The 41131-nt window shown below is 58.7% G+C and carries 48 protein-coding genes and 4 pseudogenes; 32 read left to right on the forward strand and 20 right to left on the reverse strand.

Going from position 1 to position 41131, the window contains the following annotated elements; genetic code table 11:
- Positions 1 to 1106 precede the first annotated feature (1106 nt).
- On the forward strand, positions 1107 to 1241 hold the full coding sequence (locus tag NKK47_RS29570) for a hypothetical protein (RefSeq protein WP_352458908.1): 135 nt from the start codon (positions 1107 to 1109) through the stop codon (positions 1239 to 1241).
- A gap of 195 nt (positions 1242 to 1436) precedes the next feature.
- On the opposite strand, the pseudogene tnpB reads toward NKK47_RS29570, so the two are convergent.
- From tnpB to NKK47_RS29600, 6 genes and pseudogenes are all read right to left on the reverse strand, one after another.
- Positions 1437 to 1754, reverse strand: a pseudogene (gene tnpB / locus NKK47_RS29575) (IS66 family insertion sequence element accessory protein TnpB); the annotation flags it as partial.
- Between the two features lie 26 nt (positions 1755 to 1780).
- Positions 1781 to 2215 (reverse strand): IS66-like element accessory protein TnpA, encoded by a 435-nt coding sequence (gene tnpA / locus NKK47_RS29580; RefSeq protein WP_352458822.1) that lies wholly within the window; start codon positions 2213 to 2215, stop codon positions 1781 to 1783.
- 161 nt (positions 2216 to 2376) lie between these two features.
- A complete protein-coding gene (locus NKK47_RS29585) occupies positions 2377 to 2616 on the reverse strand; it encodes a hypothetical protein (RefSeq protein ID WP_352458821.1) in 240 nt (79 codons plus the stop codon).
- 241 nt (positions 2617 to 2857) lie between these two features.
- Positions 2858 to 3580, reverse strand: a complete 723-nt coding sequence (locus NKK47_RS29590) for a DUF4336 domain-containing protein (protein ID WP_352579248.1) — start codon at positions 3578 to 3580, stop codon at positions 2858 to 2860.
- 149 nt (positions 3581 to 3729) lie between these two features.
- Positions 3730 to 3993, reverse strand: coding sequence for a hypothetical protein (locus tag NKK47_RS29595; RefSeq protein WP_352579249.1), 264 nt, complete (start codon positions 3991 to 3993; stop codon positions 3730 to 3732).
- 853 nt (positions 3994 to 4846) lie between these two features.
- Positions 4847 to 5146, reverse strand: coding sequence for a hypothetical protein (locus NKK47_RS29600; protein ID WP_352579250.1), 300 nt, complete (start codon positions 5144 to 5146; stop codon positions 4847 to 4849).
- 231 nt (positions 5147 to 5377) lie between these two features.
- Between NKK47_RS29600 and NKK47_RS29605 the strand changes: the two genes are divergently transcribed.
- The 7 genes from NKK47_RS29605 to NKK47_RS29635 all read left to right on the forward strand — a co-directional run bounded on the left by NKK47_RS29605 (position 5378) and on the right by NKK47_RS29635 (position 13717).
- Positions 5378 to 6520 (forward strand): helix-turn-helix domain-containing protein, encoded by a 1143-nt coding sequence (locus NKK47_RS29605; protein ID WP_352579251.1) that lies wholly within the window; start codon positions 5378 to 5380, stop codon positions 6518 to 6520.
- A gap of 298 nt (positions 6521 to 6818) precedes the next feature.
- On the forward strand, positions 6819 to 8561 hold the full coding sequence (locus tag NKK47_RS29610; protein WP_502905080.1) for a putative bifunctional diguanylate cyclase/phosphodiesterase: 1743 nt from the start codon (positions 6819 to 6821) through the stop codon (positions 8559 to 8561).
- Positions 8562 to 8716: 155 nt separating this feature from the next.
- Entirely contained in the window at positions 8717 to 9259 is a 543-nt protein-coding gene (locus NKK47_RS29615) for a ubiquinone biosynthesis methyltransferase UbiE (protein WP_352579253.1), read from the forward strand.
- Complete coding sequence (locus NKK47_RS29620) at positions 9256 to 10434, forward strand: class I SAM-dependent methyltransferase (RefSeq protein ID WP_352458001.1); 1179 nt, start codon at positions 9256 to 9258, stop codon at positions 10432 to 10434. The genes NKK47_RS29615 and NKK47_RS29620 overlap by 4 nt, the downstream gene beginning before the upstream one ends.
- On the forward strand, positions 10431 to 12797 hold the full coding sequence (locus tag NKK47_RS29625) for a SpoIIE family protein phosphatase (RefSeq protein WP_352579254.1): 2367 nt from the start codon (positions 10431 to 10433) through the stop codon (positions 12795 to 12797). The genes NKK47_RS29620 and NKK47_RS29625 overlap by 4 nt, the downstream gene beginning before the upstream one ends.
- Positions 12798 to 12799: 2 nt before the next feature.
- The gene (locus NKK47_RS29630; RefSeq protein ID WP_352458003.1) at positions 12800 to 13360 is read left to right on the forward strand and encodes a slr1658 superfamily regulator; all 561 of its coding nucleotides are present in this window, start codon (positions 12800 to 12802) and stop codon (positions 13358 to 13360) included.
- An 18-nt stretch (positions 13361 to 13378) separates the two neighbouring features.
- Positions 13379 to 13717 (forward strand): slr1659 superfamily regulator, encoded by a 339-nt coding sequence (locus NKK47_RS29635; RefSeq protein WP_352579255.1) that lies wholly within the window; start codon positions 13379 to 13381, stop codon positions 13715 to 13717.
- A 213-nt stretch (positions 13718 to 13930) separates the two neighbouring features.
- Here NKK47_RS29635 and NKK47_RS29640 read toward each other — a convergent pair whose 3' ends face one another.
- Positions 13931 to 14095, reverse strand: coding sequence for a hypothetical protein (locus tag NKK47_RS29640; protein ID WP_352579283.1), 165 nt, complete (start codon positions 14093 to 14095; stop codon positions 13931 to 13933).
- Positions 14096 to 14172: 77 nt separating this feature from the next.
- A pseudogene (locus tag NKK47_RS29645) lies at positions 14173 to 14646 on the reverse strand (IS110 family transposase); the annotation flags it as partial.
- On the opposite strand from NKK47_RS29645, the gene NKK47_RS29650 reads away from it, so the two are divergent.
- Positions 14645 to 14785, forward strand: coding sequence for a hypothetical protein (locus tag NKK47_RS29650; protein WP_352579256.1), 141 nt, complete (start codon positions 14645 to 14647; stop codon positions 14783 to 14785). The pseudogene NKK47_RS29645 and the gene NKK47_RS29650 sit on opposite strands and share 2 nt — an antisense overlap.
- Positions 14785 to 15062: pseudogene (locus NKK47_RS35270) on the forward strand (SOS response-associated peptidase family protein). The gene NKK47_RS29650 and the pseudogene NKK47_RS35270 overlap by 1 nt, the downstream one beginning before the upstream one ends.
- 673 nt (positions 15063 to 15735) lie before the next feature.
- Here the strand turns inward: NKK47_RS35270 and NKK47_RS29665 are convergent.
- Positions 15736 to 16260 (reverse strand): helix-turn-helix transcriptional regulator, encoded by a 525-nt coding sequence (locus NKK47_RS29665; protein ID WP_352579258.1) that lies wholly within the window; start codon positions 16258 to 16260, stop codon positions 15736 to 15738.
- 823 nt (positions 16261 to 17083) lie between these two features.
- On the opposite strand from NKK47_RS29665, the gene NKK47_RS29670 reads away from it, so the two are divergent.
- From NKK47_RS29670 to NKK47_RS29685, 4 genes are all read left to right on the forward strand, one after another.
- On the forward strand, positions 17084 to 17293 hold the full coding sequence (locus NKK47_RS29670) for a hypothetical protein (protein WP_352579259.1): 210 nt from the start codon (positions 17084 to 17086) through the stop codon (positions 17291 to 17293).
- 157 nt (positions 17294 to 17450) lie between these two features.
- Positions 17451 to 18035, forward strand: coding sequence for a hypothetical protein (locus tag NKK47_RS29675; RefSeq protein ID WP_352579260.1), 585 nt, complete (start codon positions 17451 to 17453; stop codon positions 18033 to 18035).
- 98 nt (positions 18036 to 18133) lie between these two features.
- A complete protein-coding gene (locus NKK47_RS29680; RefSeq protein WP_352579281.1) occupies positions 18134 to 18316 on the forward strand; it encodes an excalibur calcium-binding domain-containing protein in 183 nt (60 codons plus the stop codon).
- A 22-nt stretch (positions 18317 to 18338) separates the two neighbouring features.
- Entirely contained in the window at positions 18339 to 18629 is a 291-nt protein-coding gene (locus NKK47_RS29685; RefSeq protein ID WP_352458009.1) for a hypothetical protein, read from the forward strand.
- A 347-nt stretch (positions 18630 to 18976) separates the two neighbouring features.
- On the opposite strand, the gene NKK47_RS29690 is transcribed toward NKK47_RS29685, so the two are convergent.
- Positions 18977 to 19363: a hypothetical protein gene (locus NKK47_RS29690; RefSeq protein WP_352579261.1), complete on the reverse strand. Its 387-nt coding sequence runs from the start codon at positions 19361 to 19363 to the stop codon at positions 18977 to 18979.
- A gap of 30 nt (positions 19364 to 19393) precedes the next feature.
- On the opposite strand from NKK47_RS29690, the gene NKK47_RS29695 reads away from it, so the two are divergent.
- Entirely contained in the window at positions 19394 to 19537 is a 144-nt protein-coding gene (locus NKK47_RS29695) for a hypothetical protein (protein ID WP_352579262.1), read from the forward strand.
- Positions 19538 to 19710: 173 nt separating this feature from the next.
- Here NKK47_RS29695 and NKK47_RS29700 read toward each other — a convergent pair whose 3' ends face one another.
- Complete coding sequence (locus tag NKK47_RS29700) at positions 19711 to 20019, reverse strand: DUF982 domain-containing protein (RefSeq protein WP_352579263.1); 309 nt, start codon at positions 20017 to 20019, stop codon at positions 19711 to 19713.
- Between NKK47_RS29700 and NKK47_RS29705 the strand changes: the two genes are divergently transcribed.
- Positions 20008 to 20271 carry a hypothetical protein gene (locus NKK47_RS29705; protein WP_023722282.1) on the forward strand — a complete coding sequence of 88 codons (264 nt, stop codon included), beginning with the start codon at positions 20008 to 20010 and terminating at the stop codon, positions 20269 to 20271. The genes NKK47_RS29700 and NKK47_RS29705 overlap by 12 nt on opposite strands.
- Positions 20272 to 20529: 258 nt before the next feature.
- Positions 20530 to 20784: a DUF982 domain-containing protein gene (locus NKK47_RS29710; protein WP_352579264.1), complete on the forward strand. Its 255-nt coding sequence runs from the start codon at positions 20530 to 20532 to the stop codon at positions 20782 to 20784.
- 352 nt (positions 20785 to 21136) lie between these two features.
- Here NKK47_RS29710 and NKK47_RS29715 read toward each other — a convergent pair whose 3' ends face one another.
- Positions 21137 to 21613: a Ros/MucR family transcriptional regulator gene (locus NKK47_RS29715; RefSeq protein WP_352579265.1), complete on the reverse strand. Its 477-nt coding sequence runs from the start codon at positions 21611 to 21613 to the stop codon at positions 21137 to 21139.
- A 383-nt stretch (positions 21614 to 21996) separates the two neighbouring features.
- Complete coding sequence (locus NKK47_RS29720; protein ID WP_352579266.1) at positions 21997 to 24387, reverse strand: thiamine pyrophosphate-binding protein; 2391 nt, start codon at positions 24385 to 24387, stop codon at positions 21997 to 21999.
- A gap of 128 nt (positions 24388 to 24515) precedes the next feature.
- On the opposite strand from NKK47_RS29720, the gene NKK47_RS29725 reads away from it, so the two are divergent.
- Complete coding sequence (locus NKK47_RS29725) at positions 24516 to 24989, forward strand: Lrp/AsnC family transcriptional regulator (protein ID WP_352579267.1); 474 nt, start codon at positions 24516 to 24518, stop codon at positions 24987 to 24989.
- 197 nt (positions 24990 to 25186) lie between these two features.
- On the opposite strand, the gene NKK47_RS29730 is transcribed toward NKK47_RS29725, so the two are convergent.
- On the reverse strand, positions 25187 to 25819 hold the full coding sequence (locus NKK47_RS29730) for an acyl-homoserine-lactone synthase (RefSeq protein ID WP_352579268.1): 633 nt from the start codon (positions 25817 to 25819) through the stop codon (positions 25187 to 25189).
- Between the two features lie 73 nt (positions 25820 to 25892).
- Entirely contained in the window at positions 25893 to 26642 is a 750-nt protein-coding gene (locus tag NKK47_RS29735) for an autoinducer binding domain-containing protein (RefSeq protein ID WP_352579269.1), read from the reverse strand.
- Positions 26643 to 26770: 128 nt separating this feature from the next.
- Here NKK47_RS29735 and NKK47_RS29740 point away from each other — a divergent pair, with 128 nt between their 5' ends.
- Positions 26771 to 26986 (forward strand): helix-turn-helix domain-containing protein, encoded by a 216-nt coding sequence (locus NKK47_RS29740; protein ID WP_023679380.1) that lies wholly within the window; start codon positions 26771 to 26773, stop codon positions 26984 to 26986.
- 28 nt (positions 26987 to 27014) lie between these two features.
- Here the strand turns inward: NKK47_RS29740 and NKK47_RS29745 are convergent, their stop codons facing one another.
- Positions 27015 to 27281 (reverse strand): helix-turn-helix domain-containing protein, encoded by a 267-nt coding sequence (locus NKK47_RS29745; protein WP_352579270.1) that lies wholly within the window; start codon positions 27279 to 27281, stop codon positions 27015 to 27017.
- A gap of 158 nt (positions 27282 to 27439) precedes the next feature.
- Between NKK47_RS29745 and NKK47_RS29750 the strand changes: the two genes are divergently transcribed.
- The 6 genes from NKK47_RS29750 (at position 27440) to NKK47_RS29775 (ending at position 33084) form a co-directional block, all read left to right on the forward strand.
- Complete coding sequence (locus tag NKK47_RS29750; RefSeq protein ID WP_352579271.1) at positions 27440 to 28213, forward strand: IclR family transcriptional regulator; 774 nt, start codon at positions 27440 to 27442, stop codon at positions 28211 to 28213.
- On the forward strand, positions 28203 to 29396 hold the full coding sequence (locus NKK47_RS29755) for a M24 family metallopeptidase (RefSeq protein ID WP_352579272.1): 1194 nt from the start codon (positions 28203 to 28205) through the stop codon (positions 29394 to 29396). Before NKK47_RS29750 ends, NKK47_RS29755 begins: the two co-directional genes overlap by 11 nt.
- Positions 29393 to 30685 (forward strand): threonine synthase, encoded by a 1293-nt coding sequence (locus tag NKK47_RS29760; RefSeq protein WP_352579273.1) that lies wholly within the window; start codon positions 29393 to 29395, stop codon positions 30683 to 30685. Before NKK47_RS29755 ends, NKK47_RS29760 begins: the two co-directional genes overlap by 4 nt.
- A 160-nt stretch (positions 30686 to 30845) precedes the next feature.
- On the forward strand, positions 30846 to 31592 hold the full coding sequence (locus NKK47_RS29765; protein WP_352579274.1) for a substrate-binding periplasmic protein: 747 nt from the start codon (positions 30846 to 30848) through the stop codon (positions 31590 to 31592).
- A 107-nt stretch (positions 31593 to 31699) separates the two neighbouring features.
- On the forward strand, positions 31700 to 32356 hold the full coding sequence (locus NKK47_RS29770; protein WP_352458031.1) for an amino acid ABC transporter permease: 657 nt from the start codon (positions 31700 to 31702) through the stop codon (positions 32354 to 32356).
- The gene (locus NKK47_RS29775; protein WP_352579275.1) at positions 32353 to 33084 is read left to right on the forward strand and encodes an amino acid ABC transporter ATP-binding protein; all 732 of its coding nucleotides are present in this window, start codon (positions 32353 to 32355) and stop codon (positions 33082 to 33084) included. Before NKK47_RS29770 ends, NKK47_RS29775 begins: the two co-directional genes overlap by 4 nt.
- A gap of 40 nt (positions 33085 to 33124) precedes the next feature.
- Here the strand turns inward: NKK47_RS29775 and NKK47_RS29780 are convergent, their stop codons facing one another.
- Both NKK47_RS29780 and NKK47_RS29785 read right to left on the reverse strand, forming a co-directional pair.
- Positions 33125 to 34180, reverse strand: a complete 1056-nt coding sequence (locus NKK47_RS29780) for a cysteine synthase family protein (protein WP_352458033.1) — start codon at positions 34178 to 34180, stop codon at positions 33125 to 33127.
- Positions 34177 to 34953 (reverse strand): GHMP family kinase ATP-binding protein, encoded by a 777-nt coding sequence (locus NKK47_RS29785; RefSeq protein ID WP_352579276.1) that lies wholly within the window; start codon positions 34951 to 34953, stop codon positions 34177 to 34179. The genes NKK47_RS29780 and NKK47_RS29785 overlap by 4 nt, the downstream gene beginning before the upstream one ends.
- 556 nt (positions 34954 to 35509) lie before the next feature.
- Between NKK47_RS29785 and NKK47_RS29790 the strand changes: the two are divergent.
- The 5 genes and pseudogenes from NKK47_RS29790 to NKK47_RS29810 all read left to right on the forward strand — a co-directional run.
- Positions 35510 to 35647: pseudogene (locus tag NKK47_RS29790) on the forward strand (helix-turn-helix domain-containing protein); the annotation flags it as partial.
- A gap of 154 nt (positions 35648 to 35801) precedes the next feature.
- Positions 35802 to 36257 carry a LysR substrate-binding domain-containing protein gene (locus tag NKK47_RS29795; protein WP_352579282.1) on the forward strand — a complete coding sequence of 152 codons (456 nt, stop codon included), beginning with the start codon at positions 35802 to 35804 and terminating at the stop codon, positions 36255 to 36257.
- 191 nt (positions 36258 to 36448) lie between these two features.
- The gene (locus tag NKK47_RS29800) at positions 36449 to 36892 is read left to right on the forward strand and encodes an AAA family ATPase (protein ID WP_352458035.1); all 444 of its coding nucleotides are present in this window, start codon (positions 36449 to 36451) and stop codon (positions 36890 to 36892) included.
- 346 nt (positions 36893 to 37238) lie between these two features.
- Positions 37239 to 37454, forward strand: a complete 216-nt coding sequence (locus tag NKK47_RS29805) for a hypothetical protein (protein WP_352579277.1) — start codon at positions 37239 to 37241, stop codon at positions 37452 to 37454.
- Positions 37455 to 37467: 13 nt separating this feature from the next.
- A complete protein-coding gene (locus NKK47_RS29810; RefSeq protein WP_352579278.1) occupies positions 37468 to 37635 on the forward strand; it encodes a GNAT family N-acetyltransferase in 168 nt (55 codons plus the stop codon).
- Positions 37636 to 38462: 827 nt separating this feature from the next.
- Here NKK47_RS29810 and NKK47_RS29815 read toward each other — a convergent pair.
- On the reverse strand, positions 38463 to 38792 hold the full coding sequence (locus tag NKK47_RS29815) for a hypothetical protein (protein WP_352579284.1): 330 nt from the start codon (positions 38790 to 38792) through the stop codon (positions 38463 to 38465).
- A 57-nt stretch (positions 38793 to 38849) separates the two neighbouring features.
- On the opposite strand from NKK47_RS29815, the gene NKK47_RS29820 reads away from it, so the two are divergent.
- The gene (locus NKK47_RS29820) at positions 38850 to 39521 is read left to right on the forward strand and encodes a Crp/Fnr family transcriptional regulator (protein ID WP_352579279.1); all 672 of its coding nucleotides are present in this window, start codon (positions 38850 to 38852) and stop codon (positions 39519 to 39521) included.
- 224 nt (positions 39522 to 39745) lie between these two features.
- Positions 39746 to 39940, forward strand: coding sequence for a DUF4062 domain-containing protein (locus NKK47_RS29825; RefSeq protein WP_352458912.1), 195 nt, complete (start codon positions 39746 to 39748; stop codon positions 39938 to 39940).
- Between the two features lie 592 nt (positions 39941 to 40532).
- On the opposite strand, the gene NKK47_RS29835 is transcribed toward NKK47_RS29825, so the two are convergent.
- On the reverse strand, positions 40533 to 40970 hold the full coding sequence (locus NKK47_RS29835) for a tyrosine-type recombinase/integrase (protein WP_502903663.1): 438 nt from the start codon (positions 40968 to 40970) through the stop codon (positions 40533 to 40535).
- Positions 40971 to 41131: the final 161 nt, after the last annotated feature.

Consider the following 41131-nt stretch of genomic DNA (forward strand, 5'->3'; position numbering starts at 1 on the left):
CATTCATGATCCTCTGTCGAGAAAAATCAAGAAGAATGTTTGATAACTTCTGAGTGGGAATCAGGGGGACAAGCCACGAAGCGAGCCTCTATACTCTTTGACCTGACGCTCAGCCAGCCGGCTAGGGACCTTCTTCCGTCGGGCCCTGTTTGGCCCGATCAATAGCCGCAAGTAATGACTGTAGGGTTGGCGGCAGTTCTGGTTCGACCTCCAGATTTAAGAATGTTTGTACGTGATGACGATAGCCTTCGGAACGGATCAGTTTCCGAAACGCTTCGGAGACAGACTGATGGTCTGCTTTGTTGCTCGTTGTCATGTTCGGGAAGTCCGTCCCAATGAGCCGCAACTCGCCCGCAACGAATGGGTTCCATCAGGAGGTCGGAATATTTGGCTGAATTTTCTGAGCGGGAGATCGGATAACTGGCTCGCGCGAAGACCCCCCGTGCCCCCTTCGTTTGCCGCAGCATTAATCCTCGCTCTTTGAACTGAAGATTCATGTCGATCTAGCGTCGGTGTTGCACATCGTGAATCTTGGAATGCTTCTGTCCAATGTTTGCTCACAGCGGGTTGACACTACGGCGATACAACGGCCGCGCTTGTCCGCGTACGGAAGATGCAAGCGCAGTTTGAACCGCCCAAGGGCGCGGCGCTGTCCAGCCGGATAAAGGGCGGACGAACGGATAAGCGGGAGTCCGACGGCTAGGGCACGAGTCCAGCCTAGTGCGTCGCTCGCGTCTTCGGACTACTGGTGAAGCAAGTCCGATGTGGGCCTATCGCGACCCCGCTTCACCTGCCGTCCAGCCGTTCGCGCATTCGCGATCGTCGCTCTCGGCAACAGGCGGCGCGCCCGGCCAGGACGTGTCGCATGTGCGCGCTGTCGAAGGAGGCGCGCAGCAACATTTCGCGTGAAGCCAACGCGGGCATCCGATCGATCGTAACCTTTCTCTGCAATGAGCGCCTTATTGCCGGCGATGGGCCTTCGGCTCTTACGCATTATGGAAATCACATGGTGGTCCCGGCACCCGATGCCGGCAACAGGTCTGCTTCGGAGCGTCGTGACAGAACTGGGCGACATGGTTGCGGTGGAGTAGGCGCCGTCGCCCTGGATGAACAACAACCTGTCGCATGCGGTGCATGCGTTGTCGAAGCTTTCGGTCGGTCACGGCCGCGGCCGCATCGACAACAACCGCAACGGCATCAAGTCGTTGCTGAAAGCGCGCAAGGTATCTGTCACGACATAGCGTGCCGGCGAAGGTCCGCCCTCGCGACAGGGATTCGTTCTAGGCCGATCAGTCGGCAACGCGTCCGGCCAGATGAGCGAGAGCTTACCCTCGGTGTTGGTCTCGACCCGGCTCGCATAGAGGTGCCGTGAAGGGACATCTCCAAACGCTCATCGACGGTCGTCGATCACTGCCGACTACGAATCGAGATCGTATGGCTCGTGGCCTAGCTCGTTGTGATGAAGCGCGGACGCGCCGCCAGTCGAGATCTTCGAGTAGCGCCGAGAGCTACGCGGCCGTCAGCCGCATCATGCCGTCATGCACTTTCGGCCAGCGGAACTCCCCATCCTCCAAACGCTTGGCATAGAGGCAGACGCCGGTGCCATCCCAGAAGATCAGCTTGATCCGGTCGGTGCGCTTGGCCCGGAAGACGTAGACCGCGCCGCTGAACGGATCGGCGCCCAACGTCTCGCGCACCAGCGCCGCCAATCCCTCCGCGCCCTTGCGGAAGTCGACCGGCTTCGTCGCCACCATGACCTTGACCGCACCCGTCGGCCCGATCACGACGTCGCCTTCAGCGCGCGGATCACCGCCGCCACCGTCCTGGTATCGGCGCCACGGCCGACCCGCATGGCGATGCCGTCGATCTCAAGCTCGATCACTCCGGCGTCTCGAGTGGCTTGCCGTTTCCGCTGCTTCGGTGGATGCCTGGCTACAGGCTCCGCCGCCGTCACAACCGCCGGCACGAAGGCAGGAGAATCTTGCTGCACCGAAGCGGCCTGTTTGCGCGCTTCGCGGCGCCAGGCGAAGACCTGCTGCGGCCTGAGGCCATACCGGCGGGCGACCTCGGAAACGACTGCGTTCGGCTCCAGCGTCTCCGCGATGATCCGCGCCTTGTCATCCACCGACCAATGACGCCGACCGCCAGCGCCGTTGATCACCTCGAAACGTCGAGGCTGCCGCCCCGGGTCAAGCGTAAGGTCAAGTCCAGACACAAGCCGATCTCCGATCCCATTACTGAACCGGCAACCTCACAGATCGCGACCACTCCCGAAAGGTGGTCCCAAAACAGCGCTTACGAAAAGACCGCCTTAGCCAATCCTCAACATGCCAGCGACCGACGCGGTCGCGCCATTTCCGGGCGAAGGCTTATCCCCTATGTTCCAACACAGGCGAAGGTCAAATGATCGGTTTGAACGAAAGTTGCCGTCGTCTGCGCGATGACAGAAATTAAAGCACGGTATTGTGCTGGAGAACCGAAAGCACTCCCACTACCGCCTGCAGCAGTGCGATCACCACCGAGAAGGTTATTCAGCTTCGAAGAGGCATGGCGGCTCGTCCCATAAGCGGCACGCGGCAACACTACTTCGAGCGTGTAGGCTTCGCCAGTGGCCATCCGATTATCGACGTAGATTGCAGGATGAGGGCCGAGGAGGTGCTGCAAGGTCACTACTGCCCAGATGCGGCAGAGACCACGTGCTACACTGACAGCCAACGTCGGCTGGGAGTGTGAACTTTGCCGTTCGTCTCGTCCATCGAAACGAGCAAGGAGCGCCAGGAGCGCTCATAAAGCGATCGGGGCGAGCGGCGGAGCCGACCCGAAATGGACATTTGGCTTCCCCCAAACCACTGCGTTACTAAGCCGACTTTCCGAATATTCTACGGACAATCTCGTCTTCATTCGCATCGAAGCAGCGGCCGTGACTGAGAATCACCCGCCGCGGTTGCCACGACCGGAGTTTGCTTATTACTGCCTGTGTCTTCCGTCGATGCAGGAGAATTGGCAGCCGCATGCCAAAGAAAGTCCGCCCGTGCGGGTAAGCCATCCGAGTCAGGTTGGTCACCGTGCGCCAAGGCTCATCGATCATGTCCAATTCGAGATTGATGATCGTGTCTGTAAGGATCAGCGTCTTTGAAGCGTGGTGGAAGAATATGAACTCTTTGAAGTAGCCACCGGGAAACAGCATCTGGTCCATGTCCCGCCGCCACTCCTCCGGCGGATCGGCTTTCAACTCTCGTGCAAACGTCACATCCGCGTGCCGTGCGCGTGCTCTTTGGCGGACTCCGGGCGATGCCCATGTTGTTGCCTCAGGGAAAGCCTTCCACCACTCACCGATATGAGCGTAGTGAAACTGGTTGGGTGACACGAGGTGGCGAATTCTGCCCAAGTTCCGTAACTCTTCGGCCAACCTCGAAGCAAACTTGATGGGCGAATGAAGGAACAGATCGCCGTTCGATAGGCGCACCACCGTCATCCGAGTGGTGAATGGCAGCGGAAGTTTTATTCCTGCTACCGTCAGATACTCAAACGGACCGTCAACGACGCCGATATCGGGTCCCTGAGGTTTGTAGACGTTCACCGGCTCGTAAAGGGACGCACTCACAGCCCATTCCACTTCACCAGCTCGGCGCAAGGCGATGCACGCTATCTGGGCCAAGTTTCGTCATGCCGAACCGCAGCACCTGCTGCTTCTGGTGGAGCAACAAAACTTGCGCTCGAGGGCAAGTCTCAAGACGTGCGTGCCAAGGCAATCGAGATCACATCGTCCGTGTCAATATCAGGCAAATCGAAGATCATTGGCAATTGCCGCGTCATGGCCATCTTCACGATCAACTCTTCCATCGATTCAACCGGAAGGCTGGCGTTTGAACGCTGCCGCATTAACAATGCAAGCTTGTGGACCGGCACGGGCGTCGACTTCGCGCGGTCATCTAAAAGCCTGCCGATTTCGATCAGAACGTCTGCGTCGATGGTGTTGGGCAATTCGCGCATGGTCTATTCCTCCCTGCCCCTGACCATGCGCGTCGCGGGCAGCCGAGTCTCGGGAAACCTCCGTACGTTTTTAACGATGTTGAAGAGCGTAAATGCAACTCTCTGGCTGCAGAGTGGCGTGAGCCGGTAGGCTCGGCTGATGTTCACCACCGGTCGGCCCGCCTTGCCGTGTGAATTTGTACCCCCTTTAGACTCGTGAGACCATTCTGCGAGAATGTCTGGAAACGAGCTTATATTTGCCGGTGCTCGATCGGTGACGAAAGCGAGACGGACGCGACCGAATAGGGATTTAGGTGATAGCCGCGAAACCATCGGCGCACTCCCTTGCGCCAAGATGGCAGCAATCGAGACTTCCGCGACAGCAAGGTCCGCTTGCACCAAAAACGATCTTCCGAAGCAAATATCAACCGCTGGAGGGAGTAGTATTGAAACCACTGTGAACCCGTGCCCGCGGCGGTTTTCAAGTCCGGTGTCTTGGCAACAGCGCGTCGCGACTGAACGGATTCATGCGACGCGCCTTCCCGCAGCCTTTTGCCGATGAGACTTGACAGCCACAAGTAGTTCGCGCTCGCTGGTGTGAGCATTTCGAAAAATGGCCACGACCATTACTGTCAAGATTTCGGCCGCCGGGTCCAAAGGGTCGAGATGCTCATCCGCGCAGACCTGATCGAACACGCGTTCGCAAATAGCCAGATCATGAGGGCTGAGGCAGGTGCGATTGAAATGCCGAGGCAGCATCTGTGCGAACCTTTCAGGGCCCGCTACCGTGCTTGCGGCGGGCTTTTTGCTGATGAACCGCTGAAGCGATGGCGTGTCAAAATGACGTTGTCATCTGCAGTGACTAGGAATCAATTTACTTGGTTCCTGATTGCTCCTTTATCAATCCTAGCATAAGCGCACACTCACGGGCTTTATATTGTCCGGTAATCATAAGTCTATAGTAATCCTGCCGCTTGTTTTCCGGGACGTGAAATCCGCGCCGAAATTCGGCCGCCTCTTTTGGAGTTCGAGTGCAACCGAGTTTACTGGCCGCGACCTTCAAACTCCCGAGTGAGCATCCGATTTTTGCCGAAATGTCTTTCAACGGTTCGTTGTTACCGTACCCATCAAGAATTATCTTGCGACGATCTTCGCTGTTGAGCTTTGTGTTCATTTCAGCGGTCCCCTCAACTACGCTTTCACGATGCCCGATTTTATACGCACCAGGTTGAAGAGTGTCGTTAGCTTCGCATCCAGAAACTTATCTCGGCATGCATTTCTGACTGTAATCCAGCGTGATCGCCGTTTCAGTCGCCTCGAGTCGGCCAGTCTTGCCAGATGCCTGAGGTACACCACATGATTGAGAGGGGCATGGGCATACCCGAATCGGATATGACACCACGCGATGGATGCTAAAAGGCAAGAGGAGGCGCTTGCGAGGCAGGCGCTGGAGCGTGATCGACGTCGTTGGCCGCGCGAAGCTCAACCTTACAATGAGGGTGCCCCGTCACTCGCGCCGGCGCTCGAACCTTTGCCCTTTTCAACGCTCGAACTGGCGCCAGAGGATCAATTCGCCGCTTGGCAGGCGCATATGGCACCGCTCGTCGAGGTCAGGTTGCCGGATGACAAATCGCTCGACGATGGCTTTCCCGCCGACCACACGGCTTGGAACCTCGACGGCATGCTGATCGTTCAACAGTGCGCACCGGCACATAGTTATATGCGTTCTGCCGCGAAGCTTCGGTCCAGCTCGATCGATCACTGGTATATCGCCTTGCCACGTACTGGCCGGTCGTGGACGGAGGTCGATCGCCGTGTAGCGGAGAACCAGCCGGGTAAATTGGAGATCAGATCGCTTGGCTACCCGTTTCGCGGGAGGACAACGGACTCCGAAAGTCTCTTTGTCTATTTGCCGCGCGATTTGTTCGCCGATGCGGCGGCAACCCTGGACGCCAAGAACAATTCAATTCTGTCGGGCAACTTTGCCAACCTCTTGCTCGATTACGTCAACAGCATCGAAGCAAGACTGCGCAGCCTCACGGCTGACGATCTGCCCCGCATCGTGCACGCAACACGCAGCATGATCATTGCCTGCCTCGGGCCTCCGGCGGAACAGGTTGCGGCCGCCGAACTATTGACGAGTGTCGCGCTAATGGAGCGAGCGCGTCGATACGTCCACCACAATCTGGATGCGGCTCATTTGACACCGGATTCAATGTGCCGGGCGCTCGGCGTCTCGCGCTCTCGTCTCTATCAGTTGTTCGAACCAAGCGGCGGTGTTCTCCATTACATACAAAGTCGCCGCCTTCTAGCAGCCCATATTGCGCTAAGCGATCCGGCGGACAGCCGGCGCATTGTTGAAATTGCTGAAGCCTTCGGGTTTAGTTCAGCGGCTAATTTCAGCCGGGCATTCAGCAAGGAATTCGGTTACAGCCCCCGCGAAGGCCGCAGCACTGTGGTGTTGCCGCGCCCCGCCAACTCTGTTTCGCTTGCCGGACAGGAGAAGGCCTCTTCCTTTGAAGATTGGCTCAAAGCGCTCGGAAGCTGAGTACAGGATCGGCCGAGCGGGCTCAAAACAGCGGGGAAGGCCACGCCGCACAATATCTTCGTGTCGCGACCACCGCGCCATCAATCACATAGCTGATTCCCGCCAATTCACGATTTATTAACGAACTGTGACTGTTCGTCGTTACCGATAATTTGCCGCCAATCACGGCGGAGCGTACATTGCAATTACGCTGCATGCCGCGCTTGTTAAGACTTCGAGTTGAAAGTTTGCTAAGGTTGACAGTTATGCTATTTCTAGACTGGGGGGCGCGAATTTGCACCGCCTATGGAGGTGGCTCTTGCGCCCAAAGGCATCAGGCGTCGGCACGGAGAGTGAGGGGCCCTCCTCGAGCGATGCTCTACGTGGCGGCGATGGGGTTCTCGCTGACCTTTTGGCGAACACGACCGAACTTTTGTCGATCTATGACCGCGACTTCCGCCTGACGCACTATGCAACCAGGCTCAAGGGCGTGTACGGAGGCGCGGTGGCGCTGGGCGCCGCCATCTGGGAGATCTACCCGAGCTTTCTCAATGCGAGGTATCGCGACGATTTCCTTCATGTGTTCCAGGGCGGCTCTCCGGCGCGGATCGACTTGCCGCCATCATCAGGCGAAGCGCCCCGGTCCGTTTTCGTCTTCGCCACTGCAAATGGTGTGGGAATCATCGAATCAAGGGCGCACGGCGGGCGGAGCGCTGCGGAGGAGCAAGAGCATGTAATTCTGCTCCATCAGGCGACGCACGACGTGCTGACCGGACTGCAGAATCGGCGGCAATTCGGCGAGCGGCTCCAGCAAGCACTGGCGGCCCTCGGCGGACCAAAGCCTAAAGCCGCCCTGTTGCAAATCGACCTTGACGATTTCAAAGCGGTCAACGACACGCTCGGCCATGGAGCAGGCGACACTCTTCTTCAACTCGCGGCGGGTCGTATCCGCGACGCGCTGCAGGACGGCGAATCCGCATACCGGTATGCGGGCGATGAGTTCGCTGTCATCCAATTGGGAAAGGAGCAGCCAGCAGAGGCTGAACGCCTCGCCGGATCTCTAGTCGACGCGTTCAAGGACCCATTCGTCATCAACGGCATTCCCGTGTTCGTCGGCTCGAGTATCGGAATTGCTTTCGGGCCGGAGCACGGGACCGATGGCGAACAGTTGATGAAAGCCGCTGACATTGCTCTTTACGCGGCCAAGACAGATGGACGCGGCTGCGCTCGAACATTCAACTGTTCGATGCTGCTCTTGCTCGAGCAACGCGAGAATCTCAGGCGCAGCCTTCGAACCGCGCTGGAGCGCGGCGAGCTTTATTTGGAGTATCAGCCGCTCATTCGGCCTCCCTCGTCAGTGACCGGTTTCGAAGCGCTGCTGCGGTGGCGGCACCCTGAGGTCGGAATCATTCCACCCAACGTGTTCATACCGATCGCCGAAGCCGACGGTCTGATGGACGAGATTGGACGATGGGTGCTCGAGGAAGCCTGTCGCCAGGCGTTGACGTGGCCTTCCTCGCTGACAGTCGCAGTGAACCTGTCGCCGGCTCAGTTCCTTAGCGGTTCGCTGACGGACACCGTCGCTCAGGTCATCGACGCAGTTGGGATTGAAGCCGACAGACTTGAACTTGAGATAACCGAGAGGGTTCTACTTGAGAAGACGATCGACAATATAGACACATTGAATACGTTGAACGTCTTGGGAATACGAATATCGCTAGACGATTTTGGGACATACTATTCATCGTTGAGCTACCTTAAAAATTTTCCCTTCGATACGTTGAAGATAGATCAGTACTTTATTGCGGACTTGGAGACCGATCTCAAAAGCCAAACGATCGTGCGATCGATCATGAATCTGGCGCACGGCCTCGGGATAAATGTCACTGCCGAGGGGGTCGAGACCCCGGCACAGGCACGGTGGCTGATCAAGGAGAATTGCGATTGCCTGCAAGGCAACTTCCTGGGTAAGCCGCTTGGAGCCGAGGCGATCAGCGGTTTCATCAGGCGGTCCCCGCTGAGGGTGGTACGCGCGATGGAGGAATCAAAACAAGCGCTCTAGCGCCTTGCGCCCTTCGTTAACGGTGAGGCGGAGATTTCTAGAACGATCGAGGCAGATATCGCGCAATTCTTCGAGTCGGTTCGAGACTGACTCATTACGGGGCGCGGAGAAATTTTTCATGGCGGAGGCCATCACCCCGCGAGAGCTCAATACTGATGGAACAAGTGAGGATGCCGATGGGACCTGTTCATCATGACCTGGCTGGCGAGCCGACTTTTGAGCCGATGATCCAGATCGACATGGAAATCAAAGCTTTTGTCTCCGCTTGGAAGCATTGCGATTATGTCTCGACATACGTGGCCCGGATGATCAGTCAAAACAGGTCAGACTCGGTCCACCATTCAAATCTCTTTTCCTCTGCCTTCAACGAATTGCTGGAAGTCGCCTTTCGTACTCGCCATGCCGACGGCGAACTGGCATGCAGGGTGTCTCGCCATGGCGCGACGGATAGGATCGAGTTAACATTTCCTTGCGTGCCAGAGGAGCGCCAATTCTACGAAGAAGCCGTGTCGCAGTTCGTAGGAATGGAGGCCAGAGAGCGGTATCTCAATTCGGTGTCGGGGGATCTCGCGCCCAGCCGCGAGGTCGTACTCCTGGAACTGGCTGTTGACTACAACGCGACACTCTGGATCGAGGACGCCGACGGCGATGCAATCAAGCTTGTAGTGGACCTTCCGCTTGAGGGCTTGCAACATTGAGCCCTTACGACCTTCTCCCGCGCTTCAAGGCGCAATACGACGCCAACAACCAGGAGTTCTCCATTTCGGGAGTGGTCCGGCCTCAGGCGATCGATGAGCTTGGGCCGAGCATAGCATTGCTCCGCGATGCGATCGGCCATGTGCGCGGCGTTCTCTACGTCAATGTCAGGCGCCTGACGCAGATGAACAACGCTGCGTTTCACAGCTTTTCGAGGATCATCATCGACGCTTGTCGCGCTCGACCCGATCTCAAATTCGTGGTCATCACGTCAAGCGTCGTCGGATGGACCTCGCGAAAATTCGGTCGCCTGAGCGGAATCGAACCGAACATCACGGTCGAGGAGTATGACACTGAATTCTATCCGGGGCAGGGTTTTCTTGAGGAAGGCGGGTTCGTACCAATCCTGCGCACTCAGACAAAGATGACTTGGCGCCACGAGCGCACAATCTTGCCGCGACACGGCATGAGGCCCGGGATCGTCATGGCCGACATCTGTTGCGGGATCGGTGATTTTGCCGTGCTCGCGCAGAAGGAGTTCCAGCCATCGCGGATCGTCGCCCTCGACCACTCCATATCAAGCCTGAACTATGCTCGACAAGTGATGCGGGAATTCGACATCCGGGGCATCGAATATACCTATGGCGATGCCTCGGAGATGCTGCTCGACGAAGCGCAGTTCGACTTGGTCACCTGCCGACATTCCCTTCAAATCTTCAATCGACCTGAACTCATTCTCAAGGAGCTCTACCGCATCTGCAAGCCAGGCGGGCGGGTCTATATCACCAACGAGAAGAATTCGCATTGCCTCGGCGAGCCGCGCGCCGAAAGCATTCGTTGGACCTACAACGAGGTGGCGAAGCTGTTCGGGCATTTCGAGATGGATGTCGAGCTTGGGCCCAAGAGCCGGCGATACCTGATCGAAGCCGGATTCGAAGACATCCGTGTGGAGACCTTCATGGTCACTAACCTGGACGGGGATCCGCAGGACTTCGCCGATGTCATTGCGGCCTGGGCGGACGTCTATGCGGGCGAGATGGCGACCAGACGCGGCGATGGACCGGAGTTCGTCGCACGCTTCCGGCAGGGCTTCGAGGATCATGTTTTCGCTGCGCTCCACCCCAAGGGTTATGCGGGTTGGCCGATCTGGGTCGCATCGGGGCGACGGCCGCAATGAAAGCCGACGATGAGCCTACACCGCGATTCGGCCTGCGCTCCTTTCGAGCGAAATTCGTGTTGGTCGTTGGCGGCGCGGTATTGTTCGACCTCCTTTTGAGCGGTGGCCTGGCGCTTTGGAATGTTCAAAAGCTGTCGCGCGACGCAACCTCCGAAGTCGGTGAGGGCCTGACGATCGCAAACCAGGAATACATTCGTTCCTATGCCGAATCGACAGCGTTAAGCGTCGACCTGCTGCTCGATCGAGTCCATGGGGACGTCAAGGCGTTGGCCGGCGTGCTGCAGGCCCAGATCGACGATCCAAGCAGGCAACAACAGGTCGGAGCCACGCTTTCGCAGGAGGCGCCGGGCTCCGTTAAGGTCGTCTACGACTCGCGGGGCGATTGGGCGCAGAACCTGCCGGGAGCGCCTTCCGTGGTCAGCGTCTGGGGCTACCTGCTGGGCGCCGACCACAGTCCGCTGCCAAGCGTTCAGCAGGAAATAGAAGACAGCACCGTGCTGGACCTCGTTGCGCCGACGCTCATGGCCAGCGGGTCGTCCAAGCTGCAAATGTATTATATTGGTCCAAAGGAACGGCCGATTTTCAGGACGGTACCGTATACGGACCAGGCACAGACCTTCGACCGGCTCTACCCAGGCCACAACAAGGCAGAGTTCTGGGAGTTTTTCTTTCCGGGAATCTATGGGTCATGGCAGCAATGGGCCAGGGATCCAGCCTCACGTCCGGTCTCTGACGATATCACCCAGACAGCGCCTTACACCGATGCGATCACGGGAAAGCTAATCGTCAGCTTTTTCCACCCGCTGTGGACGCGCGATCGCACCGGTATCGCTGGTACGGCGGGAGCAGATATCACTCTCGATCAACTCGCGGAAGTCGTCGAACGTGTGAAGATCGCTGAGACCGGGTTCGGCTTTCTCACAATGTCGACTGGCAACGTCGTGGCGATCAATCCGTCAGGCCAGGCAATCATCGGCGTGACTTCATCGAGCGATGCGGGCACCCAGGGCGTCACCGGCCTGGAGAGGTCCCTGCGGGGAAGTACGCAGCCGGCTATCGCGTCGCTGCCTCTCGACCAGAACAATGACGGCGTCATTCAGCATGTCATGCTCGCCGACAAGGGCGAACGCGTACCCTACATTGTTGTCCTCAAAAGATTAAAGCCGACCAATCTGTGGAGTTCGGGACCGATCAAGTCCGAAATGATGTCGGTCGGGATCGTCGTTCCCGAACGAGAGATCTATGCATCCCTGTTCGCCGCGCAGAAGAGTATTTCCCGTGCAACCAACCGTATCCTGCTCTTTCAGATCGCCGCGATCGTCGTTTCGCTTCTGATTGTTTTTGCCGCCGTGCTCGGAATTTCGAAGCGGATCACCGCGGGCCTCAGGGCGCTTGCCAGCGCCGCCCAGCGGCTCCAGTCCAAAGACTATTCAGTCCGAGTGAGCATCCCAACGCGCGACGAAGTTGGAGCGGCAGGGGTCGCTTTCAACCGCATGGCTGAGCAGATCAGCTTTCACACGGAAAACCTCGAGCAACTCGTCGACGAACGAACCAGGGAACTTGGGGACGCAAATCAGGAGATTTCAGCACTCAACGAAAAGCTGCAGGACGAGAACGTCCGCCTTGGCGCCGAACTCGCGGTCGCCAGGCAGATCCAGATGATGGTCCTGCCGAAACAATTCGAACTCGAAGCGATTCCGGGGCTGGAGATCGCGGCCTACATGCGGCCGGCCGACGAGGTCGGCGGCGACTATTACGACGTCCTGCAGAACGGGTCCCGGGTCAAGATCGGCATCGGCGACGTCACCGGTCATGGTCTCGAGAGCGGCGTGCTGATGCTGATGGTCCAATCTGTTGCACGTGCGCTGCAGGAGACCAACGATGGGGACCCGCACCAGTTTCTGGATCGATTGAACAGGGCAATCTACAAGAACATCGAGCGGACGAACACCGGCAAGCATCTCTCGTTGGCCTTTCTTGACTTCGAGGATGAGCGGGTAACGCTATCCGGCCAGCATGAGGACGTTCTCGTCGTGCGTGCGGATGGGGAAGTTGAACGTATCGATACAATTGATCTGGGTCTGCCGGTTGGCTTGGAGAATGACATCTCGAAGTTCATTGCTACGCGCGACATCCTGTTCGGGAGTGGCGACGTGATCGTGCTGCACACAGACGGTGTGACCGAGGCCGAAGACCAAGACAGAGAATTGTTCGGGTTCGAGCGCCTCTGCCAGAGCGCACAAAAACGTCACGGCAGCAGCGCCGAGGATATCAAAACCGGGATCATCGAGGATCTCATGGCCCATATCGGGATCCAGAAGATCCACGACGACATCACCCTCGTGATCATAAGGCACACATAGCCATGACAACGCTGTTCGGGACCCCTGACGTTGCAATCGGGATGAAGGAGAGCGTCAGTCGCGTGCGGCTGTTCGACGGACCTCTCGACTTGAGTTGGCGTCATTGTGCCACGACCTCGGACTTCATCGCCGATCTTTTCGCGTTGCGCTTCCGGTCGTCCCGCAATGACTACATAGAAGTGCGGCACAGTATCGGATATCTGGTCAACGAACTCATCGAAAATGCGGTCAAGTTTCGCGCACCAGGTGAGATCTTGATCGAGGCGTCGATGGATTCGGAGTGCTTCAAGCTCAAAGTGTCGAACGACGTCGATGGTGAAGATGCCTCTAAGTTCCAAAGTCTCCTGGCAGATCTCACGGTTGGCGACCCCATGGATCTGCTGATACAGCGAATTGAAGAGAATGCCGCGAACCCCGACCTGGCAGGCTCCGGACTTGGATTGCTGACGTTGATGAGCGACTACGGCGCACGCCTGGCTTGGATATTCAGCGCCGCCGACGAAAGCGATCGGCTTTGCGTGGAGACATATGCCTCTATTCCGATCTCGCAAATTCACAACTAGAAGAAACGAAGCCCGGCTATGGAAATCAAGACAGACGACTACCGTGTGTGGACTGAAGGAAGCGAAATTTTCTTCGACGGTGCAATGCGGCTTGCCAGTTCCGAGGCCGGTGCGCCTATCTCGGCGTTGGCGACCAGTGTTCTTGCCTGTAATCCCGCTTCCATTACGCTCAATCTTAAGGATCTTCACTTTCTAAACTCTTCCGGCATCAACCTGCTCGCGAAATTTGCCATCGAGGTGCGCAAGCATCCCGATGTTCGACTCGTCGTGCGTGGAACGCCAGACATACCCTGGCAATCGAAATCATTGCCGAATCTGAAGAAGCTGCATCCCGCTGTGGTGCTTTTGATGGACTGACGAAGGTCGTCCGAAATTAGCCAAAGGAGGGCGTGCAAGAGCGCTGCAAGAGCGAGATATGTACGCCCGGATAAGTATTCGGATGCGAAGCTAACGACAATTTGGCCACGTGCGCAGATGCTCGCAATGGCTTGGCGGGGGCTGGCACAGGCGGCAGGCGTCCGGGTTGGGGGGATGTCGGGCCGCCTGTGCCGATCAGCCGTCGCTGCGCAGTCAGAAGCGTGGCGTCGTGCAGTCGCGGTCCACGACCGTGAGATAGATCGTGTCGCTCGACGGCGCGGGCGACTTCGGCAGTGGCACGCGCTTGCCGGGATCAAGCAACTTCGCGAGCTTCCTCGCAAAGCCCTTGTCGAGCAGCCCCGCGACCGGCTCACGCATGTAGGCAGGAATCCGCGATGTGCGTGTCCCGTACGCCGAATGCAAGCCGCGCGGCTTCGAACGCGCGATGCAGCCGCTCCGAAGTTCGGTAGCAAGCCGCGGGGATCGTTCTCAACGGCAATGGCCTTTTCCTGCAAGAGCTTGCGGGCGGTCAGCAGCGCCCGGCGCTTCTGGTTCGTCAGGGTCTTCACATGCACCGGGCGAAACAGGTTGACCCGCATCATCTGCGCATCTGCGCAATGCCGCGGGCATCATTGCGGTCGGTTTGTTCACCTGCGCCTTAAGGAATGCCTTGGTGTGGCGGGTCTCGTTGCAGATCACCGGCAGGCCGGCCCTGGCCGGCCTTCGAATAACCACTGCGACAAGGGCCCGGCTTCAAGCCCAACCCGCTCAACCCACCAGCTGGGCTCCTTGAGCACCCGTGCCAGATCCTCCGGATGGCTCGCCACCTTTATCTCGCGGCAAATCTGGCGGCAAATCTGGCCTGTTTCGTCGATAATGCAAATGGCGGTCTCTTTCACTGACACATCCAATCCCGCGTAATGATTCATGCTGCGCTTCTCCCTTCTGATGCTTGTGGCTGCCCATGCAGACCGCGTTTATCATCAGCTCGAAGCGCAGCGCGCCAAGAGCGAGACCGTAAAGACCAACGGCATGTTCAAAGCCGCCTATCAGTCACGCCGCGGCTGATGCCGATCGACGGCTTCTTTGAATGGAAGGACATCTCCGGCACGGGCAAGAACAAACAGCCCTATGCCATCGCGATGAAGTCGGGCGAGCCGTTCGCCTTGGCGGCGCTCTGGGAGATTGGCGCGACCCCGCTACCGGCGACAACATCCGCACCTTCACGCTGCTGACCTGTGAGCCGAATCCGCTCATGGCGACGATCCACAACCCTATGCCGGTGATTCTGACGCCCGAAGACTACATGACCTGGCTGACGACCCCGACCCGGAACATCTCATGAAGCCGTTTCCAGAAGAGCTGATGACCATGTGGAAGATATGTTTTCTCTCGTTGTTACGTTGTGAGCATGCTTCTGAATCCGGTTCTTTGGCCATTATGAGGGGCACAGACAGGCAGGCAAAAGCATAATCACAACGTGACAACCGGCGGTTCAATCTGCGGAGAGAAAATAGAAAACGACATGATCGCCCTAACCACCAATTCGATGCCATCCACCCGGAAAGTGGACGGATAGTCAAGGTCGTCGGCACCGACGGCACCAGCGCATTCTCGCCGAAACTTGTGCTCGTCACAGATGTCGACGGGACGCACGTCGAGGCTTTGGACTACGTCAAGAACAGGCGGCCGGGGGCATAATAGGGCAACCACAAGGCCGGTGATATCTAAGGATTCTGCGTGCGGTAGAAGGCGCAAATTACAAACGCGATGCCGATGAGGCGCATCAAACCAGGGGAATATGAATAGGCTACGAAGTAGGCGATCCCCAAGCACAGCAGTAGCTATCAACCACCTGCCTGTGTGCTTGTCCGTAGACGCCATTGCGGCTTTGGTGCCTGCGAGTGACTCTCTTTTTCGAGATTCATACTCCTCTGCCCGCCCCGCGCCATCGCTCAGCGGAAAATCAAAGCGTTTCGGGATTGGCTGTCTGCTGAGATGGATCCAAACGACGGCCCTTATGGCAAGACTGAAATGCGCCCAAGAAGAGCCACCAGTTCCGCCTGACGTTTCGTTTCGGTCTTGGCGAACAGCGAGGCAAGCTGGGAGCGGATCGTGGTGCGGCTGAGGCGCCAACTGCGGGCGATCTCCAGCGGCGCATCGCCCTGAGCCAAGCGCAACGCCAAGTGCGTTTCCGCGCTCGTCAAGCCAAACATCTTTTGCAGTGTCTGAGGATTTGGCCCCGACCTGTTCTCGCGGTCCAGTAACGCCACAATGCTCGTTCCGTCAGGAGCGATAAACCCGTTCTCGTTCAATATCACCGGCCTGTCGCCGTTGCTGCGGATCACCACCCACGATAGTGAGCCCGGCAGGAAATGGGCCGGAACATTCGCGATCAGCCGCCTCAAGGCCGCCGAAAGACCGCTGGCCGTATCGGCCACCTCTCCCTGGCGCTCCAGCGTGGTTTGAGCGGCTGCGTTCCATTCGACCACTTTCCTCTCGCGGTTCAGCACGAGATAGCCGCAGCCGATGCGATCAAGCATGCCGGTTATGGATTCCAGGCTGCGTGCTCCTGGCTCCCCGACCCCTGCGCCCGATGCACGATCTGGAGGAAAAACATAAGAGGGCCGCGTCGTATGCGCCTCATGGTTATACTTGGTCGTTATCGCAATGTATCGGCTACCCGAAACAGAATCACTGTGTCTATCCATCAGAGTCATTTTCTATCCCCACCCAAAGTTTCACCAACCAGAATAAAGTTATTCGTGATCTACAGAAAGTCTTCAAGTTATAATATCCGTCCGTAATAATCTTACTGGAAATCTGATGATTACACTGTTACGATTCCCAGCATTTGGGCGCAATCGCGAGATTTATACCGTCCAGAGATCATCAACTGGTTGTAATCTTCCCGTTTGTGTTCCGGCATATGAAAGCCACGCCGAAATTCCGCCGCCTCCGTCGGGGTTCGAGTTCAACCGAGTTTACTGGCGCTGACTCTTAAACTAGCATCCGATCTTGGTCGCAATATCTTTCAACGGTTCGTTATTAAGGTATCCATGAAGAATTACCTTGCGACGGGCTTCGCTTTTGAGCTTTGCGTTCATTTCGGGGGCTCCTCAACTACGCGTTCACAACACGCGATTCTATACGAATCAAATTGAAGATTGTCGTTAGCTTCACATCCAGAAACGTATCTCGGAATGCATTTTTTAAGATTTCTTCATGCCGCCAAGCTGCCGATAATATTCCTGCTCACCTGTTTCCGAAAGCGCTCAAGTAAATGATCGTCCTCAACGGCCATCTTCAGGGCCGTCTTGACGCACTCTCGACACCGCGTCGGGCGGTCCGCTAAGAGGAACGACAATGGGCATCATTCGCCTGGATCGCGAAATCAAAGCTGAACTGCATTCTGAAGCGGTTAAGCTCATCGCCCGGTACGGCAGCCCCCTAAAGACGATAAAGGCGCTCATGGCGTATAAGTGCGAGCTTGAGACTCAAATTCTGGCTCTCGCTCACCGGCACCCTGGATTGGTGACCCTCGGGTATGACGACACGCCGCCAACCTTGGAATGAGCCATGGACGTCTGTCATGACGGCGAGCGACCCGGGACTTTTGACTTACAAGGAACCCAAACGGTCCGGAACAAGAAATGCCGGGCGGAGAATTCGAGGCCGAGCCAGCCGGTCATGACCGCTATCTTGTTTGCGGCACGACGGGGTCGAGTTGACGATGCACGATGTTATCAGTTTTTTGGAAGCGAACTCCACGCTGGTGCTGGCGAACCCGGCCGTCTTTGCCAGTTTTGCCGTTCTCTTCGGAGGAGGCGGATTTGTGGTCGGCCGCTATTTGTTGACCGAACGTCTCGCGAATCTGGAAAGCCGCATTGCCAGACGTGACGAGGAAATTACTGATCTAAAAGCAAAGAAGAAAGTACAAGATCGGGAGCCGCCGATGGTGCCGATAATCGGTACTGTTGCAATTGGTCCCACCAACCGAAGTGAATTGGACAAGCTCGATGCAGAAGCGGCCGGGCGACTGCCAATGGAAGTCAATGAGCGTGTCAAAGGGCAGCCATCCGGCTTGTCGGGAAACGCACGAGAGCCACTGGGCGAATGGATCGACACTGCGCTAACGCGCTGGTTGAGGCGATCATCGCCGTCACGTCTGTCGTCGACATCAAGGCAATCATCTCGACAGCATCTGCGGCCCTCCGTGGGCGAACGGTCTAGCCGAGACTTTGGCCGATTTTCAAAAACCCACCCGGCACGACTGGCAACTGCGTCGCTACCTTGGGCGTATTGCATGCCCGCTTAGCTTGCCGCATGTTCGGATGGGGCCTGGGAGGGCTGAAAATGCTGTTCTTCGTGGCGGTTTGCTTCTCTGCCAGCGCGACAACCTATCCAACTTATCCGATGAGCGCTTCGTCAAATGAACACATCGCTCAATCGTGCAGCTGTAGCCCGCGACTGACGTGCGGAAAGATTCGGTCCTGTGCGGAGGCAATCTGGTACCTGCAGAATTGCCCGTGGGGAGGCAATCTCGACCGCGATGGCGACGGAGCACCCTGCGAAAACCTTTGCGGCAGTAGCAATTGAGTACCACCACGGACCGGGGCCAATGACACGCCGATCTTTCGCGGAAGATCTCGAAAGCGCCGCTGAGCGCATAGCCGATATGCCTCGCGCGGATTTGCAGATTATCCTGCGTCGCGCTGCTTTGATGCTAAGAAACGTCGGTGGCGTGCCGCTTGAGCCAGCAACCGCAGACGCACTCGATTCCATAGCAGCCGAGATGAAAATCGGCAGGCCGGAGCTTATCCAGATCATTTTGCGAGAATGGCTTGAGGCCAACGCGTATTTGCCGTTTCGGACTATCGACGAGGAAAGCGAGACTGACGGGAGCGCCTAAACAAGGTCTGCTAGTTCCGACGTCCAACGGATGACCGATTTCCGCGTCTTTCAAGGCGCTGCATTCAAAGCGCACGTGCTTTGTTTCGGGCGTCACCTAGGGAAGGGCAACAGGAAAACATTTACAACCATTAGCTTGTTGCGCCCACATTCTGGCGGCGGTCTATCTGGTGCGCATGCCGATCTTACATGCATGCCGAAGTCTGCCGGAAAACTTCCTTCGCCTGGCCGGTGCTGCCATTGGTGGCCGGCGCCAGCGACGGCCGAGACGCGCCCGGCCCTGGCGGCCCAGCGGTGTACCGGCCAACGGTCGCATTCCCGCAGCCGGGTGGGATCGAAAAAATGCCCTCACTCGTCTCTCCATACGACGCGCCGCTCCCATCTGATTTCAACCAGCCGGCGGAAGCGGATCGTCTCCAATTCCTGACCGATAGGATGGAAAAGTTCGGCTCTCATCCATTCGTTGCGACCGCATTTTTCGCAACGGACCTTTGCCCGCACCTGGTCAATGGTGACGTTGCCGATCACCTCCCGCAGCTCCAGCGGCTTGTAAAAACGCTTGATGTTGCAGTGGCCGCAGCTGATGCGGGCCACCTGCCCCGTATTGTGGGCATGCATCAACGTCCATGGCGCGCCCCTCGGCCACTTTTCGGGTTGTTCTGGCATGCCTAGAAATGAGGAACATTTTCCTCGTCCGTCAAGGCGCTCTTGACTTTTTGTTCTGTTTTTGTTCACTTCCAACGTCAACAGCAACAGGAGGCAGATATGAACCTGCTTTTGCGCGTCAAGGGTGCCTCGGGCGAGGAGATTTCGCGTGGGGTATTGGCCGCCGAGGCTGTATTGGAGTGTGCCGGCATCACAGCAGGCAAGCAGCAGAAGGCATGTTCGCGCTCGAGGGCTGGGACATAAGTGGTTTTCCCGATGACGGCCAGCCGACAGAAAAAGAAGACAAAGCCGCTCAAATCTGGATGGAAGCCCAGCTAGCGGCGCTTGAGGCATGTTGCGCTGGTTGGTCTGCCGAGAAAAGGCCGGCTGCCGCAGATTTGGAATTGCCGACCAACCCGGAAGCACAACTCGCCGACCTAGATGTCCGCCTCCTTCGCGACCTCAACGAAAGCCTTACGGGCAAGGTGAGCTTTCTTCAGTCCTTTGAGAGCACCAAGACAGGCTTTCTGGGCCGCGACGTGCTTCTTGCTGGTCGTCGTCGGCCATCTGTTCAGAAGGATATCGGCGGCTTGGGCAACCCGCTCCACAGTGGGCAGTGTTCCGCGACCTGCCGAGTGCAACGCGCACAGGCTCCTCAAAACGGTGGTCTTGCACGCGCATCTCCCGAGTGTCGAAACGCGACTCAATCCTCGGTCATGTGATAGGTTCCCGCCATGTCTGATCATATTCTGCCCGGTCAAAAGAAGCCCAAGCTAATCGTCGTTGTGGCGTTCGATCGTGGCGAGGACGGCGAACTGTTTCCCGCCTTTGGTCCCGCCGATCAGCAAAGCGAGGAACGCGCCATCCGCACCGGTCAGGCGCTCGCAGGGAAGCACGTTGGCGTAATCGCATGGAGCCGCGACGCCGACCCGGCTATTGGCGACTATGGCCCGCCGACCGTGCTATTCACCTGCGGTGACGTGCCGGATATGGAGTAAATTCAGCCCCGAGATTCCATTTCGCGGTGTTCGGAGAACTCCCCTTCACTGGGTATTTGTGGATCATTTATTGGGTAACGCCGCTCTTGGCGAGGCGCTCTTCGAAAGTCGGGGCCAAGCCCGACGTGCTGAAGCACTGGCCAGCGTCCATCGCGGCGGCAGCTTCTGGGCCAAGCGGATGCCTTCAGTTACTTGCGGACGTTTGATGTGGCGCAAAGGATCCGCAGAAGCTAACATAACTTGTTCTTGGAGGCTGTCGTGCGTACGAGACGTTTCAGAAAGCCCGTCGTCGTTCAACCCGGCCGGATCGATCGCGACAGAGTTGTTACGTCGGTATCCGACGCGGCCGAACTTCTGCTGAGGGACTGGCCGAGGCCGGATGGCAAGGCGCGGCTCGCCGCAATCGAAGCATGCCTTGCCGTAATCCGTGGAGAAAAACCACCAAGGATAGCGCGCCAGGCGTTCATCACTGCTGCCAAGGAGGCCAGGATATTGCTCGGGGAAGAAATTTAGGCTTACCCAGCACCCGTATGGCCATGCCCTTGAAGCACGGAGCGCTGCTGGATTCAGCGGGCTTTGTTGCTTTGTGGCATCGAGCAGAGCGAGATGTATCGATGTAGTGCGATTTTACCGATATGATTTGATTGTCTGTCGAGGGCGACGATGTATCGGCTCGACTTGTCGATCGCACATTGATCGACCTCCCCTGCCCCGTCAGGATACGAGGACGTGAAGACGCAAGCCGTGCTGAAGCTGGTGTTGTGGCGTGAGCGGCGCTTACTGAACCGCGAAGCCAGGCAGCTCATTCCCAGCCAGGCCACCTAGACCATCTATCCTGACGGCATGGCCCGAACGTCGTGCACTGTCAGGCTTTGGCCTTGCGCTTTGCTGGTGCTTTCCTTGGCGGCGTTTTGTCAACCGCCTTGCGGCCGAGACCGGCAGCTTTGGCAAGCGCAGACCGCTGAGCCGCATAGCTGGGCGCTACCATAGGATAGTCCCACGCCAAACCCCACTTGGCTCTGTACTCATCAGGTGTCATGCCAAGCAAGCCCAGGTGGCGCTTCATCGACTTGAACTTGCGCCCGTTCTCAAGGCTTATAATGTATTCGGGAAAGATCGACTTCTTAGGATTTACCGCAGGCGTAAGTATTGGCGATGGTGCAGCGACCGGCCTAGCCAGGCCAGACAACGCAGAATTAACGCTGGCGATCAGATTCGGCAGATCCGCCACGGGCGTTGCGTTGCTCTGGACATAGGCTGCGACGATATCTGCTGTCATCCCTAGCAGATCAGCATTTCTCTGCCCAATTGCTTCCTTCATCAAAATCGTTCCCTTGTTCATCTCCGGGGTTCCTATTTGGAAAATTCGGCCTGCGCAATTGCAAAACAACGACGCTGGATTGCTCCAAGCACCGACTTCGGTGTACTGACGCCTGGCTCAGAAGAAAAATGAGATCGGTCGGCCCGCTCTCGACGGTCGACCCCAAATGCGATCACGGCGAAGTAGATAGCCATGTTCAACGCAGCACGGCCGTTGAAGGAGGCAGCGAACCGTGCGGAAGGAACACGAATTGGCCTGTGCTGTTAGCGAACACGAGATGCCAACCTCCCGCAGGCTGGTGCGGGAAAGATGTCCGGCACCACCCATGGCGGGTGACCCTCGCTTCGCCGCGGACGGGACTGGCGGCTGGCCACGCCGACGATCCCGGACGGCGACGCGCAGCATCAATCCAGCGCGCGCAGGTAGCGGATGGGGCGGCCAACAGCAATGCGATCTGCGGCCGTGGCGATGGAATTGGCGTCGATGCCGAAGTGGCGGTAAAGGTCACCGATCGTCCCCGACTGGCCAAAGTGCTCGACGCCGAGACTGCGCGTGCGGTGGCCGTACACCGAGCCCAGCCAGCCGAGCACCGCCGGATGACCGTCGGTGACGGAGACGATCGCGCAATGCGCAGGGAGATTGGCAAACAGCCTTTCGATATGGCTCCTTGCATGGACGAGGCCGCGTTCGCGCGCGCGACTTGCCGCCGTCCAGCCCGCGTTCAAGCGATCGGCCGAAGTCACGGTCAAAAGACCGACGTCCCGACGGTCCTCGGCCATCATGCCGACCGCCTCGATGGCTTCCGGCGCGACGGTGCCGGTGTAGGCAACGATCACTTCGGCATTGGGACCTGGACGCCGCAGCCAATAGCCACCATCGACAATGTCCTGCTCGAGCTGTGGCGTCATGGGACGAATGATCTGCTCGACCGGGCGCGTCGAGAGCCGCAGATAGACCGAGCCGCCGGTCTCGTCGCGCAGCCAGGTGCGCTCCGACTGCACGGCGTCGCCGTCGCGCTGGATATAATCCAGCGCAAAGCGCATGATGACGCCCAACTCGTCGACGAAAGCCGGCTCGTAGGCGGCAAGCCCGTCTTGCGCTATGCCGATCAACGGTGTGGCGATCGACTGATGCGCCCCGCCTTCCGGCGCCAATGTGACCCCGGACGGCGTGGCGACCAGCAGGAAGCGCGCGTCCTGATAGCAGGCGTAATTGAGCGCATCGAGACCGCGCTGGATGAACGGATCGTAGAGCGTGCCGATCGGCAGTAGCCGTTTGCCGAAAATCGAATGCGACAGCCCAAGTGCCGACAGCAGGATGAACAGATTGTTCTCGGCGATGCCGAGTTCGATGTGCTGGCCGGAGGTGCCGAATTCCCATTTCTGCGCCGAGGCGATGCGTTCGCTGCGGAAAGTGTCGGCGAGTGACCGACGCGCGAACAGGCCGCGCCGGTTGACCCAGGGGCCGAGATTGGTCGAAACCGTGACATCGGGCGATGCCGTGACGATCGCGTCGGCGAGCGGGCCGCCAGCCCGCGCAATCTCGTCCAGAATTCTGCCGAAGCCGACCTGCGTGGAGACGCTGCCTTTGGCTTCCGCGACGAGACGACCAGGGACCACGATGCGCTGGGCGTGCCGGCGCCGCTGGCCCTTTGCCGCGAACGGAACGGCATCGAGGAAGCGCCGCAAGTCCCTCTCGTCGATATCGAGCCCCTCGAAGGCATCCCACTCGCGCCCTTCCCCGACCGACATCGAGGCGCGAAAGACTTCCAGCTGATCCCTGGTCATCAATCCGGCGTGATTGTCTTTGTGGCCGGCGAGCGGCAGGCAGAAGCCTTTTATAGTGTAGGCGATGAAGCAGGTCGGCTGGTCATTGCCGCGTGCGGTCTCGAAAGCTTCGATCAGGCATGGCAGGTCGTGGCCGCCGAGATTTGTCATCAGCGCGGCGAGTTCGGCATCGGACCGCCGCTCGAGAAGCGATGTCAGTCCCGGTTTTTCACCGATGTCGACCAACAGCCGCTTGCGCCAGGCGCCGCCGCCTTGAAAGATCAGCGCCGAATAGAGCTGGTTGGGGCAGGCGTCGATCCAAACCTTCAGCGCCTCGCCGCCCGGTTCGGCAAAAGCGGCATCGAGCAAGGAGCCGTATTTCAGGATCACGACATCCCAGCCGAAATTCCGGAAAATGTTTTCGAAGCGCTCCCAAAGACCTTCGCGAACCACGGCGTCGAGGCTCTGTCGGTTGTAGTCGACGATCCACCAGCAGTTGCGCAGGCCGTGTTTCCACCCTTCCAAAAGCGCCTCGAAGATATTACCTTCGTCCATCTCGGCGTCGCCGATCAGCGCCACCATCCGGCCCTCGGACAGGGTTTCATCGCGGGCAACGAGATAATCCTGCACAAGCGAGGCAAACAGCGTCTGCGCGACGCCGAGGCCTACGGAACCGGTGGAGAAATCGACGTCGTCGACATCCTTGGTCCGCGACGGATAGCTTTGCGCGCCACCGAAGGCGCGAAAACCTTCGAGCTTCTCCCTGGTCTGATTGCCCAGAAGATACTGGATGGCGTGGAATACCGGCGAGGCATGCGGCTTCACCGCGATACGGTCCTGCGGCCTCAATATCGAGAAATAAAGCGCGGTCATGATGGTGGCGAGCGACGCCGAGGACGCCTGGTGTCCGCCAACCTTCAAGCCGTCCGTATTTTCCCGCAGGTGATTGGCGTTATGGATCATCCATGTCGACAGCCAGAGCACCTTCTTCTCCAGTGCCGAAAGTGCCTCCAGTTTTTGTTTGTCCATGCTGCAAGACTCCCGGTTGCGATGTCGCAATCATAGGGCTGAGCAAAAACCAATTGTCGCTAAAGTTGCATGAGATTGGCAGCTGCGTTAGCTGGCTTCGCCAATATCGACCAATGGAGTAACGTTCGATGCCAAAAAGTCGACTGGACGATATCGACCGAAAGATCATTGCCGCGCTGCAGGTCGACGGCAGGATGACGGCGCAGCAGCTTGCCGAGCGGGTCGGCCTTTCGGCCTCGCCCTGCGCCCGCCGGGTCCGCCTGATGGAGGATATGGGCGTGATCACCGGCTATGCCGCCCTGATTGACCAGGACATGGTCGATCTGCCGATCTCGGTGTTTGCCTCAATCAAGCTTGAGCGCCAGCGCGAGAACGAGCTGAAGCGGTTCAACGCGGCGATCGCACGCTGGCCGGAGGTGGTCGATTGCTATCTGATGACTGGCCAGCGCGACTATCTGTTGCGTGTGGTGGTGCGCGACCTGCACGCCTATGAGCGCTTCCTGAAGGAAAAGCTGACGCGGCTCGATGGCGTCTCCTCCATCGAGTCCAGCTTCACGCTTGCGCAGATCAAGCGGTCGAACCGGCTGCCGGTCGAGACATGATTTTTTCCAAACGTTGGCAAGTCAACCGCTTAGTTTTCGGTTTCGAACAGCACGATTTCGCCCGGTGGTGACTGGAGCGGCCGGTTTTGCGACTAGCGTTTATGGCTGAAAGGTGGATGCGCATTCGCCGGCATGCACCAACTTGTCCGCCAGGCAGCATGGTCGTTCGAGGCGTAACGCCCAGCGACGGCCTAAGGTCAGGCCAGCTGCTTGATTGGCGTGTCGGCCCAAAGCACTGGGTCCGTTATGCGGTAGAATTGTCGCGTCGCGGCCAAGGCAGACGGGCCGACGTCGACCATCACGCCGATGATGGTCATGTCATCGCATTTGAATGGAGCGCCGAGCCTTTTCGGGCACCACCCGATCGATGCCAAGCGGTCGAACCAGTAGTCCTCACAGACAATCGTCAGATTGCTAATGCCTCTTTGAATGCAGAATTCCAGAATTCCGCAGTAGATCACGCCGGCGGCCTGGCAGGGCCGGCCGGGCTCGCGAAAATCCCGGGCCACGAAAAATCTCGTCCACTCATAGATATCGGGTCGGCGCGGAACGCCACCATCGGCAAGTTGCGGAAAGATTTCGCTCATCAGATGCGGTCTGAGGCTCGGCACCAGGCGGGATCCGGCAACGACACCTCTTCCCGGCTGGATGCCGAGCAGATGAATCGCCTCGGATGTATCAAACGGGTCGATCTCGCGACTGTCGGGGCGCCTCAGCTCATGCCAGCCACGTTCATCGACATAGATTTCATGTCTCAGGCGGAAGTAGCTGTCGAGATCCTCTCGATAGGCAAAGCAGTTTGACGCGTCGACGACATGGACCTGAATCATTGTGGTTCCTCGAGATGGAACCCCATCCGACCACGCGACGATTGCCCGTGAAATACCCAGATCTGAGGATGGATCAAAGCTCGATTTCGTGCCTGCGAAAAGCCTCGACGATCGCGTGCACAACATTGGCGGTGCTGAGCTTCTGCTTGATGTTGCGCAGGTGGGTAGTCACAGTGTTTTCCGAGATGCCAAGTATTCGGGAAACCTCCCATGCGGTCTTTCCTCCCGCGACCCACTGCAGGATTTCACGCTCTCGTTGGGAAAGCTTTTGTCTCGGCCGCCTGCGCGAGTTGCCAACGAGGCGTTCGGCAGCCGAATAGGCATGGCGCGCAAGGGCATGAATGGTGCAGCGCACCGTCGGCGCCAAATCAATTTCATTTCCAGCAACCGTTACGCAGGCCGGATCGCCAAACGCATCCTGGATTGGGATGCAGATTCCGTCGCAAAGCCCAAATTCTCTCGCTTCATCCATCACCTTCCTGGCATTGCTGTTCGTCAAGCCGTGATTGGCGTCCCTCCAAAGGAAGGGCCCGATCGCGCCACGGCACAAAGCAACGCAAGGATCGTGGCGGTAGTGTCCGACAGCCCTGTAGTGGTCGTACCATTCCTGCGGCCAACCGTTGACAAGGATGTGTCCATCCAGCGATCCGGTGTCCTGGCGTGGCAATTCGGTGACGAGACAGGCTGCGTAGCCGTGACGTTCGATGCTCTTGCGCAGTTGCCGAATGATCTCGGCGGCGCTGGTTGCACGGTCAATCCGAGCGGTTGCTTCAAAGATTTGTATTAGCTGATCCTGTAAGACGCTCCCGTGAACCGCCGCCATTGTAGGCCCTTTCAATGTACTGAGACAAAGAAAACAATAAATAACTTAGGTCCGACCGCAACGTCCGGCATGACTTTTGACTACTATAGTAGGTGGCACTAAAGGGCGCATTCTGACTGCCTCGCTTCATGAGGCTGAGGTCAGTTTTTGCTCGCAATCTGAGATTGCTACGCCAAGGCACGGGCCTGTCGCAGGAGCAGCTCGCGGACCTTGCCGGCCTTGATCGCAACTATGTCGGCAAGCTCGAGCGGGAGGAAAACTCACCGACCGTCGATACGCTGGAGGTACTGGCGTTGGCATTGCAAGTTGACGTGGAGCAGCTCATCCGTCGCAACTCGCCATGATGCACTGGCCAGCAGGCCGCCGAGAGCATCAGGATTTTCCCTTGCGCCGCTCACGCGACGCCACAGCACAATCACCAGCTGGGGCTCGGGCGTTTTTGCCGGGCCGTTTCGTCAGCTCCTCGATGTCGACGCTCAATGCGGTGGCAAGCTTTGCGAGCGACAGGAGTGTGGGATTGCGACGGCCGGCCTCGAGACCACTCAGATAGGCGCGCGTGAATCCTGAACGGAACGACAGTTCCTCTTGAGAGAGGGCCTGTGCGCGCCGAATCCTCTGTACGTTGAGGCCGACAACCAACCGTAGGTCCATGACGGCATGGTCGTCGCTGGGCACACTTTAGGACGACACACTATAATGCACATTCGTCATTGACAGGCGCGGCCATTGCTGCTTTTCTCATCATATTAAGGAACACCATTCCGATATAAGGAACGTCAGTGACAGGAAATCTTTCGTTGGAACGTGGGCTTGCGGTTCTCAATGTCCTCAAGGAAGCGGACGAAGCTGTCGGGGTGCGCGAACTAGCCCGCCGGCTTGAGCAGAGTGCTCCCGCCGTGCAGCGAATTCTGAATACCCTGGCAGAGCAGGGCTATGTCGAGCAGTCGCCAGACTCGCGGCGCTACCGGCTGGGTCACTCCGTGCTGGCGCTGGCGCGGAAGGTCCTGGGCAGAGATCGCCTGGTTGGTTTGGCTGAAATCGAACTGCAGGCGCTGGCCGCCGAAGGGTGCTTCAACGCATTCCTCGGTATCAGGCGGGGCAGCTGCGGAATTTATCTCTTGACAGTGCAAAGCAAGAGTCCGGTCGTCATTCGTTCTTCACCTGGCGAGACCTTCCCCTTGCACTCCACCGCGTTGGGCAAGGCGCTCCTGATGGAGCTGAGCGGCGAGGCGGTCATTGGGATTCTTGGACGCGGTCCACTGGAGCAGGTTGCCGTACGCACAGTCACCGATCCGCACAAGCTCGTTGCTCAAATCAGAGCGTCCGAGCCCATTGGTTACACAACATCCCTGGACGAGAATTTTACCGGGCTGATTGCGGTCGGCGCACCGCTTCGCGATGCATCAGGCACAATCATGGCTGCGATAAGTGTGGCCTACCCCCGGTCTGTGGGGCCGCATGTGGAGATCGCCGAGGTTGGAGAGGCAGTAATGGCAGCTGCGGCGCGCATCTCAGCAGGCCTCGGCTTTCTGGAAGCAAAACAGGCTCGGGATTCCCACCATGCTGCTTAACGAGGCCCGCCTGAAACAATGCATGTCGGCAGCCGGGTTTGATGCCGTCATAGCGACGACGCCGGAAAACGTGACCTATATGAGCGGCTTCTGGGCTCTGCCGCAATGGATCCGTCGTGGTCCGCAGGCCTATGTGGTGTGGCCAGCTCCCGACAAGGGCACGCCTGAAATCATCGCCAGCTCCAGCACCCTCGACCTCGTTGCCGATCAGGAACTGTGGGTAAGCAAGGTTCGGCGCTATGGCGACTTTTACGCCAATGTCGGTTCCTCGGCCACCGTGGACCTCGCCAATGAACGACACCTCCAGCTTCGAGACCTGCCGAGGCATGGCGATGCCATTGCGGCTTTGGTCGCCGCATTGGAGGAAGCCAAGCTCACCCGTGGGCGGATCGGCATAGACGAGGCGGGACTCGCGCCAGGATACCAGGAAACCCTCAGAGCCCATTTTCCCAATGCGTCGTTCCTACCAGCCACCGCATTGCTTCGCGAGGTTCGTGCCGTAAAAACGGCAGATGAAATCGAACGGCTCGGCCAAGTTGCCCAGATTGCCGAACGCTCCATTCAAGCAGCACTCGGCGTTGCTCAGGAAGGCGCCACCGAAGCAGATCTGGCGCGCGCTTTTCATGTCAGGACGGTTGAGGAAGGCGCCCTGCCCGTATTGGGATGCATCGGCTTTGGCGAGCGCAGCGCGCTCATGAACGTCCAGCCGTCTGACCGCAGGTTGCGCGCTGGAGAAATCATCCGCTTCGACGTCGGTGGCCGGTTTCGGCACTACCGCGCCGACATTGCCCGCATCGCCACGCTGGGCGAGCCGCCGCCGCAGGCGCATCGGCTTCAGCAGGCGCTGCTGCGCGGCGTTCAGCATGCCTGCGACATTATCCGGCCGGGCATGGCAGCAGCACAGCTCTTCGAGACGGTCGTGCGTGTGGTGAAGCGCGAAGGAATTGCCCACTACGAGCGCGATCACGTCGGACACGGCATCGGCCTTGATGGTTATGATGCGCCGACGCTCTCGGCGCGCAGTACAGACATCCTTGAAGAAGGAATGGTGCTGTGCGTGGAGACCCCCTACTACGAAATCGGCCGCTGGGGACTCCAGGTGGAGGACATGGTGGTTGTTCGCCAGCGCGGAGTGGAGCGGCTGACGCAGACGCACGATGCAATCACCCGGGTGCCGTTATGAGCCGCGCGGCAGGGTTTTCCTGTATTCGATGCGGCGCCTTGTTCCGGATCGATACCAAAATCGACTCACGCGGCTGCCCGATATGCTGTGCCGAAGCACCGGCCAATCTTAAGGTCGCCTACGATCCATCCGGAGCTACATCGGCCGCTTCCGCAGCGGGTGCCGCCCTGCCCTCGCTCTGGCGCTATGCCGACATGCTTCCTTGTGGACTCAGCGATGCAATCTCCTTGGGCGAGGGCCTGACGCCGTTGCTGAGCGCTGAGAAGCTGGGAAGGCAGCTCGGCGTCCCCAAGCTTCTTATCAAGGACGAGGGCGCAAACCCTACCTGGTCCCACAAGGACCGCTTCTCGACCGTGGCGGTGTCGATGGCACGTTTGAGTGGCGCACGCGTGGTGGCGACTGCTTCGTCGGGGAACGCCGGGGCCTCACTTGCCGCCTATGCTGCTCGGGCGGGCCTGAAATGCGTCGTTGTCACATTCTCAGGCACCGCCGGCGCAATGTTGGCGCAGATCCGCAAATACGGCGCAAGCGTCGTATCCCTGGCCGACAAGTCCCATCGCTGGCCATTGCTTGCCGCTGGTACCGAGCGCCTCGGATGGTTTGCAACATCACCGTTTCACAGCCCCGTGGTGGGCAGTCATCCTGTAGGGATCGAGGGCTACAAGACCCTGGCTTACGAAATCGTCGAACAAATGCACGGTGCCGTGCCGGACTGGTGCGCCTTGCCTGTTTGCTATGGGGACGCGCTTGCCGGGCTGTGGGCCGGATTTAAGGACCTTCTTAGCCAAGGCAAGATCGAGCGCTTGCCGAGACTCGTGGCGGCGGAAGTGCATGGATCTTTGGCCAGAGCCCTTGCCGGCAAGGGAGATCTGGTTGCCGAAGTCCCCGCAAGCTTCGACACGCTTGCCATCTCGATCGGCACCACACGAAGCACGTTTCAGGCGCTCAACGCCCTGCGTGAATCTGGCGGCACGGCAATGCCGGTCGGCAATATCGGCTTGATAGCGATGCAGCAGCAGCTTGCGGCCACCGAGGGTGTTTTTGCCGAGCTTGCCTCGGTGACGCCATTTGCAGCTATCGAATCCTTGAGGCGAGAAGGCACCATCGCGCGGTCGGACAGCGTCGTTGCCATCGTGACAGCGAGCGGCCTCAAAGATTTGGATCGTTCGACCGGTCCGAACAAAGCACAACCATCGTTTCAGTCAGTTGCCGAAGCGTGGCAATACGTTGGCGAGGGCCGTGACTATTTCACGCCCTCTCATGAACAACGCGCGACCAAGATATCCTGAAGAGAAGATAGAGACGATCATGAACAGATGCGATTTCTGATCGACTGATGATCCCGTCCGCCACCGGACGACATTGCGACTTCCAAAAGCTTTCCACGAGAGGCAAATTCAACTCGCTTAGCGAGTGGAACCTCGATTCAAACATGAAAGGGGAATTTTCATGCTTCGCAAAACACTCATCGGCTGGCTCGCAGCCCTCGGCGTCGCAACGGCAACTCAGGCGATGGCTGAGGAAACCCTCAGGGTCGGCGTCACGCCAACCGGGGTGCCGTTCACGTTTGTCGACACCGCAACCCAAAAGCCGACAGGCGCGATGGTCGATCTGGCAAGTGCGATTGCCGCGAGCCTTGGTACGACCGCCGATTTTCAAATAAACGCTTTTCCAGCCCTGATCCCGGCATTGACGACCGACAAAATCAATCTGATTTCCGCCAGCATGTTCATAACGGACAAACGAAAGCAGGTGATCGATTTCAGCACGCCGGTTTACGCGTATGGCGAGGCGATGTTTGTTGCTGCCGGCGATAGCAAAAACTACACGATCGAGGAGCTCAGAGGTGCGACCGTCGGGGCGCAGATCGGCTCGACCTACGCTGACGCTCTGGAAGCGCTTGGCGTCTTCGGTCAAGTCAAGCTCTACGACTCAATCGCTGACATGATGCGCGATGTGGTTCTGGGCCGCATCAAGGCCGGTTTCGGTGACGCCCCGATCGTCGCATATCAGCTTTCAAAGAATCCCGACCTGGGTGTTCGCCTCGTCGACGGCTACCAGCCGATGAAAAAAGGCGAGGTCGCGTTGGCGGTTGCCAAGGAAAATCCACTGCTTCTCGAAAAGGTGAATGCCTCCATCGCCAAGCTGAAGGAAAGCGGCGAATTAAGCCGAATATTTGCCAAATATGGCCTTTGAGGCCAACCCGCACTGACCTCGACAGAAGCGCCGGCTGGCAGGACCAAGGGATCGCATCGGAATGACCGGCTTTGACGGCCGGGGTACGTGCCAAGAGGAAGCCGGCCATGACCAAATTCATCGCGCATGCAACGGAATATCTGCCGCTTCTTCTTAACGGCGTTTGGCTGACCGTCATGATAACCTTTCTTGCGCTGTGTCTTGCGACGGCGCTCGGCCTTGTCTGGGCGCTGTTCAGGACATCGGGGATACGCTGTGTCGCCGTGCCGACGCGGCTCCTTGTCGACTTCGTGCGCGGCATACCACTGTTGGTGGTTCTCTTTTATATCTACTTTGTCGCGCCCGAGATCGGCATCAACCTGACTGCGCTCCAGGCTGGCACGATCGGGCTGGGGCTGGCTCACTCCTGCTATCTCGGGGAAACTTTCCGGGCTGGCATCGAGGCGGTCGATAAGGGTCAGGTCGAAGCGGCAAAATCGATCGGAATGAAGCGTCCGTTGATGATGCGCCGCGTCGTGCTGCCGCAGGCATTCAAGATTATCCTGCCGCCTTACGCCAACAACATGGTCATGCTGCTGAAGGACTCCTCGCTTGTGTCGGTGATTTCGGTTCAGGAGCTGACCATGCAGGGCAAGATGCTTGCGTCGTCCACATTCGACAACATGACAGTTTTTACCTTGGTGGCACTGCTTTACCTGTGTCTGACGGTTCCGCTGAACCTGTTTATGCGTAGAGTCGAAAGCTATCTTGGGGCGGCGGGATGATCACCTTCGACGACGTGCACAAGTCCTTCGGTGCCCACGAAGTCCTCAAGGGGATCAACGCCGAGATCACCAAAGGACAGGTCGTATGTCTGATTGGGCCCTCGGGTTCCGGCAAATCGACGCTTCTACGATGTGTGAACGGGCTTGAGACCTATCAGCGCGGTCGCATCAGCATCGACGGCACCGTGGTCGATGCCGCCTCGCCCCAGGTTCACGCCATCTGCACCCGCGTTTCCATGGTTTTCCAACGTTTCAACCTGTTTCCGCACCGCACAGCCCTGGAAAATGTCATGGAAGGGCCGCTCTACGTGCTGAAGGAAAATAGGAAGCAGGTCCGGGAGCGGGCCACGGCATTGCTCAATCGCGTCGGCTTGGCCGATAAGACGAATGCCTATCCCGCGTCATTGTCGGGCGGCCAACAGCAGCGCGTGGCCATCGCCCGCGCCCTGGCGATGCGCCCACAGGCCATTCTTTTCGACGAGCCCACCTCCGCACTTGACCCGGAAACGGTCGGCGAGGTCCTGCAGGTCATGCGCGCGCTCGCAGACGAGAACATGACCATGCTCGTGGTTACGCACGAAATTCAGTTCGCCCGCGAGGTTTCCGATAGTGTCCTCTTTCTCGACGGCGGCCGGATCGTCGAGCAAGGTCCGGCCAAGGACCTCCTTCGACACCCGAAGCACGAACGCACTAGGGATTTTCTTCACCGGGTGATGCACCCCGTCTGACTCTTGGCCGGTGCTGCCTTGTCGCGTCAAAGCTCTGAATTCAGACCTGTCGCTCCGCCGGGGACGAGCCCTCAAACTCTGCGAGAACGGCGCTTAGAGTTCTACGGTCCCAAGGAAATCTGGTCCATGCCGTCTCCTCGGCCGGGTGAATTCGCTTGAGAACTGTTGGCTCAAGTGGAATTGAGATTGGCCAGTCCTTCAAGCCGGCGAGCCAATCCGGGTTATAGACTGTATCGGAATGACGATGCCCTTCATCTGGCATTATGACGACGGTGGAGGCTTCGGGATTTTGCTTGGCGAACCATGCGCCGACCAGGGCTGCGGCGCCGCTGGTCGGGCCCATGAACAGCCCGTGATCGCGAAAAAGCCCATGCGCCATGGCGTAAGCTGGTAATGCGCCCACCCAATGAATATCGTCGATCATCTCATGTCGAACATTGTCCGGCAAAACGCTGTTGCCGAGCCCGCGCAGCATGCGCCTTCCGACAGGCTGGCCGAAGAGCATGCTTCTGTGGGTATCGACAGCAATCATCCTGAGATCTGGAAAGAGCTCACGAAGGAAACCTCCGGTTCCACACAGCGATCCCCCTGTTCCCACGCAGCCGACGAGGCAATCGACGCGGCCGAGTGAACGAACAACGAGATCCGCCAGGCGCGCGTAGGCAAGCCGGTTTTCCGGACTGTCGTACTGTCGTGGCCAATACGTGTCCGGGTTATCTTGCAAGGTCTTCTGAAGGTACTCGAGCCGACCACGCTGATTGCCGTCTCCCTGAGGATCATCGATGGCCATCACTTTGGCACCGAGCTGTTCCAGCCGTCTCTTGAGTTTCACGTCGATGAGGCTGGAGGCCGTGACGAGCGTAAGCCCATACCCACGGGCGGCAGCTAGCATGGCGATGGCCAGGCCGAACGTGCCCGACGTCGTTTCAATGATGTGCCCACCGCGCTTAAGGCGTCCTGATGCTTCTGCACGGTCCACCATGAATCGGGCGGGCAGCAGCTTCATGAGGGAAAAGCAGGCGGCGTTGAGGTTAGGCGCGAGCTGGGCAAATCGCGGTGTTTCATAGGCGCGTAAGTAGTCTTCACCTGCGCTCACTGGATTACTCTCGTTTCGGCGTTAAGGCCAAATGTATGAACATCTGTGAAGCCTGCGCCCCTCAACTGCGTTGCGAGTTCGACGGCGCGCATGGCGGGTCGCGGTGCGGCAGCATCCAGGAGGATGCCGATCAAAGTGCCACTGTGAGCCACTTGCACGCCGCATGCGTCATGCCCGCGCGCTATGTCCAGAACAGTGTTGAAAGCTGCCTTCGGCAGATACCTCTGACTTATCCTGGCGCTGATGGTTGCGACACGTCCAAGCAGGCGGGGATCTTGTTGCCTAATTGAGCGACACGCCAATCCGCGCAGAACACGGAAGACTCCGATTTCCTCACTATCGTAGCGTGCTCGTCGCATGCCCAGCGTGTCGATGGGCCGGGCACTGCCGTCCCTGAAACCCACAACGAGAAAGGGCGGGAACTCGCCTCCGAAATGTTCGATTGTACGGCCATCCCGGTGAGCGAAGAGGAGAGCTTGGTCGCAGTAGGCGATGGCGTCGCTTGCGCCTTCCGCGGCCACCGCCAGTCGCGCAACAGTTGACTGGCGCAGCGCGACGCGCGCCGAAGCCGCGACCGCGCGGATCGACGCAATGACGTCTGCCGTAGAGGAACCGTAGCCGTGCCCTATCGGGATAGAGCTTTCGATCGTCAATTCTCCCCCTCTTCCAGCTACCCCGACATGCTCGAGCGTGAGGGCCGCCGCGCGCGCCGCTTTGATCCGGTTTGCGGGTCGCGGCCGAATGCCATCTTGTTCATCCGGCCAGAAGGTCACTAGCGACTCTTGCGACGTCAGCGGAAGCGTGACGAGTCCGCGACAAAGCCGTCCGTTTTCCGCTTCAAAGACGCCTTGGAGGAATTCCCCGTGATGGGCGTGTGCCCGACCGACTCCTACCACCAGAGGCCACGCGACAGTCTCGTTGTTGATGTTGCTCGAATGTGTCTGCTGGCCGGATCTCGGTGTGCTTGTCTGTATCACCGCATCATCTCCTCACCATGGCATTGGGCGATGATGCGTGCGACTGACCCGTGCTGTCACTCGCCAAATCTTGGTAGTGCCATTGGCAAGCACATCGTGCAAAGATACGGACAAGATTACCCACCAATTGGAGCCTCCAATACTGGACTAAACACAGCAGCACTCGTTTCGGGAACGGTTGGCCATGCGCCAAGCAATCCGAAACGAGTGCGGCCATGCACGGTGTTTTCAGTATTGTTCTTCTAAGGAGGGTTGGACTGCCCACCCTTTGTCAATACTGAGATCTGGCGATAGTCCGCAGCGGCCAAAAGCGCTCAAACGCGTTTTGTCGCCAACTTGACTTTGAGCAGAGATGCGGAGCTCCGTCCAACTCGCGACCCTCAATTATGCACTTGTGGTCGCGGAGGAGGGCAGCTTTCTTCGCGCCTCGCGACGCGCAGGGATCGATCACTCCGCCGTCAGCCGGCGCATACGCGATCTCGAATACGCCATGGGAACGAGGATTTCGCCGCCATGCCCGCGACATCGGCCCAACCCCGGCAGGCGAGCGCTTTCCTGGAGCGTCCGCGCTCCGTGCTGCTCGAGCTTGATGATACTCTCACTCTGGCCAGGACCGCCACCAAAGATGAACATGAAAGCTTTCCATCGGCTCCAACGGAATCATCCTCGCCGGGCGAGGCTTGGATGCAGTCATCGAGTTCGGGCAATCTCATGCAAATGTGACCGTCAGCTTGATAGAGAGTTCTTATCCTTCGCCGAAGGCTGCTCTGGGTGCCACCCAGGCCGACGTCGTCGTGTCCTTCTCCTCCCGATTCACCGGCGGCGCATGCGAACTGACACTGTGGAAAGACACTCTGGCTGTCGTTCTTGCTTCAAATCATTCTCTCGCAAGCCATTCCGTGATCGAGTGGCAGGATCTGGAGCAAGAGACGTTGCTCGTCCGCAGAGGCGAAGCATTTCTGCTCGCCGACGCTGTTGGACGCGGCGTGCAGCATCCTCCAATCCTCGAACATCACGTCAGTGCAGGCATCTTTGCGCCTCGTCGGAAACGGGCTTGTAGTCGCTCTGATCCACGACCGAGATGCCGACAGGGTTCTTAAAGATGCGATCTGTCGTAAGCTGCGGATCGGGGCAAACCAATTCAGATCTCCAGTTTAGCCCGTTGGCGACCCGACAACGCCAATCCTGCCTTACCGATCTTCGTCGCGTTCCTGCGCGATCGGTATTCGTCCTGACAGTTATCCGACCGTCATGGTCGGACAATCAACCCGGTTTCAGAGTCCGTCGTGCCTTGGCGAATGCTCTGTTTATTGTGATGAACCGGGTCAGCATCGGCGGGATCGGTTCCGGGCCAATCTCACAACTAAGGCGTCGGCGCCTTTTAACGCCCTTGCCTCTGCGCGTCTTGCACGGCTGGGCTGCCGGTTTCCTTGCAAAACTGGAACTGTACTCCATAATTGCAAGGATAATTGGACGCCGCATCAGCCTAGAACTCACCGAGACGCTGGACAGCATGCCCGCTGTTGCGCTGCTCGGGCCGCTTCAGGTCGGCAAGACAACCCTGGCGCCGGAAATAGCCGAACGGCGTCCTTCGATCTACCTTGACCTCGAGTCGGACGCCGACCGCGCACGGCTTGCCGAGCCGGAGCTTTATTTGGCCGAGCATCAGGACAAGCTGGTTATGCTCGACGAGGTCCACCGGCTACCGAACCTGTTCCAGAACTGCGCGGGCTGATCGACCGCGGTCGGCTTGGCGGTCGCAAAGCCGGCCGCTTCCTGCCAAAATCTAACGCTTGGCACCCAACTAAACTGCCGCTCAGAGGTGGACAGCGGCTGTTCGTTTTGTCCACCCGAACGGGCAAGGAGCGCCATGTTCAGACATTCGCGGTGCTTCTCCAGAGCGGACGTTAGCTCATCGGTAGGAGTCGACCTGCGGACCATGCCTGATGGTAGGTGTAAGGGAACGGCGTGACCCCCATGCGATGAAGCGGCGGTAGGCCGCCGCTCCGAATTTGAGCGGCCCGTCCGGCAACGCTATAATTGACCGGCAGGGGACATTATCGATGACGCAAATCAGAGCCATGACTGAGCAGGACGTGCCGTCGGTATCGCTGCTCATTGGAGAGTCTTGGCGCAGGACGTACTCGCCAATCATGGGTGCCGAGACCGCGGCCCGGATTTCGGATGAAGATCACACGCTGCAGCGGATTGCGGCGAAACTGACAGACACCAACAAAATGTCGTTCGTGGCAGAACGGCCAGACGGCTCGATTGCCGGCTACGCGATGGCTGAATGAAGCCGGCGACGTCATGCTTGACGGGCTCCACATCGATCAAAGCGAGTACGGCACCGGGCTAGCCGCTAATATATTGCACGCTGTCTTTGCCGCCCATTCCGGCATCCCGAGCATCGCACTCGAAGTGCTCGAGGGAAACGACCGGGCAATGGCCTTTTACCGCAAACATGGTTCGAAGTGATCGATCGCAGGGCCGCGTCGCACGGTGCAGAAGGCCATGCATCGTTGATTATGCGCAAACTGCTATCTCGCGCCTAGTCGGAACTCGCGCATCGAACAGTACATCACGTCTTCCGTCCCCAGCGCACCGGCGGCCTCCCCGCTCGCAATCCAAATAGACGTCTTTCAGCTGTTTGATTGGCATGTCAGCGTGAGCGAACGCGAGATCCCGAGCGTCAGAAGCCGACAATGAAGCCGGACTGATTGCGATCAGCACGGTGCCGAGCGTCACAGGCGAGGGACTTAACAACTGACATGATCATTTTGAGATCCTCCCCAGCTCCCGTCGGTCAACATTCAGTCCTTGGGGTCGCAGGTGTAGTGCCGTTCGAAGGTCCCGTCCGCGCGCCGCTGCTTGTCGAAGCCGCGATGTAAGGCTCGATCGCGCGCTCGTGGACCAGCCAAAGGGGATCTCGGCCGAGGCGTAGCCACTGCCGGCAGCCAACCGTCTCGGGATCGAGGCCGAAACGATCCTGGTGCGCTCGATCGTCGTGCCGGCCGCGCCTGCCTCCGCATGACGGATGGCGCGGCTTCGCAAATCGCACATAATTTCGTCACGTGAGATGCCGATGTCGCCAAGGACGTCATCGGGTAAACGGCTCAACTGGTCCGTTGCCGACAAGAGAGCTTTTCGCTCGGCGCGGAGGCGTAACCACCTGCGAAATGGACCAATGGCGGCAGCATGAATTATAACCATGATCAGATCGTCCCTTCATTGATCTGAATTGACCGGTACGGAACGGCGCGAACGGCACTCCGGGCGAGAGCGTCAGCCGTCCGCGAGGCAAATTAGGCGTAGTGGTCGATGGATTGGTTTTGCCGCGGCGTGCCCATACGGCGGGCGGTGGCTGGCCCCGGGCCACGCATGTAATAAAGCTCCGGGCGGTAGCGCGGCGCGACGAATTTGCGAAACCCCGCAGCAAGTTTTGTGACGGGAGCCAAGAATTTCATGACTGTTCCCTTTCCCTTCGCCGGCTTGCACACGAGCCGGCGGGCCTGACGTTGCAACAAGGATATGACAGTCGAACCAGGCTCGGCTGTGGGAATTCCCACACCGGGGAAAACATTGGCGAAATCCGCTCCCAGTTTGCATCCCGGAAAGCGGGGCCTGCCGGCCATCAAATTTCCTTGGATAGGGAGTAAGGTGAAGTACACTTGATTGAACAAGAGACCGTTGTGACAGGCTCTCTGGCCTTCATCTCAAGACTTTGCGATGCCGACCTCGCCGCGCTGACCAAACGGTGGCACGAGCGCAGCTATCGACACAACGAGCTAATCATTTCCCACGGCGACACTGGTCGCGATGTCTTCTTCCTGCTGGAAGGACGGGCTCGCGTGACACTGGTTTCAGCGGACGGCAGGGAGATAGCGTATCGCGATGTCGAACCGGGTGACATTTTCGGGGAGCTCGGAGGCATTGACGGGATTGCACGCTCTGCCAGCGTAGTCGCGCTGGAGGCAACCCGCGCTGCACGGCTGTCCGGCACAGCATTCCGGGATATCGTGATGACCCACCCGACTTTTGCCTGGATGCTGCTTGAGCATCTGTCTGCCCAGCTCCGGCGCATGACCGAGCGGGTATTCGAATACAGCACTCTGGTGGTGCGAAAACGGCTGATCGTCGAGCTCCTGCATCGGGCGGAGAAAGCCGCACTCGTGGACGGCGAGGTGTCCGTAAGCCCGGCACCGACGCATTCCGAGCTGGCGGCAACGATGAGCACGCACAGGGAAGCGGTCTCGCGCGAAATGAGCGACCTCGCCAAGAGAGGCCTGATCGAAAAGCGCGGCAGCAGGTTATTGCTGCATGACGTCTCGGCACTACGGGCGCTGGTCGACAAGAAGGAATAGCGAAGGCTGTCGCTGCGGCGGGGGGCACCGCACGTTTCATACTCCTCGGCCGCAAGTGATTATTCGTTCCGGCAAACCGGGCAACCTAGCGTGCCAGCGCGCGGGTCGGGCTTTGATCACTTCACCCCTTGCAAGAATCATGACTCGGCTTCTTGATGCGGGCACGGAACGTTATCCCCAGCCTGCTTGCAGACTTACAAGGGCGGATCGAAGGGTGAAGCCGCATGGACGTTAAATACCAGATCTTCGTCAGCTCGACCTATGCCGATTTGGTGGACGAAAGACGGTCGGTCATCGAGGCCGTTCTTAACCCTCGGGCATATTCCTGTGGGGATGGAGGCATTCCAAGCCAGCGACGACACTCTTTGTCATCCCGGCCGGTGCGGACGAAGCGTTCGAGGCTTCGTTGCAGGACATGATCGCGAACCGGCCAGAGATGGGTGCGTGGACCTGGCGGGTCGGTGACGGGGAGATGCCGGCCCTTCCAAGGCTGGGACGACATCTCAGATTTCCATCGATGTCGTGAATCGATTGGCGGCTATCGATTCAGACAACGCGTTGGACAAGGATCTCCGCTGTCTTGGACCATGACGCTATGGTGAGGGGTGATCAGCGATCGTCTTTTTCGGTGAGCATGCTGCGGGTTTACCGCCGCCGAGGCGCACGTCTTCGAGCAGATCGCTGCCGGCAGGACGACGCTGGAGACGCCAGCGGCGCTTGGGATCCGGCGCACGACCGTTTAAGACACATCTCGAGCACATCTTCCTCAAGACGGGAGCAAGCCGCCAGGCCGATCTCATCAAGCTCGCCCACTCGCTGGCTATACCGCTGTAATAGGCTCTGCAATTGGTGTGTGATGTCGGAACGGATCGCAGGCGGACTCTGCGGCGGGCGTCTTCTTGGAACCGGCAACCACTGCGGCCACGTCGCGCGGCGGACACTGTCTGCGTGTCAGCAAGGTCCGGTTCGGGTCACGGAGCGACGCTTCATGCCGGCGCCGCTCCGCGTAGCCTATAGTTCGACTTGCTCGGAAATCGCCAGCGCGTCATCGACCTCTATCCCGAGGTAGCGGACGGTGCTCTCCAGCTTCGTGTGACCGAGTAGCAGCTGGACGGCGCGGATGTTGCCCGTTTTCTTGTAGATTTGTGATGCCTTTGTCCGCCTCATTGAGTGTGTTCCGTATCGCTTTGGATAGAGACCGATGCTGGATACCCATCTGCCTACGATCCTCCCATACTGCCTCGTAGACATGTGCGGCTTAGCGCGAACCCGGCTCGGGAAAAGGAAATCCGTTTCGGTCAGGCCTCGGCCTGCGATCCATGCACTGACGGCTGCGCGTGTCTGCTCCGTGATCTCGAACTGCACTGGCCGCCCTGTCCTCTTCTGTACGATAACCGCCCGAAGCGCCCGATGCGGGCTCGCGCATTGTAGCGCCTCCGGAGCCGACAATGAGGGGTACTTCAATAGGTCGGATGCCGGCTCTCCCGTTGAAGCTGACCGCGGTAATGGGCGCAGTCGCGCCACAGGCTGCCATCAGGGTTGCTACTGGCAGAACGCACACTTTCTCCCCGTTGCGGGCGGATTCGAGATCGGTCGTGGCTGGGATGCTT

The sequence above is a fragment of the Mesorhizobium sp. M0019 genome (assembly GCF_040323975.1).
GTDB lineage: Bacteria > Pseudomonadota > Alphaproteobacteria > Rhizobiales > Rhizobiaceae > Mesorhizobium.

Coding starts and splice junctions, on each gene's coding strand:
- NKK47_RS29765 (WP_352579274.1), top strand. CDS start 30,846: ATGCTTCGCAAAACACTCATCGGCTGGCTCGCAGCCCTCGGCGTCGCA.
- NKK47_RS29825 (WP_352458912.1), top strand. CDS start 39,746: ATGGACGTTAAATACCAGATCTTCGTCAGCTCGACCTATGCCGATTTG.
- NKK47_RS29605 (WP_352579251.1), top strand. CDS start 5,378: ATGGATGCTAAAAGGCAAGAGGAGGCGCTTGCGAGGCAGGCGCTGGAG.
- NKK47_RS29635 (WP_352579255.1), top strand. CDS start 13,379: ATGGAAATCAAGACAGACGACTACCGTGTGTGGACTGAAGGAAGCGAA.
- NKK47_RS29585 (WP_352458821.1), bottom strand. CDS start 2,616: ATGGCCACTGGCGAAGCCTACACGCTCGAAGTAGTGTTGCCGCGTGCC.
- NKK47_RS29570 (WP_352458908.1), top strand. CDS start 1,107: ATGAACAACAACCTGTCGCATGCGGTGCATGCGTTGTCGAAGCTTTCG.
- NKK47_RS29675 (WP_352579260.1), top strand. CDS start 17,451: ATGCACGATGTTATCAGTTTTTTGGAAGCGAACTCCACGCTGGTGCTG.
- NKK47_RS29810 (WP_352579278.1), top strand. CDS start 37,468: ATGCTTGACGGGCTCCACATCGATCAAAGCGAGTACGGCACCGGGCTA.
- NKK47_RS29615 (WP_352579253.1), top strand. CDS start 8,717: ATGGAACAAGTGAGGATGCCGATGGGACCTGTTCATCATGACCTGGCT.
- NKK47_RS29755 (WP_352579272.1), top strand. CDS start 28,203: ATGCTGCTTAACGAGGCCCGCCTGAAACAATGCATGTCGGCAGCCGGG.
- NKK47_RS29760 (WP_352579273.1), top strand. CDS start 29,393: ATGAGCCGCGCGGCAGGGTTTTCCTGTATTCGATGCGGCGCCTTGTTC.
- NKK47_RS29720 (WP_352579266.1), bottom strand. CDS start 24,387: ATGGACAAACAAAAACTGGAGGCACTTTCGGCACTGGAGAAGAAGGTG.
- NKK47_RS29600 (WP_352579250.1), bottom strand. CDS start 5,146: ATGAACACAAAGCTCAACAGCGAAGATCGTCGCAAGATAATTCTTGAT.
- NKK47_RS29770 (WP_352458031.1), top strand. CDS start 31,700: ATGACCAAATTCATCGCGCATGCAACGGAATATCTGCCGCTTCTTCTT.
- NKK47_RS29625 (WP_352579254.1), top strand. CDS start 10,431: ATGAAAGCCGACGATGAGCCTACACCGCGATTCGGCCTGCGCTCCTTT.
- NKK47_RS29595 (WP_352579249.1), bottom strand. CDS start 3,993: ATGCGCGAATTGCCCAACACCATCGACGCAGACGTTCTGATCGAAATC.
- NKK47_RS29700 (WP_352579263.1), bottom strand. CDS start 20,019: ATGATCAGACATGGCGGGAACCTATCACATGACCGAGGATTGAGTCGC.
- NKK47_RS29735 (WP_352579269.1), bottom strand. CDS start 26,642: ATGGCGGCGGTTCACGGGAGCGTCTTACAGGATCAGCTAATACAAATC.
- NKK47_RS29775 (WP_352579275.1), top strand. CDS start 32,353: ATGATCACCTTCGACGACGTGCACAAGTCCTTCGGTGCCCACGAAGTC.
- NKK47_RS29730 (WP_352579268.1), bottom strand. CDS start 25,819: ATGATTCAGGTCCATGTCGTCGACGCGTCAAACTGCTTTGCCTATCGA.
- NKK47_RS29640 (WP_352579283.1), bottom strand. CDS start 14,095: ATGCGTGAGCCGGTCGCGGGGCTGCTCGACAAGGGCTTTGCGAGGAAG.
- NKK47_RS29650 (WP_352579256.1), top strand. CDS start 14,645: ATGCTGCGCTTCTCCCTTCTGATGCTTGTGGCTGCCCATGCAGACCGC.
- NKK47_RS29815 (WP_352579284.1), bottom strand. CDS start 38,792: ATGGCCGGCAGGCCCCGCTTTCCGGGATGCAAACTGGGAGCGGATTTC.
- NKK47_RS29680 (WP_352579281.1), top strand. CDS start 18,134: ATGAGCGCTTCGTCAAATGAACACATCGCTCAATCGTGCAGCTGTAGC.
- NKK47_RS29695 (WP_352579262.1), top strand. CDS start 19,394: ATGAACCTGCTTTTGCGCGTCAAGGGTGCCTCGGGCGAGGAGATTTCG.
- NKK47_RS29740 (WP_023679380.1), top strand. CDS start 26,771: ATGAGGCTGAGGTCAGTTTTTGCTCGCAATCTGAGATTGCTACGCCAA.
- NKK47_RS29630 (WP_352458003.1), top strand. CDS start 12,800: ATGACAACGCTGTTCGGGACCCCTGACGTTGCAATCGGGATGAAGGAG.
- NKK47_RS29705 (WP_023722282.1), top strand. CDS start 20,008: ATGTCTGATCATATTCTGCCCGGTCAAAAGAAGCCCAAGCTAATCGTC.
- NKK47_RS29685 (WP_352458009.1), top strand. CDS start 18,339: ATGACACGCCGATCTTTCGCGGAAGATCTCGAAAGCGCCGCTGAGCGC.
- NKK47_RS29805 (WP_352579277.1), top strand. CDS start 37,239: ATGACTGAGCAGGACGTGCCGTCGGTATCGCTGCTCATTGGAGAGTCT.
- NKK47_RS29665 (WP_352579258.1), bottom strand. CDS start 16,260: ATGCTTGATCGCATCGGCTGCGGCTATCTCGTGCTGAACCGCGAGAGG.
- NKK47_RS29715 (WP_352579265.1), bottom strand. CDS start 21,613: ATGAACAAGGGAACGATTTTGATGAAGGAAGCAATTGGGCAGAGAAAT.
- NKK47_RS29725 (WP_352579267.1), top strand. CDS start 24,516: ATGCCAAAAAGTCGACTGGACGATATCGACCGAAAGATCATTGCCGCG.
- NKK47_RS29670 (WP_352579259.1), top strand. CDS start 17,084: ATGGGCATCATTCGCCTGGATCGCGAAATCAAAGCTGAACTGCATTCT.